Consider the following 57671-nt stretch of genomic DNA (forward strand, 5'->3'; position numbering starts at 1 on the left):
CTACGCCGACGCCGACGGATTCTGCTACTTCGCCGGCCGGCTGGGCGACTGGCTCCGCGTCGACGGGGAGAACCTCGGCACCGCTCCGATCGAGCGAATCCTGCTGCGGCACCCCGCGATCACCGACGCGGCCGTCTACGCGGTCCCCGACCCGGTGACCGGAGACCAGGTGATGGCGGCCATCGTCACCGACGGCACGCCCCTGGACCCCGCGGACTTCGCCCGTTTCCTCGCCGGCCAGCCCGACCTCGGGCCCAAGCAGGTGCCCCGGTACGTGCGCACGGTCCCGGAACTTCCGCGGACATCGACGTTCAAGGTCCTCAAGCGCCGGCTCTCCGCCGAGGGCCTGAACTGCGCCGACGTGCTCTGGCAGCGGGCGGGGAAGGACATCGCCTACACCGCCCGGTCGTCCGCGGAAACCCTGCCCGGAGGTGACCCGATCGCCTCCCGGTGAGGTGCCCGGACCGGTCCGCGATCGCCTCGAGCGCTGACCCCCGCGCCGGCCGCCTCTTCGAGGAGCCGGTCCGTTTTGCGCCACGCGTTGCGGCCTGCCAGGTGGCGGCCGCCGCGACCCTGGTGATCTCCGATTCCGGCGGCATCCAGGAGGAGGCGCCCAGTTTCGGCGTCCCGGTGCTGGTGCTGCGCGACGTCACCGAGCAGATGGCGGCCGTCGACGCCCGCTGCGCGCTGCTGCTGGGCACCGACCGCGGCCGGGTCACCGACACCGCGACGCGCCTGCTGACCGACGAGGACGCGCGCCGCGCCATGACGGCCTCGGGCAGCCCGTTCGGGGACGGCTTCGCCGCCGAACGCGCCGAACAGGCCGTGGCCTGGCTGCTGGGCTTGGCCGCAGAACCGGTGGTGGCGGCCGGGCGGCAGGGGGAGGGGGACGCGGCCCGGGCCACCACCACCGTTCTGGACGAGGGCGCCGCTGCGGGGTTTCGGGGCTGCGGACGGTCCCTCGACCTTCAGGATTCTCCTTCCCGGTGCCGCATCTCAGTGCACAAAGTCCCTGCGGGAGAAGGACAAAGACCCACGTCGACGGCGGCCGGCAGGCCCCATGATCATCGCTGCCGGGACCGGGCGGTTCGGGCATGATCGACCAAGACGACGAACGCGAGGCCGCCGCGAAACGGCACGGCGGCCGAGAACGGGGTGCTGATGCGGTTCTTGTCCGAGGCGCAGCTGGGCGCGATGCTGGCGGGGGTGCCGGGCCCGGCGCCGCGGGTGGTCGTCAGCGGGAACTTCGCGACGCCGAGGCGCGCGCTGGCCATTTTGGACGCCGCGCTGCCGGAGTACCGGCTGTTCGCCCTGAACGCGCAGGCGGGCGTGCCGGACCGGGAGGGTGTGCTGCTCGAGACCCCCTTCGTGGGGCCGGGGATGCGGCACCGGGCCGGCCTGCGGTACTTCCCGTGCCGGTTGTCGCTGGTGCCCGAGCTGCTCAAGCAGTCGCTGCCGCCGGATGTCGTCCTGGTGCACACCTCGCTGCCGGTGGACGGCACGGTGTCGCTGGGGACCGAGGTCAACCTGCTGCCCGCGGCGATCGAGGCCGTCCGCGCCCGTGGCGGCCTGGTGGTGGCGCAGCTCAACCCGAACATGCCGTTCACCTACGGCGACGGGGTGCTGCCGATCGGCGAGATCGACTACGCGCTGGAGGTCGACGAGCCGCTGCTGTCACCCGAGCCCCGGCCGCTGGGCGACGCGGCGCGGACCATCGGCGCGAGGGTGGCCGAGCTGGTGCCGGACGGCGCGACGCTGCAGCTCGGGATCGGCGGTGTCCCGGACGCGACGCTGGCCGCGCTGACCCGGCGCCGGGGCCTCTCGGTGTGGTCGGAGATGTTCAGCGACGGCGTCCTCGGCCTCGACCGCGCCGGGGCACTGGACCCGGCCGTCCCGGTGACGGCGTCGTTCGTGTTCGGCAGCGACGAGCTGTACCGGTGGATCGACCGCAACCCCCGCGTCCGGCTGCTGCGCACGGAGAAGACCAACGATCCCGCCGTGATCGCCCGCCGGCGCTGTCTCGTCTCGGTGAACAGCGCGCTGGAGGTCGACCTGTTCGCCCAGGCCAACGCCAGCCGGGTGCGCGGCTCGATCCACTCCGGCTTCGGCGGCCAAACCGACTTCGTGGTCGGGGCGTTGCACTCCCCCGGCGGCCGGGCGGTCATCGCGCTCCCGTCGTGGCACCCGAAGGCGAACGTGTCGACGGTCGTGCCCCGGCTGGCGGGCCCGGTCACGTCGTTCCAGCACAGCTTCATCGTCAGCGAGCACGGCACCGCGACCATCTGGGGCAACGACTCGAGCGAGCAGGCCCAGCAGATCGTGGACCGGGTGGCGCACCCGGACGTCCGCGAGGATCTCCGGGCCCAGGGCCGTGAACTGGGGTTCTCCCTCCGGGGGTGACCCGGCTGGGCCCAGAGGTTGGCCCGATCGGCCGAATCCCCTTGATGACCAAGGTCCTCACCTTGGTGCCCGAAGATCCCTGGGGACCCCCCGCGCGCCCCGGCAGGATCGGGAACGAGACCGGTCGCACCCGCATCGGCGAAGCCCGGTCGTCTTCCTCGAAGAAGGAGAATCCTTGCTGTCCCCAGCATCCGCCGCGGTGGTTCGCGCCACCCTGCCCGTCGTCCGCGCGCACGCCGTGGAGATCACCGGTGAGTTCTACTCGTCGATGTTCGCCGCGCACCCGGACCTGCTCGACCTGTTCAACCAGGGCAACCAGGCCGACGGCCGGCAGCAGCTCGCCTTGGCGTCGGCCGTGGTCGGCTTCGCCGGGCACCTGCTCGACGAGGACGCGGTGCCGTTCGACCGGATCGCCGAGCGGATCGCCCACAAGCACGTGTCGCTCGGCATCAGGGCCGGGCAGTACCCGATCGTCGGCCATCACCTGCTCACCGCCGTCGGCACCGTCCTCGGCGACGCGGTCACGCCCGAGATCGCCGCGGCGTGGCACGAGGTCTACTGGCTGCTCGCCTGCCGGCTGATCGCCGCCGAGGCCCGCCTCTACCAGCGCGGCGACCTCGACCCCGAGCACCTCTGGCGCCGCTGGCGGGTGGCCAAGCGCCTCGACGAGGCCGTCGACGCGGTGTCGTTCACCCTGGTGCCCGACGGCGGCGCGGCCGTTCCGGACTTCGCGCCCGGCCAGTACGTCTCCGTCGCGGTCGACCTGCCCGGCGGGCGTCGCCAGCTTCGCCAGTACTCGCTCTCCCACGGCCCCGGCCGGGGTTCGCTGCGGATCACCGTGCGCCGGGTCCGCGGCCGCGACGGCGCACCGGACGGCGCGGTGTCCCACCACCTGCACGACCACGTCACCGAAGACCAGACCCTGCTGCTCGGGCCGCCCGCGGGCGAGACGACGCTCGCCCCCGGCGACGGACCGGTGCTGCTCGTCAGCGCCGGCATCGGGATCACGCCGATGGCCGCCATGCTGGACCACCTCGCCCGTACGCAGCCGACCCGGCGGATCGTGCTCGCCCACGCCGACCGCTCGCCCGCCCACCACGCGCTGCGCCGCGAATGTGCCCAGACCGCGATGGGCCTGGCCGAGGTCGACGAACTGTACTGGTACGAGCACGACCACGACGACCGTTCACGCCCCGGCCGCATGGACGTCGACGCGCTGCCGCTGTCCCCGGGCACGACGGCCCACCTGTGCGGCCCGCTGCCGTTCATGCACGGGATCCGCGCCGGGCTGATCCGCCGGGGCCTGCCCGCCGACCGCATCCGCTACGAGGTGTTCGGTCCGGGGATGCTCGACCGGGACTGACCGGAGCCGGTACGGGTCGGGCGATGTCTTGAAGCTGGCTGGGAGTCGTCCTGTAGGTCATCGGAGCCAAAGCACGATGGCGGCGATGGTGGGTTCGGGCTGGCAGTAGGCGACGCGTTTGGCGTTGCGAGTGGCCAGGTCACGGAACTGTCAGAGCCGGTTGAAGCGGCGTTCGACCACGTTGCGCTGCTTGTAGACCTCGACATCGAAGGCTGGTGGTCGCCCGCTGCGGGAGCTTTTGGCGACGCGGCGGGCGGTCTGGTCATCGCGTTCCGGGCTGAGAAACCTGACCCGCCGGTCCCGCATCGCCGCCCTGGACGAGGAATGGGAATACGCCTTGTCCGCGACCACCGTCTCAGGCCGGCAGTGTGGCGGGCCTGCTCCAATCCGAGCCGCGCTGATGCCGCCCAGCAACGGAACCAGCTGCGGATTGTCCCCCGCTTGGCCCGGGGTGGAAGGCGAGGGCTTCGGTCTGGTCGCTGCATCCCCTTTTTCCGGGCGCCAGCCGAGTGCCGATGAGCCCGGACCACGCTGGAATCGGGCCGAGACGTTCCACTCGATGTCGCCGACGGCGTCGTCTTGGAAATCAGTTCAGAATGAGCTTGCGTAGGCAGATGATCGAGCATGCGAGGCTGAAGATGGCTTGGTGGAGGTCGGCTCGGCGTTCGGTTCGGATGCGGAGCCTGCGAAAGCCTTTGAACCAGGCGAAGGTGCGTTCGACTGGCCAGCGGATCTCGCCCAGGCCGGAACCGTGTTCGACACCGCGGCAGGCGATCAACGGGGTGATGCCGCCGGCTCGGACCAGGCGCCGGTACTTGTCGTGGTCGTAGCCGCGGTCGGCGTAGAGCCGCCGTGGCCGGCGACGTGGCTTGCCGACCACGCCCCGGATGGGTGGGACGGCGTCGAGCAATGGGATCAGCTGGGTGACATCGTTGCGGTGCCCGCCGGTCAGGGTGACGGCCAGCGGGGTGCCGTGTGCGTCGGTGATCAGGTGGTGCTTGGAGCCGGGTTTGCGTCGGTCGACCGGGCTCCGTCCGGTGTGGTCCCCCCTTTGAGTGCTCGCAGATGAGTGGAGTCGACCAGCATGGCCGACAGGTCGAGCAGCCCGGCGGCGCGCAGCTCGGCGAGCAGTTGCTCGCGCAGTTGCTGCCAGGCTCGGCTCTCGTGCGACTCGGCCAGCCGTCGCCAGCACGTCGCGCCAGAGGCGCCGAACAGAGCGGTGGGCAGCCTGTTCCAGCCGATGCCGGTGCGCACGACGTAGAGGATGCCCTCCAACGCTGCTCGATCATCCGCACGCCTGCGACCTGGATGGCGAAAACGCCGCGGATACACCGGGATCAACGGCTCCAGCCGGTCCCACAGCTCGTCGGTCACAACCTCCTCGCGCATCCCGTGATCCTGGAACATCCAACACTGCACGCAAAGCCGACACACGAACTCATTCTGAACTGATCTCTTAACTTGAGTTTTAACCTGTTCGGCGGGGTCGTGGGTTGCTTGACTTGGTGTTCTTGCCGCGTTTGGGTTTCTGCTTGTTTGTGCTGGTGACGGTGTGGACGTCGTGACGTGCTGCGGGCTGGTGGTTAGGCAGTCCGGCGGGGCGTCCGGGGCCGGGCCGGGAGAGTTTCGGGACACCGGCCGGACAGGCGAGTTGTGGACGTAGGTTCCGAAATCCTCGACGGATCCTGGCTGGGGTGAGCCGCTGAGCGGGTCGGGGTTTCTCCCAGGGGCGGCGCAGGTCGGTGGTGAGGTCGCGGGCGAGCCGGAGTTGGGTGTAGGCGGTGAGAAGTAGCCAGGTCCAGCGGTCGGCCGCCTCGGGTGAGCGAAGTTTCGGGGTGGTCCAGCCGAGGGTTTGCTTGAGCATGCGGAAGGTGTGCTCGATGTCGAGTCGGCGCAGGAACGCCTGCCAGGCCAGATCGACCTCGGCGTGGTCGAGACCGGTGCGGGAGTGCCAGAGCCACACGGGTTTCGGGATCGCGCCGGAGGGCAGGCGCTCGACCTGCAGTCGGATCACGGTGCCCTCGATGACTGGAAGGGCACCGTCGTGGCCGGCCCAGGCGATGCGGTGGGTCAGCCGTGGGTGCAGCCGGTCCCAGGCCCGGACCAGCGCGGGACCGAGAGCCGGGTCGTGGTGTCGATGGTGACATCCGGCTCGCCCCAGGTGTTCGGGTCACCGAAGGCGAACTCGTCGCCGTGGCGGCGGGGCCTGCCCAACGTGCCGGGCGGCTGCGGCGGGACCGGGCGGTGCAGGACCCGATCGGTGCGCATCCGCACCAGCACGGTGATCGGAAGATCGGCCAGCACGTGGGCCAGGCGGGGACCGTCGTAGCCGGCGTCGGCGACCAGCAAGATGTCCGGGTCTCCCGGCCGCCAGTGCCCGGCCGCGATCAGGCGGCCCACCACGCCGCGGATCTGCCGAGCAGTCACGCTCGCGGCGTTGTCTCCGGGCGTGAGCCGGACCGCATCCAGCGGCGCAGTCCACGAATGGCGTCCTGTTTCCAGGGCGACGACGACGGAGTAGGGCCAGCCCGGCACCATTATGTGCTGGTCCTTGCCGCGGCCGTAGGTGTGACACAGGATCCGCTGCGAGCAGGTGTGTGCTTCCGGACGCAGCCAGCAGGTCACATCCACTGCCAGTACCAGCCGCTCGTCCGCGGCCCGCGGCAGCGGCACCGCGGTCAGTGCGGTGCGTAGCCGATCGATGTCGACACGTCCCCGGGCTAGCGCGGCATAGCCGCTGCCATACCCGCGGCGGTGCTCACCAGCCAGCGACAACTCCGCGACCGACCGCACCGGCCCGTCCGCGCACAACATCGCCTCGGTCAGCTCGAACAACGCATCCGCCCGACGGGTCAGACAGCGGTAGAACTCCTGCCGCAACGCCGAGAGCTCCCCGGCCACGCCGACGTCGCCGGCATGATGCACACTGATCAACTGAAGCCCTTGGTTCGATCTTCCATCTGTCGCAAGAGGAATGATCGACCAAGGGCTTCACTCATGATCGACAGGGGCCCCGCCAACCACTCAAACGTTGAAACTCAAGTTAGACGATCGCCCGGGTCGAGGATCTTGTCCCGGATGCTTTCCTTGATCCACAACCGCAGGCGTTGGTTCCGCTCTTGGAGGTAATCAGGGCTTTCGGCTCGCGGGCGTGGGTGTAGGCCCGGAGCCGGTGGCTGCGGGCCTTTCCCCCTCTTCGGTTGATCAGGCGGCGAACGGTAACGGCACGTGGAGGTTGTTGCGCCTGGGTTTTCGGCGCCTGTCCAAGAACACCGGTGGCAGGAACTCGGGCAAGCCATCGGCGGCGATGCGGACCTGCCAACCGGAACGGTGCAGCAACCGGTGATGGTGGCCGCACATCAGGACCAGGTTGCCCAGCTCGGTCGGCCCGCCATCAGCCCAGTGCCGGATATGGTGCCCCTGACAATGCCGAGGCGGCCGATGACAACCGGGGAAAGCACACCCACGGTCGCGCAAGTACAACGCCCGGCGAAGTCCGGGTGAGACCAACCGCCGGAGACGGCCGAGATCGAGGGGCTCGCTCTTGCCACCCAGGACAGCGGGGATGATCTGGCAGTCGCAGGCATGGATCCGGGCCTCGGCCGCCGAGATGCGGCCGGTATCACCCAACGTCGCCTGACCGACACCAGACTTCAAGTCCTCCAACGAGACCGCGACCATCACGTGCGCCCGTTCACCCGCCTGCATCGGCAAGTCCGGGGAATTCAAGGCCAAGTCGATCGCGTCGGAGAACGCGTCGCCGTAACGTTCCTGCGGGGAACGGAAGTCGGGACCATCGTCGACTCTACGGCGTTCGGCCAGGGAATCCAGCAGGGCACTGGCCCGGGCACCGGTCTCGTCATCGAACCGGCCCTGAAGTTCCCACACCCCGGTTCTTTTGCGACGCAACGACAGTTCGCGGCTGGGGGTGGCCGGTTCAGCCTCATCGGGTTCGGCGCCATCGGGATCGAGGTGCGCCACGATCCGCGCACCCAGTGCAGCGACCTGCTTGTGTCCGGCTTCTTCGGCGAAGGACAGCAAGTCTCGTTCGGCGTTATCGCGGTGTTCGGGTGGAACTTGCGTCATGACACCGACGATGGTGTCGATCATCGGAGTGCTCAACCAGCCGTCCAACGCGGCGGCGCCGGTGGCGGGAGCGACAGCCGGAATAGGAGTGCCGTCGAGATTGCAGCCAGGTGCGAGGGCTCGGGCTCGCTTGACCACGTTCTCGGCGGCAGCCTTGGGAACATCTGCGAGGTGCTCGAATAGCCGCGCAACAGACCGGTATCCGAACAGGTCCATAACACCGCGCGACTCGATTTCCACGAGCAGAGAACCGATCTCAGCCTCAGCAGACCGAACAGCAGTGAGCAGTGTCGAGATGCGGTCGGCCAGGGCCACCGCATCCGCTTTCCACACCGCTTCGCTTTCCACACACCAAGATTACCGGCAGTCGCACGCATGTTCATCACACGAAAGGATGATCAAGCGAGACCGCGGCAGGGACACCGTAGCGTGGGGAATCGGCGCTCCCGCACCGAGCGGGAAGCAAGAACAGGAAGCGCCGATTCCCCACACCCCGGCGAAGCCGTATCTTGAAAAGCCGGGAAGCCCGAGATTCGATACAACGCCTGGCCCGCCGCCCGAAAAGGGGTTCAAGCCTGATGCGTCTCCGGCAGGCCGCCTCCGCGGTGACACTATAGTGCGCACCCATCACCAGCGGTGGAATGAAACCGCCCAGGCCGCCCGCGGTGCCGACCCTGTTCCCCGGGGTCGGCAACGCGACGAGTGATCGTTCGCGGGGCCTGGCCGAGCGGACAAGACGCGCCTCCTCCGGGCGGTCCGGCTCGGTGATCCCGCCTCGCCGCGACACCACCCTGGTGTCAGCCGCAGGCTGTCCGGCTTCGAGGAAAGCGCCGCACCGATCACCAGCCGAACGTCACGGCTCGCAGTGACCTTCGTCCTCCGGCCGATCGCCCGGATCAGGTCGTGGGCAGGTGATGCCGGGCGAACTGCTCGCGAACCCGCCGGACCAGATCCGCATCGGGAGCCGGGACGTGGGCGAGGGGGAACGGCAGGCCGAGCGCGGTGTACTTGGCCGCACCGAGCTTGTGGAACGGCAGCACGTCGACGCGTTCCACAGTGGACAGGGTGCTGACGAACGACGCGATGCCTTCGACGTCGTCCGGGTCGTCGGTGAGGCCGGGCACCAGCACGAACCGCACCCACATCGCCTTGCCCAGCTCGGACAGCCGGCGGGCGAAGGCCAGGGTCGGTGTGCGGTCGACGCCGGTGAGCCGGCGGTAGCGGCCGGGGTCCCAGGACTTGATGTCCAGCAACACGAGGTCGGTGTCCGCGAGCAGCCCGTCGGTGGCCCTTCCCCCGAGGTAGCCGGACGTGTCGAGCGCGGTGTGCAGGCCGAGCGCCTTGGCCCGGTGGAGCAGGTCGCCCACGAACGCGGGCTGCAGCAGCGGTTCCCCGCCGCTGACCGTGAGACCACCCCCGGCGACCTCGATGAACCGGCGGTACCGGCTCATCTCGGCGACGACGTCGTCGACGGAGACCCGCTTCCCGTCACGCATGTGCCAGGTGTCGGGGTTCTGGCAGTACAGGCAGCGCAGCGGGCAGCCGCTGGTGAACACCACGAACCGGGTGCCGGGGCCGTCCACCCCGGTGGAGAGGTCCCAGGAGTGGACGGACCCGGCGCGGGTGAGGGTGGTGGTCACAGCGATCCGTGGAACGTCCGGTTGACCACGTCGCGCTGCTGTTCCGGGGTGAGCCGCACGAAGTTCACGGCGTAGCCGGACACGCGGATGGTCAGCTGCGGGTACTTCCCGGGGTGCGCCATCGCGTCGAGCAGCGTCTCCCGGTCCAGCACGTTGGCGTTGAGGTGGAACCCGCCCGCGTCGGCGTAGCCGTCCAAGATGCCGCAGAGGTTGGTGATGCGTTCCTCCCTCGTGCGGCCGAGGCCGGCCGGGACGACGGTCGCGGTGAGCGAGATCCCGTCCTGGGCCTGGTCGTAGGGCAGCTTGGCCACCGACAGCGCCGCGGCCACCAGGCCGTGGCTGTCCCGGCCGTTCATCGGGTTGGCGCCGGGGGCGAACGGCTCGCCGGCGCGGCGGCCGTCGGGGGTGTTGCCGGTGTGCTTGCCGTACACCACGTTCGAGGTGATCGTCAGCACCGACTGGGTGTGGACCGCGCCGCGGTAGGCCGGGTAGCGCCGGACCTTGGCCATGAAGTCCTCGACCAGCTCGACGGCGATGGCGTCGGCGCGGTCGTCGTTGTTGCCGTAGCGCGGGTAGTCGCCCTCGACCGCGTAGTCGACCGCGAGCCCGGTCTCGTCCCGGATCACCCGGACGCGGGCGTGCTTCACCGCGGACAGGCTGTCGGCGACGACCGAGAGCCCGGCGATGCCACACCCCAGCAGCCGCTGCACCGGGTGGTCGTGCAGGGCCATCTCGAGCCGCTCGTAGGCGTACTTGTCGTGCATGTAGTGGATGATGTTGAGCGCGTCCACGTAGGTCTTGGCGAGCCAGCCGGTCACCCGGTCGAGCGCGGCCCGCAGCTGCGCGTAGTCCAGGTACTCCCCCGACAGCGGCGGGAACGCGGGCGCGACCTGCTCACCGGTCATTTCGTCGCGGCCGCCGTTGACCGCGTACAGCAGTGCCTTGGCCAGGTTCACCCGGGCACCGAAGAACTGCATCTGCTTGCCCACCCGCATCGCCGACACGCAGCAGGCGATCGCGGTGTCGTCGCCGAACCGGGGCCGGAGCAGGTCGTCGCTCTCGTACTGGATGGAGCTGGTGTCGATCGACACCTGGGCGCAGAACCGCTTGAACCCGGCCGGCAACCGCGGCGACCACAGCACCGTCAGGTTGGGCTCCGGGGCGGGGCCGAGGTTGTAGAGGGTCTGCAGGAACCGGAAGCTGGTCTTCGTGACCAGCGGCCGGCCGTCCTCGCCGATGCCGCCGATCGCCTCGGTCACCCAGGTCGGGTCGCCGGAGAACAGCTCGTCGTAGGCCGGGGTGCGCAGGAAGCGCACGATCCGCAGCTTGATCACCAGGTCGTCGACCAGCTCCTGGGCGTCCACTTCGGACAGCAGGCCGGCGTCGACGTCCCGCTGCAGGTAGACGTCGAGGAAGGTCGACACCCGGCCCAGCGACATCGCGGCGCCGTTCTGCTCCTTGGTCGCGGCGAGGTAGGCGTAGTAGAGCCACTGCACCGCCTCCCGGGCGGTCGCGGCCGGGCGCGAGATGTCGTCACCGTAGGCCGCGGCCATTTCCCGCAGCTCTTCGAGCGCCCGGATCTGCTCGGCCAGTTCCTCACGGTCCCGGATGACCGCTTCGGTCGAGAGCACCGCGTCCAGCGCGGCCCGGTCGGCCCGCTTGGCCTCGATCAGCCGGTCCACGCCGTACAGCGGGACCCGGCGGTAGTCGCCGATGATCCGCCCGCGCCCGTAGGCGTCCGGCAGCCCGGTGATGATCCCCGCCCGCCGGGCCGCCAGGATCTCGGCGGTGTAGGCGTCGAACACCCCGTCGTTGTGCGTCTTCCGGTACCGGGTGAAGATCTCCTTCACCGCCGGGTCCAGTTGGTAGCCGTAGGCCGTGAGCCCCGCCTCGACCATGCGCAGGCCGCCGGCCGGCATGATCGCGCGCTTGAGCGGCGCGTCGGTCTGCAGGCCGACGATCAGCTCCCGGTCCCGGTCGAGGTACCCCGGCGCGTGCGCGGTGATCGACGACGGCGTGCGGGTGTCGACGTCGAGGATCCCGCGGCGGCGCTCCTCGGCGAACAGCCCGGTCAGCTTCGCCCACAACGCCTTCGTGCGCTCGGTCGGTCCGGCCAGGAACTCCGCGCCACCTTCGTAGGGTGTGTAGTTGTCCTGCACGAACCCCCGGACGTCGATGTTCCCGCGCCAGTCCTGGCCGTGGAACCCGGACCACGCGTCGGTCCGGGTCGTCGGACCGATCACCGGTGCCGCCATCACGCACCTGCCTTCCCTGTTCGGTGTCCTGCCACCACAATGCTTCGTCCGATCGGGACGCCACAGGGAAAGCCGGTTGAAAAACCCGGGCCTTTGGTCCTCCGCCGCCGGCCCTTGTGCTCCTAGCGGTTGTCGACGGCGCTGTCGGCCTGGCCGACGGCGGCGCGGCCGGCCTCGAGCCGGGCGACCGGCACGCGGAACGGCGAGCAGGACACGTAGTCGAGGCCCACGTCGTGGAAGAACCCGATCGACGCGGGATCGCCGCCGTGTTCGCCGCACACGCCCAGGACGAGGTCCGGGCGGGCGGCCCGGCCCGCTTCCACCGCGTCGGCGATGAGCTTGCCGACGCCGTCCCGGTCGATCGTCTCGAACGGCGACACCGCGAAGATGCCCTCGGTGATGTAGGCCGGGAAGACCGTCGCCTCGACGTCGTCGCGGGAGAAGCCCCACACGGTCTGGGTCAGGTCGTTGGTGCCGAAGGAGAAGAACTCGGCCGAACCGGCGATGCGGCCCGCGGTCAACGCGGCCCGGGGAAGCTCGATCATGGTGCCGATCTCGTACGGGAACTGCGTTTCGGCGGTGATCGCGTCGAGGATCCGCCGCGCCCGCCCGGCCATGATGTCGAGCTCACGCACGTCGCCGACCAGGGGGATCATGATCTCCACGCGCGGCGTCCCGCCCGCCCGGACCCGGATCGCGGCGGCTTCGGCGATGGCACGCACCTGCATCTCGTAGAGGCCCGGCACGACCAGTCCCAGCCGCACCCCGCGCGTGCCCAGCATCGGGTTCTGCTCGTGCAGCCGGTCGACCGCGCGCAGCAGGGTTTCCGGCGCGTCCGGCCGGCCGAGGGCCTGGGCCACCGCCACCTGGGCGGTCAGCGCGGTGCGGTCGGGCAGGAACTCGTGCAGCGGCGGGTCCAGCAGCCGGATGGTCACCGGCAGCCCGTCCATCTCCTCGAGGATCCGCACGAAATCCTCGCGCTGCAGCGGAAGCAGCGCCGCGAGCGCGGATTCGCGCTCGGCGTCGGTCTCGGCGAGGATCAGCCGTTCGACCAGCACCCGCCGGTCGCCGAGGAACATGTGTTCCGTGCGGCACAGCCCGACGCCCGTCGCGCCGAGGCGCCGGGCGCGCCGCGTGTCGTCCGAGGTGTCGGCGTTCGCCCGCACCTCCAGCCGCCGTCGCGCGTCGGCGTGGGTGATGATCCGGTCGACCGCCTGCAGCAGGGCGTCGCGCCCGGGCGGGCGGCGGCCTTCGAAGTAGTCGACGACCGGGGACGGCACCACGGCCAGCCGGCCGAGGTACACCTCGCCCGCGGTCCCGTCGATCGAAATGACGTCGCCCTCGGCGACGACCGTGCCGTCCGCGGTCGTGAACCGGCGGTTCGCGGCGTCGACGTTCAGGGACTCGGCGCCGCACACGCAGGTCCGGCCCAGCCCGCGCGCCACGACCGCGGCGTGCGAAGTCTTGCCGCCGCGGCTGGTGAGCACGCCGCGAGCGTGGATGAGCCCGTCGAGGTCGTCCGGGTTGGTCTCCTTCCGCACCAGGATGACGGCGGCGCCTGCCTCCGCCCGGCGGACCGCGGTGGCCGAGTCGAACACGACCTCACCGACCGCCGCCCCCGGAGAAGCCGCGACGCCGGTGGCGACCGGCCGGGTGGCGGTGTCGGCGAACCGCGGGAACATCAGCTGGGCCAGCTGGGCGCCGGTGACCCGCCGCAGCGCCTCGTCGGCGTCGATCACGCCTTCCTCGCGCAGGGCCTCGGCGATGCGGAACGCGGCGGCCGCGGTGCGCTTGCCGACCCGGGTCTGCAGCATCCACAGCTTGCCCCGCTCGATCGTGAACTCGATGTCGCACAGGTCGCGGTAGTGCTCCTCCAGCGTCCGCATGATCGCCATGAGCTGTTCGTAGGGCCGCGGCTGCAGCTCGGCGAGCCGGTGCAGGGGCAGGGTGTTGCGGATGCCGGCCACGACGTCCTCGCCCTGCGCGTCGGCGAGGTAGTCGCCGTAGACGCCGGGCGCCCCGGTGGCCGGGTCGCGGGTGAACGCGACGCCCGTGCCGGAGTCGTCGCCCAGGTTGCCGAACACCATCGCGCAGACGTTCACCGCGGTGCCCAGGTCCTCGGGGATGTGCTCGGCGCGGCGGTACACGTGGGCGCGCTCGGTGTTCCACGACTCGAACACCGACCTGATCGCGAGGTCCAGCTGCTCCCGCGGGTCCTGCGGGAACTCCCGGCCCGCGTGCTCGCGGACGATGTTCTTGAACGTCGTCGTCAGGGCCCGCAGGTCGGCCGCGTCCAGCTCGAGATCACCGGTGACGCCCTTGGCCAGCTTGGCCGCCCGCAACGCGTCGGAGAAGTGGCCGGGCTCGACACCCAGCACCGTCGTGCCGAACATCTGCACCAGCCGCCGGTAGGAGTCCCACGCCAGCCGCTCGTCCCCCGACCACGCGGCGAGCCCGGCCACCGACTCGTCGGTCAGCCCGATGTCGAGGACGGTGTCCATCATCCCCGGCATCGAGAACCGCGCGCCGGAGCGGACCGAGACCAGCAGCGGCTCGTCCACCTGCCCGAGCTTGCGGCCCATCGCCCGCTCCAGCGCGTGCAGGTGCTCCCCCACCTCCTCGGCCAGCCCCTGGGGCGGCGCGCCGGTGGCCAGGTAGGCCCGGCACGCCTCGGTGGTGATCGTGAACCCCGGCGGCACCGGCAGCCCCATCACGGTCATCTCGGCGAGGTTCGCGCCCTTGCCGCCGAGCAGGTCCGCCATGGCGCGGTTGCCCTCGGCGAAGTCGTACACGTACTTGCGCATCGTCATCTCCTGTCAGGTCCGAAGCGGAACGGCGCGGTCGGGGCCTCGCGTCCATCCACCGCGTGTGCGCCGCGTCCCGCGCGGCCGGGCCGAGCCGCGCCGATCCGGTCCGCCTCGGCCGTGCCGACCCGGATCTGCTCGCCCCGATCATTTCCGCTCCGCGCAGGTCCGCCCAGGACCGCAGGTCACCTGCCCGAAGGACCAAGGTCGCCGACCTCGAGCGGCAGCCGGTCCAGGACGTCGACCGCGGAGAGCGTCCCCTCGGTCCCCTTCCCGCCCTTCGGTTTTTCGATTGATTCGACAGCGGGATTCGCGAATCGGGCGCGCCGGTGCGTTTCACTGGGACGAACGGATGCCCCATCGTCCGCCGAAGGAAGGAACACCGGCCGCGCCGAAGGGCATACACTCGTGCCGCGGATCTTCGAATGTTTCCTGCGCTGCCGTCGAGACGAATGCGGGGTCACACAGTCATGTCCGAAACAGGCGCTCCTTCCCGAAGAACAGCGTTGAAATACCTCGGCATGGGCGGTGGTGCGGTCGCCGCGAGCGCCCTGCTGTCCGCGTGCACCAGCGTCCAAGAAGGCCAGAACAACGCCAAGTCCGGACCGTTCCCCAGTACGCCGGGGTGGCGGTTCGTGTTCGTCAACCACGTCACCACCAATTCCTTCTTCGTCCCGACCCGCTCCGGGCTCGCCGACGCCGCGGCGCTGCTCGGCGTGCCCGAGCCACAGTGGACCGGCTCGGAAAACGGCAACGTCGCGCAGATGGCGAGCGCGATGGAAACCGCGATCAACAGCAAGGTCGACGGGATCGCCATCTCGCTGACCGACAACAACGCGTTCGTCGACCTCACGAAGCGGGCGCTGGGCCAGGGCATTCCGGTGATCGCCTACAACGCGAGCGCGGCCGGGAACTACCCGCTCACCTACGTCGGCCAGGACCTCTACCTGTCCGGGTTCCGGATGGGACAGCGCATCGCGCAGAAGATCACCTCCGGTGACATCCTGGTCGGCATCGCCCAGCCGGGCGGCAACAACGTCCAGCCGCGGCTCGACGGCATCACCGACGCGCTGAAGCAGGCCGCGCCCGGCGTCCGCGTCCAGTCCGTGAACACCGGAGCCGAGCAGGCCGGCGAGCTCAACGCGATGACCGCGGCGTACACCGGGAACACCGGGGTGAAAGGGATCTACGCGGTCGACGCCGGCAGCACCGCCGCGTGCGCGAAGCTGATCGCCGACCGCAGCCTCTCCGGCAAGATCGGCGGCGGCGGGTTCGACCTGCTCGACGACACGGTCGCCGGGGTGAAGGCCGGCGCACTGGACTTCACCATCGACCAGTCGCCCTACCTGCAGGGTTTCCTGTCGGTGCTCTACCTGTACCTCTTCCGGCTGTCCGGCACGCTGGTCGCGCCGCCGGCCACCGACACCGGCCTCACGTTCGTCACCAAGCAGAACGTCGACCCGTACGCGACGGCCCACAGCAGGTTCGAAGGCGGCGACAACAAGAACGTGCTCGCGATGCCGGGTTCGATCCCGCTGCCACCGGCTTCGGTGCTGAGCCGGTAGCGGGGCGACGCCGGTGAGATCGCTGCTGCTGCGCGTGATGCGCGTCAAGGAGCTGAGCATCCTGCTGGTCACGGTCGCTGCCGGGATCTACTTCACGGCGACCAGTGGCGCGTTCAACTCCCTGGACAACTACCAGACGATCGCGCAGTACGTCGCACCGTGGGCGATCATCGCCGCGGGGCAGGTGATGCTGCTGATCTGCGGGGAGATCGACCTCTCCGCCGGGTTCGTGTTCACCCTCGCCCCGTTCATGCTGATGCAGTTCTTCGTCAACGGCTGGCCGTTGTGGCTCGCGCTGCTCGGCGCGATCGTGGTGAGCACGCTGGTCGGGCTGGTCAACGGGCTGATCAGGACGGTGCTCGACATCCCGTCGTTCATCACCACGCTGGGCATGGCGTTCCTGTTGCAGGGCCTCGTCCTGATCATCTCGAACGCCCGCCCGGTCGGGGCGCCGAAGGACAGCTGGGTGGTCGACGTCTTCGGCGGGACGCACTGGACCGAGTTCCTGTGGGCCGTCGGCGTGGTCGTCGTCATGCAGGTGGTGCTTTCGGCGACCCGCTTCGGCATCCACACGCAGGCCACCGGCGGCAACCCGGTCGGCGCCGCGGAGTCCGGCATCTCGATCAACCGGGTGAAGGTGGTCAACTTCGCGGTCACCAGCACCCTGGCCGGGCTCGCCGGCATCCTGCAGGGCACCCGGGTCGGTTCGTACGACCCGACCAACGGCGGGTTCACCACGATGTTCTTCGCGGTGGCGTCGGCCGTGATCGGCGGCACGGCGCTGCTCGGCGGGTCCGGCACGGTGGTCGGGGCGTTCCTCGGCGCGCTGCTGCTCGGCATCGTGTTCGACGGGTTCAACCTGACCGGGGTCAGCGCGAACGCGTTCAACGTGGTGCTCGGCGCGGCCATCCTGGTCGCGATGGTGCTGAACGTGACGCTGATCGTGCTGCGCAAACGCGTCGGATCCCGGGAGCTGACATGACCGCCGAGCCCGGTGCCGAGGTCGTCCGCGTCGAAGGCATCAGCAAGAGCTTCGGCCCGGTCACCGCGCTCGCCGACGTCAACCTGCACGTCCGCCGCGGCGAAGTCCTCGGCCTCATCGGGGACAACGGCGCCGGCAAGTCGACGCTGATCAAGATCCTCACCGGCTACCACCAGCCGGACGGCGGGCACATCATCTTCGAGGGCGAGCCGGTCACGCTGAAGTCCGTGGTGCACGCCAGGTCGCTGGGCATCGAGACGGTGTTCCAGGACCTGGCGATGATCGACGACCTGCCCGTCTACCTGAACCTGCACCTGAACCGCGAACTGACCCACCGCCCGTTCCCGTTCCTGCACCGCCGTGAGATGAAACGCCGGGCCCGCGAAGCACTGGATTCGATCGGCATCGACATCCCGTCGGTGACCGCCGAGGTGGGCATGCTGTCCGGTGGCCAGCGGCAGGCGATCGCGGTGGCCCGCTCGGTGTACTCGAAAGCGAAGCTGATGCTGCTGGACGAGCCGCTCGCGGCGATGGGCGCGAAGGAGAGCGCCGTGATCCTGCGCGTGCTGCAGGAGCTGAAGCGCCGCGGCGACATCGCGATCATCCTCATCGCCCACAACTACGGGCAGGTGATGGACGTCTGCGACCGGGTGAACCTGTTGCAGCACGGCGAAATCACCTTCGACCGGCTCGCCGGCGAGACGTCGGTGGCCGAACTCCTCGACCTGGTGAACGCGGAGTACCGCCTCGGCGGCGGACACTGACACCGGTGCGGCGGCTTCACCCCGTGAACGCCGTCGCGAAGACGTGCAGCTGCTTGTTCACCGGCAGTGTCACGTACGCGACTTGCTTCGACGCCGTCAGCGGGACCGACGCCGCGTAGAGGCTCACCTTCTGGTCGTGCGGATACGTGCTGCCCGCGGGCCGGTTCCAGTACGGCGTCGTCGCCACCAGCACGCAGCCCGCCACCGCCTGGTTCGCGTACCAGTCCGCGACCGTGACCGTCGAGGTCGACGTCGTGCCGTCCGTGTACGTCACCGTCACCGGGCCGCTCTGGGTGCCGTTCGTGCCGGCCGCCAGCAGCGCCAGCGCCGATCCCGCGCCGCTCACCGTGACGCTCTGGCCGGCCGTCGTCACCGTGTCGGGCCGGCCCGCCGGGACGTCCGGCCAGGTGAACGTCGCCGCGCCGCTCGTCACCGGGCCGCCGGGGTGGATGCCCACCGAGGCGAGGGCCTGGGCGGAGAAGCTGAAGCCCGCGCCGTCGAGGTTGCCCGGCGCCGGGTCCGCGTCGTCCGTGACGCCGACGTCCGTGTACGCCGCGGCCAGGTTCGGGTAGGCGACCTGCGTGGTCGCCGTTGCGCGGACACTGCCGCCGGCATACCGGGTGGTGGCGGACACCGAGGCCGGACCGGGCGCCGCCGACGCGCCGGCCGTCACCGACCAGGTCGTCGCCACCGACTCCCCCGGCCGGACCGTCCGGAAGGAGGCCGGGGTGCGCGGGCCCGCCGTCCAGCCCGCCGGGACGGCCAGGCTCGTCGTCGCGTCGTGCACGGCTTCGGTGGCGCCGTTGGTGAAGGTGGTCGTCACCGAGAGGGTCTTGCCGGGCGCCGCGATCGCGGGCGCGGCCACCTTCGTGAACCGCGGCCCCGTCGTGTGGTCGACGCGGAACCCGCCCGCCAGCGGGAGGTTCCGCGACGAGTCGCCGACGCGGACGGTGTACCTGCCGACGCCCAGCTCCCACGCGTGCGCGTCGGTGCTCCAGTACGACGCGTCCTGCGCGGTCAGCTCGAACCGGACCCGTTGCGTCCGGTGCGGCTGGAGATCCACCTTCTGGAAGCCCTTGAGCTGGTTCACCGGCTCCCCGGTGGACGCCGGATCGCTCAGGTACAGCTGGGCGACCTCGGCACCACGCCGTGACCCCGTGTTCGTGACGTCGGCGCTGACCGAGATCCGGCCGTTCTCCCGCAGCGTGTCGCCGTCCACCTTCAGGTTCGAGAACCGGAAGCTCGTGTACGAGAGCCCGAACCCGAAGGGGTACAACGGGGTCAGGTTCTTCCGGTCGTACCAGCGGTAGCCGACGTCGAGGCCTTCGGAGTACCGGACCTTGCCGTCGACACCCGGCCATTGCTCCGGCGTGGACGCGGGGACCTGGCCGAGCGAGGCCGGGAAGGTCACCGGCAGCTTGCCCGACGGCGCGACGTCACCGAAGAGCAGTGACGCGATCGCGTGGCCGGCCTCCTGGCCCGGGTACCACGCCTCGAAGACGCCCTTGACCTTCGCCAGCCACGGCATGGTCACCGCGGAGCCGGTGTTGAGCACGACGACGGTGTTCGGGTTGGCCGCCGCGACGGCGTCGATCAGCTTGTCCTGGTCGGCGGGCAGGTCGATGTCGGCGAGGTCGCCGCCCTCGGACTCGTAGTCGTTGGCGTAGACGACCGCGACGTCGGACTTCGCGGCGAGCGCGGCCGCCTGCCCGAGGAGGTCCTCCCCCGGCGGCAGCCAGCCCAGGCTCACCGAGGCGTCCCCGCCGGCTTGGTAGTAGTCGACCTCGACCGACACCGGCTGCCCCGCGGTCAGCGGGACCTGCGCGGTCTTGGTGGCCGCGCCGTGGTCACCCCAGTTGTCGATCACCTGCTGCCCGCCGACGAGCAGCCGGCTGCCGTCGTCGCTGGTCAGGCCGAGGGTGTATGTGCCGGTCACGGGTGCGGTGAGGGTGCCCGTCCACCTGGCCGAGAAGTTCGTCGCGGGCACGCCGGGGGCGGGCGCGCCGGTGAAGGTGAACGCCACCTGCGGATCGGTGCGGGTCACCACCGGCGTCCCGGAGGAGTCGGTGTTCGCGTAGTAGTCGCCCTGCAAGCCGGTGCCGGTACCCGACGGCGGCTTGAGGTAGGTGCTCTCGATCGGCGGCAACGCGCTGCCCGTGCCGAGGTTGCCCTGCGCGTATTCGACGTCGATGCCGGAGCCCGCCCGCGCCTTGATGCCGTCGAACGGCGTGACCGTGCCGGTGCCGGCGATGTGCGCGCTGCCGCCGCCGGAGCTGAGCGTGTTCTTGCCCGCGCCGTCGCCGATCACCGCGACCGAGTGCAGCTTGTGCGCGTCCAGCGGCAGCAAGCCGTCGTTCTTCAGCAGGACCGTGCCGTCTTCGGCGGCCTTCTTCGCCACCGACAGATGAGCGCCCGTCGAGGCCGCCGCGTCCGGGGTGTCGGGCGACGGGTGGTCGAACAGCCCGAAGCGGAACTCCTCGCGCAGGATGCGGGTGACCATGTCGTCCAGCCGGGACCGCGGCACCTGTCCATTTTGGACGGCCGTCTTCAGCGCGGTGCCGAAGAAGTCCTGGCCGGGCATTTCCATGTCCATCCCGGCGTTCGCCGACGCGGCCGTGCTGTGCGTGGCACCCCAGTCCGAGGTGATGAAGCCGTCGAACCCGAAGTCCTGCTCGAGGATGTCGTTGAGGTACGGGTTCTCGCAGGCGTAGGTGCCGTTGATCGAGGAGTACGAGCACATCGCCGACGACGGCCTGGCCTGCGCGACGACGGTGCCGAACGCGCTCGTGTAGATCTCGTGCACGGTCCGGTCGTCGATCACCGCGTTGTCGGCCGTGCTGTTGCGGTTGGCCTCCTGGTTGTAGACGGCCCAGTGCTTCACCTGCGCCATCACGCCCTGGGACTGGACGCCGTCGATGTCGGCCGCGCCCATCCGCCCGGCCAGGTACGGGTCCTCGCTGTAGGACTCGAACGCCCGGCCCCAGCGCGGGTCGCGGACGATGTTGATGGTCGGGCCGAGGTCGACGTCGACGCCTTTCGTCCTGTCCTCGGCCCCGATCACCGACCCGTAGGTCTTCGCCAGCCCCGCGTCGAACGACGCGGCGACGGCGGACGCGGCGGGCAGCTGGGTGGTGTTGCCCAGGTTCACGCCGAGCGGACCGTCCTCCATCTTCAAGGAGGGGATGCACAGCCGGTCGTTGCCCGCGACCCGGCCGGTGTAGCCGCCGGTGGCGGTGCCGTGCACCATCGCGATCTTCTCGTCGAGCGTCATCTGCCCGAGGACCTGCGCGACCCGCTTGTCCACGGGCGCGGGGGACCCCACCCAGGGACACGGGGACGACGAAGCGGGTGCGGCCTCCGCGGCCGCGGGGACGGTCGTGCCGGTGATCAGCACGGCCGCGATCAGGGCTGCTCCACGCCACTTCACGGCGTCACCTCCGCGATCCTCGTGAAACTGTTCTGTGCGGCCGCGACGGCGATCCGCACCTGGGTCGTGGTCACCGGCGCCGGGAACGGGATCCACCGGTGGACGGCGGTGTTGCCGGTGACGTGGACCTGGTCGGCCCACTGGGTGCCGTCCCAGGTCTGCACGGTGAAGTCGGTCGGGACGCCGTCCGGGTGGGAGGCGAAGCCGACGCCGGTCAGCGCGGTCGCGGCGGGCGCCGTGACGGTGAGCGTGTCCGGGTACCGGCTGTCGGTGTCGTCGTTCCAGAACGTCGCCAGGTCGTGGTCGATCGCGTTCGACGCCAGGTAGGTGCGGGTGGCGCCGTCGACGACGTTCGGCGCGTGCTCACTCGACGCCGAAGCCGTCGTGCCGCTCGCCCAGCTGCCGAAGACCGGCACGTTCACGGTCGTCTTCACGGCGTCGCCGCGCGGTGGCTTCACGGTCAGCGTCACCGGGTACAGCCCGCTCTTGGCGCCGGCGGGGACGGTGATCCGCACGCTCCCCGGAGTCTCGGACGTGGCCGGGGTCAACGGGACCCCGGCCGGGGTCGCCGTCGCGGTCCAGCCCGCCGGCACCTGGGCGCCGAGGGTGGCCTGACCGGCCACGGTGGACCGTCCTTCGACGACCACCGGGATGTCCCCGCTGCCACCCGCGGTGATCGCGGCCGGGGTGCCCGGGGTGAGCGTGAGCCGGGTGAACGGCGTGCGCGGCGGCGTCACGGTGAACGTGTAGTCACCCGAGCCGGCGGTCAGGGTGAGCGTCTCGTCGTCGGCGCGGCCGACGGTCAGCCCGGGGTCCGGCTGGGCGGCGTGGCCCTCGGCGAAGATCGTCCGCCCGTTCTCCCGCACCGACGACTGCTTGCCGCCGAGCAGCGGCAGCCGGATCGTCGCCTTCGCGCCGACGGGAACCGTGGCGTGGTAGGTGAGCGTGCTGCCGTCGCGCTGCCAGGAACTGACGACGGTCCCCCGCACGGTCTGCTGCTGCGCCGTCACGTGGGTGAGGTTCCCGGCGACGGCCGGGGCGAGGGTGAACTCGCGCCAGCCGGGCGCGCCGGGCTGGATCCCGGCGAGCTGTTGCTGGAACCACTGGCCGATCGCGCCGCCGAGCCCGATGTGGTCCTTCGACGACGTCCCGTCCGGCGCCGAGGAGTTGTCCCACTTCTCCCAGATGGTCCCGGGCCCCTGGTTGACCATGTAGCCGAAGCTCGGGTAGTCGGTGCGTTGCGCGATGGCGAGCGCGACGTCGTTGCGCTGGTACTTGCCGAGCGCCTGGAACACGAGCGTGGTGCCGACGAAGCCGGTGGTGACGTGGTTCTGGTGCGCCGCGACGTCGGCGACCAGGCGGTCCACCGTGGCCTGCTCGCGGCCGGGCGGGACGAGCCCGAACACGAGCGGCAGGGCGTAGGACAGCTGCGTCCCGGTGCCGAAGACGCCGGTGTCGGCGGAGTAGAAGCGCTTGAGGAAGCCCGTGGCGATCTGCCCGGCGAGCGCGCCGTACTTGGTGGCGTCGGCCTGTCTCCCCAGGACGCCCGCCATCTTCGCGAGCAGCGTCGCGTCGGAGTAGGAGAAGCCGGTCTGGAAGTAGCCGTGCGGGGTGCTGACCGTCGAGAGCCAGTCGTCGCCCCAGGACGTCGGCGGGGTGACGACGACGTGGTCGGCGTCGCTGATCGTGCCGAGGTAGTCGACCCACGCCTTGACGTGGTCGTAGTGCGTGGCGAGCAGCTGCGCGGTGCCGTACTGGGTGTAGGAGTCCCAGATGATCTGCGGGTACGCGGTGCCCCACGCGGGGTCGGTGAGCCAGTCGGTGCGGCCGTTGACCGGCGCGACCGAGGGCAGGCTGCCGTCGGCGTTCCGGCTGGTGACCATGTCGCCGAGCCACTTCGTGTAGAACGCCTGCATGTCGAAGTTGGCCATCGCCTCCTGGTCGGAGTCGACGGCGTCGCCGAGCCAGCCGTGGCGTTCCCGGGTCGGGCAGTCCATCTGGATCGACTCGAGGTTGTTCAGCTGCGTCTGCGTGACGGCGGCCTGGATCTTGTCGAGGCCCGGGTCCGAGGTGCCGAACCGGCCCGTCGAGGCGACATCGGTGTGGATCTCCTGCGCGGTCAAGGTGACGGCGGCGTCGTCCGGGACGCCGGTCAGCTCGGCGTAGCGGAGGCCGGCGTAGTTGAAGTGCGGCTGGTACGTCTCGGTGCCGGCGCCGCTGAACGTGTAGTGGTCGGTCTGGCGGGGTGGTTCGGAGCCGTCGAAGCTGATGTTCGCGGTCGTGACGCGGCCGTTCGCGTCGAGGATCTCGCCCTTCTTCAGCGACGCCGTCGTCCCGGCGGGCCGGGCGGCCCGCAGCGTCACCTGGCCGGTGCGGTTCTGGCCGAAGTCGTAGACGCGCACGCCCGGCGCGGGCCGGGTTTCCTTGACCGGGTCGTGGTTCGCGACGATCCGGGTCGGCGGGGTGATGTCGGCCTGCAGCTGCGTGACGCCGCTGCTGACCACCGCGGAGTTCGGGCCGTAGACGCCGATTTCGGCCAGCCGGAACGTGCAGCTGGTGCCCACGCAGGCGAGTTTCGCCGCGGTCACCCGGACGTACCGGCCGGTGACGTCCGCGGGCAGGGTGACGGCCGCGGTGCCCGGGTTGGCCTGGTCGGCGTCCGTGCGGTCGGTGACGGTCGTCGCGGTGGCGAACGCCGGGTCGTCGCCGACCTGGACCCGGTAGCGCACCGGGAACCCGGCGCCGGCGAAGTCCCCGGCCGGGTCGTTGGTCGGCCGGGCCGGGAACAGCGCCACCGAGCCGATCTTCTGCGCCGAGCCGAGGTCGACCTGCGCCCACTTCGTGGTGTCGGCCGTGGATCCGATGGCCGAGTGGTAGCCCTCCGACGCGTCGATCGAGCCGTCGATGCCGTCGGTCGCGGCCGCCGGGGACCAGCCGCAGCAGGTCGTCGTGTCCGAGGCCGTCACCGGCTTGCCCTGCGCCAGGCTTTGGCGGTGGGACGCCGGGGCGACGGCGTGCGCGGCGGGCCAGGCGCCGGCGTCGAACCCCGCCGTGTCCCAGCCCGCGATCTCCTTGCGGGCGTCGTAGGTCTCGCCGTAGTAGAAGTCGTCGCCGGTCACCGGGCCGGCGTGGGCCTTCCAGTCGGTTCCGGTGCCGAAGCGCTCGGTCGAGCCGTCGGTGTAGGTGACGTCGATCTGCGCGACGAGCGCCGGGCGCCCGGTGTACTGGCCCTTCCCGGCCATGAACGCGAGTGCGTTGCGGCCGGGCTTGAGCAGCTTCGTGACGTCGAGGTCGCGGTAGAGCACGCGGGCGGCGTAGTCGGTGACGGCGGAGTCGAGCACCTGCCCGGGCTGGACGCGGGTGCCGTTGAGGTGCGGCTCGGCGACGCCTTGGGCGCCGAAGTACAGCCGGGCGCGGGCGACGGGCTTGGCGACGTCGAAGCCGCCCCGGACGAGCGCGCCGTCGTCGACCTGCAGCCACCACGCCGACCAGTCGGCCGGCTGCAGCAGGCCGGTGTCGAAGCGGGCGGGCGCCGACCACGGCGACGGGCGGCCCCCGCTGTTCCAGGTCCGCACCGACCACTGGTAGGTGCGGTCGCTGCCGAGGGCGGGTCCGGTATAGGCGACATCGACCGAATTCGCCGACTCCACGCGTCCCGAGTCCCAGTGGGACCGCGGGCCGTCGACGCGGATTTCGTACGCCGTCTGGGTTTCCGCGCGTCCGGAGTCGTTCACCGTCCAGGCCAGCGTCGGCCGCGGACCGCCGACCAGGGCGTCCGACGCTTGGCCGTCGGCGCGCAGCGCGGTCGGTGGCAGCGGGCCGCCGTGCGCGGGCTCCGCCGTCGCGGTCGTGGCGGGCAGGACCGCCGCGGCGAGCGCGAGCACGACGGCGACGGCCCGTCTCTTCGTCGAGGTTCCCGACCGGCGCATGAACGTCTCCTGACGTTATAAAACGTTTCAATCAGCCGAGGGACTGTCTACAACCATCCTCGCGGGGAAACAAGAAACGGCGTCGATCCTGTCCGGTGACGCCGAAGAAGACACTCGATCAGCTCAGCGCACCTTCTTCGCGCAGGCGATGCAGATCCGCGTCGCCGGGAGGGCGGCCAGCCGCTCTTCGGCGATGGGACCGCCACAGCGTTCGCAGGTTTCCCAGACACCGGCACGCACCCGCTCGGCGGCGCGGTCGAGGTTCACGAGGTCGTCCTGGGCCTGGCGCAGGAGCGCCTGGACCTGCGCCCGTTCGAAGGCGATCGTGACGCCTTCCGGGTCGTGCTCGTCGTCGTTGCTGGTGAACTCCGAGGCCTCGACGATCCCGTCCCGCTGCCGCGCGAGCGAGGCGGCCAGCCGCGCAGTCTCGGCGCGGGCCCGCTCGATCAGCTCGATCGCGGCGCGCTCATCCATGGGTGCGATCCCGTCTCGACGGCAGCCTGCGCCAGGCCGGCGCAGGGGACGAAGAGCCGAAAGTCCCCACCACGGCCCTCCGATCGGAGGGCGTACGGCCCTCGCGAGCAACGACTTCCGTCCCTGGGACGGATCCGCCCGACATGGCAGCCTTGCTTGCGCAGCCAGGAAAAGGAGCAGGAGCGTCAGCCGCGCGAGCGGTTCTCGGGCTGAAGAGTTCCGAGCTGATAGTCCCAGATAGTTCCCCGTGCCGTCCCCGGCCGGCACGGCGTGCTGCGGCACAGGCTAGGCGGGCGAACGGACGCTGAGCGGGCAGTAGCAGGCCCGTCCGAGCTCTTGTCGGGGGAACGTGGACGGACGTGAGAGCGCAGCGGAGGACGGGGATGTCACCATCGCGGTCCTTCGTGAACCGATCCGTCCATCCACGTTCGGCTCCCGCCGAGGCAGCGGTCCCGCCGCCGGCCGGCCCACCGGTCGCAGGCGAACCTCCGGCGAAGCGGACCGACTCGCTGTTCTGGGTCGTCATGGCCGCCTACCTCGTGACCGTTGTCGCCGGCCTGGTCGCCTCCGCGTGGGTGATCCTCCGGGGCAACAATACCGCTCTGGCCGCACTCACCCCGTTGATCGTCGCAATCGGCGGGCTGGCCGCCGGCATGTACCAGCTGAACACCCAGCGAGCGGCCCGGGCCGACGAGCAGGTCAAGGAACGTCAGGAGCGGGCGACCCGGGAGAAGGCCGCAGTCCGGGAGAAGGAGCAGGAACGCATCCGCCGGTTCGACACCCGGTTCGCGGAGGTCGTGACCGCGGCGAAGGCACGCGATGCCGGCTCGCGGGCCGGCGCGGCGGCCGAACTCATCTCGTTCCTGCGCGAACCGAACGCGCCCCATTTCCGAGAGCAGACCTATCGGTTCGCCTTGTCCTACCTGCAGCTGTGCGGGCCGGAAGAGCCGGCCGTGACGCACGCTTTCGTCCAGGTCTTCCAGCTCGCGGCCCGGCAGTTGCTGCTCGAGCCGGACCGGTTGGCGGTGGACTTCGCGTGGGCGCACCTGCCCAAGGTCGACCTCTCCGACCTCGAACTGGCCGAAGCGGACCTCACCGACACCGAGCTCGGCCGCGCCGATCTCACCGGATGCTGCCTGTGGCGGGCCAGGGGCGAGCGCACCGTGCTCGAAGGCGCTTCGTTGAGGCGCGCCAACCTCGACGAGGTGGTCCTCGTCGGCGGCCTCAGGGCCAGGGGAGCCGACTTCAGCTTCGCCAACCTCACCGCGGCGCGCTTCGCCTCGCGCGGCGGTTCCGCCGGAGCAGATCTGCGAGACGCTTCGTTCACCGGCGCCAGGCTGCAGGGTGCCATCCTCAACCGAGCCGATCTGCGCTCCGCCCGTTTCGAAGGCGCGAATCTCAAGGGCACGAGTTTCTTCGGGATCAGGCTCGCCGGCAAGCCAACCGAAGCCGGCCGAGGCCCGCTCCTCGACGAAGCCACCTGCTACTCGATCTTGCGGTCCCACAACTGGCGGGAGGCGTTCTGGGAGCCGGACGTCTTCGCCGCGCTGAGGGCACTGCAGGAAAACACGAGAAGAGCGCACCGGCTCCGGACGAGCAAGCGCAAGCCATCGGACCTGCCGGCCGCCCACTACCGCCGGCACCCCTACCCCCACCACCGCAACCACCCCAGCCGCAGCCGCATCGTGAGCTGACCGACGGGTCGACGAGGAAGAGCATGAGTGAAACGTCAGAACGCCGGCGCGGCCCCACCGCGAGCGACCTTCGACGGCCCCGCTTCGCGGGCTTCCCACCGGGCAGGTGATTCCCGCCATGTACCCGCGATCCGACCGTGAGACCGACGAACTGGACCGGCTCGTCACCACCGGTTCACTGTTCCAGGACCGGATACAACAGGCAGAAGCCGCACTCGACCAAGCCGGAAAGCTCGTCCGGCAGCTCCAGCAGGACCTGCGGAACCGAGCCGACCAACTGGCCAAGGCAAAAGCCGAAGCCAAGTACCACGAGGCACGCAAACCCTATGAAGATCCCCAAGAGGACATCCGCGTCGCCACGATTCCGGGCAAGTTCGAAGACCAGGCGAAGACGAGTACCCGCCAATGGCTGTGGGGACTCGTCCTCGCTTTCGTCATCAGCCTCATCGTGAATTGGATCAGCTCACCCGCGCTCCACTGGATCACCGCCGTACTCCCCTGACTTCGAGGGGTGCCGCTGGCCGCCGACCCATGGTGAGGCCGCACTCAGTGCCGGCTCCCCTTCAGCACAGGCAGGTGGGGTCGTCGGCGCAGGGGTGCGCGGCGACCAGGACCGGATCGGCCGCGGGGTGTTCCCGCCGGTGGCCGGCGGCACAGACGTTGCAGCGCAGGGTGCGACCGGCAGGCTCACCGGGGACCAGGCCGGCCGGGTGGCCGGGGGTGTGGCTGATCCAGGCGTGCTGGAGACAGACGGCCGCGCCGCAGTCGTGGCACACCACCACCGCCGGGGTGTCCTTCTGGTTCAGGACCAGGCATTGCAGGCAGTTCATGAGGAAACCCCTTTCTCCTCGTGGGTGGTCGTGCGGCGGGAGGCCCGAGCCGGAACCGGAGCCGGCGGGTGGTCGATGGTCATCCGGCCTCCTTCCCGCGAGCAGGCGCGGCCGCTCAGTACCCGGCCATAACCGACAATGCGCCCAGCCCAGGGGGCACACCATGGTCGTTGGTCCTGTCGCGTGCGTCTTTGGTCTCCAACGGATCCGGGCGGAAGAGCCGAAAGTCCTCGGAAGCCGTTCCGCGCGAAGGCCTTCGATCCCTGTGCCGGGCACTGCCGCGGGAGGATCCTCCTGCTCGGAGGTATGCGCATGGCGGGTACGGAACGGGTGCTCAGGTACGTTGCGTTCGGCGTGCTGATGGCGTTCGCCGCGTTCGGCGCGCTGTTCATCGTCGGCGAGACCATGCTCGACCCGGGCGGAGCGCCGGGCGTCCTGCTCACACTGTCGTGGTCGGTCCCCATGGCCGTCCTGACGTTCTGCGCGGCCCGGTGGCCGCGAGCGGCGGCCGGGGTGCTCACGGTCGTCGCGGTGGCGGTGGCGCTGTTCGTCGTGGCGGATGCGCTGTTCGGCTTCAGGGCCGGCCCCGCCGCCTTCATCGCCGGGTTCGCGGTCGCCGTGCCGCTCGGTGTTCTCGGCCTGCGCCGGCCGGTGCGCGCGGGATGGCTGCTGCTGGCCGTGGGCACGCTGCTGACAGCGTCCGGCGCCGTCACCGTGGGCATTCCGGTGCTGGTCGGCGGCGGGATTTTCCTGCTCGCGGCCGCATCGGGGAGACCTCGAGGGTGACAGTGCGAGTCTCGGTCGCCGACGTGCCGGCGTTCCGGCCGGCCGCCAGCACCTGACCGAACAGCCCGCCGGGGTCGGCCGCGCAGGCGTTGGACGCCCGGGGCGAAGGCCTCACGCCCGCCCGGATGCACCGCGCCGACGACCTCGACGCGCTGCGCTCGGCCCCCACCCCCGCGCGGGCTGCGCCTGCTGCCCCGCACGCCCCTGTACTCAGGCACGCGACCGCGAGACCCTCGTCGCCCAGCAGTTCCACCCCGCACTTCGGCGGCGGCAGGCCGCCCGCCGAGGAGGAAACCGGGGACGTAGGTCACCCGAACCGAGGACCTCCGCCCTCGCGTGCGGGCCGCAGTCCTCTACGGGATCGGCGTCCGCCCGGACATCCTGGGCCGATGGCTGGCGAACCGGCGATCCAGGTTGAAGGTCTCACCAAGGCATACGGGCGGACCACGGCTCTGCGCGAAGTGAGTTTCGCCCTCGATCCGGGCGAGGTGTTCGGCTACCTGGGCCCCAACGGGGCCGGGAAGACGACCACGCTGCGCCTGTTGATGGGCATGATCCGCCCCACCTCCGGAGCCGCGCGGGTGCTCGGCATGGACTCGTGGCGGGAGGCGGTGGCGGTGCACCGGGTCGTCGGCTACGTGCCGGGTGAGACGAGGCTGTACGACCGCCTGACCGGCCGCCAGCACGTGGCCTACTTCGGGCACCTCCGCGGCGACCCGGGCGAGAAACGGGCGACCGTACTGGCCGGCCGGCTCGACCTCGACCTGGACCGGCCCACGCGGTCGCTGTCGAAGGGCAACCGGCAGAAGCTGGCCGTGGTGCTGGCCCTGATGTCGGAGCCCCGCGTCCTGATCCTCGACGAACCGAGCGGTGGCCTGGATCCCCTGGTGCAACACGAGTTCCACGCCCTGCTGCGCGAACACACGACCACGGGTGGCAGCGTGCTGTTCTCCTCGCACGTGCTCGCCGAGGTGCAGCGGGTGGCCGACCGGATCGGGGTGCTGCGCGCCGGTCGCCTGGTCACGGTGGACCGCGTCGACGACCTGCGGGCGAAATCGCTGCACCACATCCGCGCCCGGTTCGCCGAAGACGTCCCGGCGACCACGTTCGCCGCGGTGCCGGACGTGCGCGACGTCGCGGTCGCCGGCCGCGTACTCACCTGCAGTGCGCCCGAACTCGCCCTCGACGCGCTCGTCAAGGAGATCGCCCGGCACCGGCTGCTGGACTTCGAGTGCGTCGAGGCCGACCTCGAAGAGACGTTCCTGACCTACTACGGATCCGGTGCCGACGATGCTGCGTGACATCCTGCTCAAGACGCTGCACGACCAGCGACGCGGCCTGCTCGCGTGGTCGGTGAGCCTGCTCCTGCTCGTGGCCATGTACGTGGCACTCTGGCCCAGCATCCGCGACCAGCCGACCATGGGCCAGTTCCTGCAGAACATGCCCGAAGCCATGCGCGCGCTGTTCGCCGCGTCCGGCGCGGACATGTCCACGCCGACCGGCTACGTGCAGGTCGAACTGCTCTCGTTCATGGGGCCGATGCTGTTGCTGATCTACGCGATCACCACGGGCGCGGCGGGCATCGCGGGCGAGGAGGACCGGCACACCCTCGAACTGCTCATGGCGAACCCGGTCAGCCGGACCCGGGTCGTGCTGGAGAAGTTCGGCGCTCTCGTCGTGGGCACGCTGCTGCTCGCCCTGGTCGCCGGGCTGGCCCTGGTGCTCGAAGGCCGTCTCGCTGGGCTCACGCTGCCCGCCGGCAACGTCGCGGCCGCGATGCTCCACATGGCGTTGCTGGCCCTCGTCTTCGGCGCGCTCGCCGCCGCGATCGGCGGCCTGACCGGGCACGGCGGCGCCAGCCGCGCGATCCCGGCGGTGGTCGCCGTCGTCGCGTACGTGCTCAACGGCCTGGCTCCGGTGGTGTCCTGGCTGGAACCCGCCCGGAAGATCTCCCCGTTCTTCCAGTACATCGGGCACGACCCGCTCCGGAACGGCGTCTCCGCGCCCGCGGTCCTGGTCGCCCTGCTCACCACCGTCGTGCTCGCCGCCGTGGCCGTCGTGGGGTTCCGCCGCCGCGACCTGGCCGCGTGAGCGGCCTTGGGTGAGCCACCGGGTCCCCGCTCAGCCGGTGTCGCCCAGGTAGGTGATCTCCTGGATCCGGTCCTGGTAGCCGCCCGGGCCGGGCGCGAGGTGGACCAGCCAGACCAGCACGGCCGCACTCGCCGGACCGGGTGGCACCGGGATCCTGGTCGTGCCCGATGCCAGCGTCGCGGTCGCCAGCGGGACGGTATCGGCAAGGGCGGCCGGTGCCGAGGCTGCGACGCGGATCTCCACCACCGATCCGGCGCTGGGTGAGGAGACGTCCACCTCGCGCACCCGCAGCGGACGCCCGAAGCCGGCCAGCAGCCCGACCCCCGGGGCGAACTTCGGGAACTGCTCCCGGTACTGGTCGGTGGGCCACGCGGTCGCCGGATCACCGTCGACGGCCAGCCCGGCCTCGCGCGGGTGGTCGGGGCTTCCGGTCACGCTGTACACGGTCACGCTGTCGGGCCGGACCGGCGCGGGAGCGGCCGGCGTCGTCGAAGACGGGGCCGGCGGTGGGGCGGGACGCGGCCGGACCGCCGTCGGCGCCGGCGAAGACGCGGGCTCCGGGGCTCCGGCCGGGGCACGGTCGAACAGCCCGCTCACCTGCGTCACCCCACCGGCGACGAGCACCACGACCGCGATGGCCAGGATCGTGGTGAGCATCGAGTACCGGGTGCGGTGACCGGCGCGCACGGGCCGGGTCGGGTCGGCAGACCGGGCCGGCACGCGGCGGGCAGCGGGCGGTTCGGCGCCGAGAGCACCGGACTCGAAGTCCGCCATCGCCTCCAGCAGCGGCGTGGCCGTGTGGATCTCGCCCAGCCCGGGGCAGCCGAGGCTCAACTGCACCGCGAGCCGCAACGGCTCCGGAACGGCGTCGGGCAGGCATTCGGCCGCGCCGGGAGCCGGCCACTGGCCGACGATCAGCGAGTACAGCAGCGCGCCCAGGCCGAAGACGTCCTCCCGCTGCGTCGCGGTCGGCGCCGGCCCGGGGAAGGCCAGCACCAGCGCGCCGTCCGGCCCGACCTTGGTCCGTTGTGGACAGTCGATTCCGGCGAGCAGGCCGCGGTGGTGGAGGTGGTCGACCGCGGTGGCCAACGGGAGCAGCATCCGGCAGGCCCGCTCGGGCGGGACCGGAGCGCGTCGCACGGCCTCGAGCACCTCCGGGCCGGGCGTCCACGCGGCGACGACCAGGCCCACCGCCCCGCCGCCGGGCTCCTCGTCCGGACCGAGAACGTCGAGTACGGGTGCCACGGCCGGTTCCGCGGCCGCCGCGGTCAGCCGGGCGTGCTCCAGCACGCGTGCACCTTCGCCGAAGGGGTGGCCGTCGGGGCCGGCGGTGAGCACGGTGACCGCGACGTCCCGCGCGTCCGCTGCGTCGTGGGCCAACCAGAACTCGGCACCGGCACGGGTGGCACCACACCGGCTCGACAGGTGGTAGCGACCGTCGGCGAGAGAGGTACCCGTGACCAGCATCTCCCCAGTGCACCCGGGCCACGGAGCTTCCCACAAGAGCACAAAGTCTTCGGTGGCAACGCTTGTGCCCTGCACAGGGCGGAAGTGCCGCGCACAGGTGTCCTTCGGCCCTTTCAGCCGACCTGGGATCCGTCGTACCCAGGAGGTACGACGGATCCCCACCGAAAGGATGGCAGCAGTGACTCCTCCCCGGACCTCCAGCGCCGTCACCGTCGAAGTGAGCACCGACGGACGCGAACTGTCCCACGCACCCGACTACGCCCGCCGCAAGATCGGCGCCCTGCTCCACCTCGCCCACGGTCCCGTGCTCTCCGCGCACGTCCGGCTGACCCGCCACCCCGATCCCGCCGTGCCCTACCCGGTCACAGCGCACGCCGACATCGACGTCGACGGCCGGCTCGTGCACGCCCACGCCGACGGGGAAAACTCCACCGAAGCGATCGACCGGCTCGAGGACCGGCTGGCACACCGGCTGGAACGCGCGGCCGAACACTGGGAAGCCCGCCGTGGCCGCATGCCCGCCACCGAACCGCACGAGTGGCGGCACCAGTCCGAACCCGCCCGCCACGACAGCTGGTACCCGCGACCGGAAGCAGACCGCGAAACCATCCCCCACTTCTCGTACACCCCGCACCCCTGCACCGTCGACGAAGCCGCCGTCGACCTCGGCCGGCTCGGTCACGAATTCCAGCTGTTCACCGAAGCCGGCACCGGCCGCGACGCCGTCCTCTACCGCGCCGGCGCCACCGGATTCCGGCTGGCCCTGCTCACCCCGCCCGCGGCAGGCGAACTGGCCCGGTTCCGGCTCCCCCTGACGATCAGCGCACAGCCGGCACCGCTGCTGTCCACCGCCGAGGCGATCGTCCGGCTCAACGACCTCGGACTGCCGTTCCTGTTCCACACCGACGCCGAACACGGCCGCGGCGCCGTGCTCTACCACCGCTACGACGGCCACTACGGGCTCATCGTCCCCGCGGAATGACAGCGGCCGAGCCGGGTCGCCGGGCTCGGCCGCGCCGCGCTCCGCCCGCTCTCTTCAGGCGGGCTTCACGGCCGGGCCGGGGGGACGACGGCGACAGGGCAGGTCGCATGGTGGATCAGCGCCTGGCTGGTCGAGCCCAGCAGCAGGCCGCGGAAGCCGCCCCGGCCGCGAGATCCGACCACGACGAGCTGGGCCGTGTGCGCGTGGCCCAGCAAGGTGCGCGCGGGCCCGTCGGTGGCGATCTCCAGCTGGACCGGCACATCGGGATACCGGCCCCGGAACGGAGTGAGCCGCTCCTCCAGCAACCGCAACTGCTCGTCCCGGACCTGTCCCCAGTTCGTCGCCAGCGAGGACTCCCAGGCGATGGCGATGGCCTGGTCCATCCAGGTGTGCACGGCCAGCAGCGGGACACCGCGGGTGGCGGCGGCCTGGAACGCGAACGGGATTGCCGCCGCGCCGGCCGGGGACTCGTCCACGCCGACCACCACCGGGCCGTCCTGCGGCGCTCCGGTCGCAGCATCGGCCTCGCGGACGACCACGACCGGGCAGTGCCCGTGGGAAGCCACCGCCACCGCGACCGAGCCGACCAGCAGGCCGCTGAACCCACCCAGGCCGCGTGAGCCGAGCACCAGCAGTTCCGCCGAGGTCGACCGGCCGATCAGGTGCTCGGCGGCCCAGCCGTTGGTCAGTTCCGTGCTGACCCGGACCTCCGGTGCGGCCTCCTTGGCCGCGTCCCGGGCCGCGGCGAGCCAGGCCCGCCCTTCCTCCACCAGCACGTACTTGTAGGCGCCCAGCGCCCCCGCGAACGGCACGGCCACCGGGACCAGGGCACACACGTGCACGACCACCAGGGGCAGGTCACGCCGGACGGCTTCGCGCGCGGCCCAGCACACCGCCTGGGTGGCCGAGGTGGAGCCGTCCACGCCCACCACGACCGGCCGGGTCACCGTCACCTCTGTCGTCACATCCCACCCCCGCGGTCGCCGGGGTGGTCCACGGCGACGAGTCGGCTCCTCGCGTGGCCGTCGTGCCCGCGATCAGGCGTCACCCTGCCCGGTTCGGTCCCCGGCCGACGAGAGCCGTCCTGCTCATGCGGAGAGGACTTAGTTCCCCTCGGGGGCTCAACGATCTCGGTGACCGCGGGCGCCGAGCCCAAGTCGATTCTCGGCACCACCAGGCGCGGCCGGCCCTGACCAGAACTCAGCGGGCTTGTCAACGGGCGCACCAAGAGTGGACGCTCACAGTGCGTTCCGGACAGGTCCGCGGCTACGGTGGAACCGCACACGAAACTGCATCCCGGTTGGTAGTCCGGGTCGCTGGCCGGCGAAGTTCCCCGGTCGCGCAACATCCTTGCCTGACGGGTGAGGCCCCGGTGTGTTCCGAGTAAGCGACTATGCACTGGGAGCACTGTGTCCGAGATCCGTATCGTCATCGCCGGCGCCGGGCTGGCCGGCCTGACGCTGGCCCACTACCTGCACCGCCACGGCATTCAGGTGACCGTCTACGAGCGCGACAACGGCCTGTCGGCGCGCGAGGCCGGGTACCGGGTGCACATCAATTCGACCGGAACCTCCGCCCTGCACGCCGCACTGGAACCGCGGTCGTGGGAGTTGTTCCTGGCGACCTGCGGCATGCCCGACGACGACATGCTGCTCTTCGACGAACAGCTCACCCCGCGCCCGCCACGCGACAAGGCCGCGTCCAAGGGCACCGGGGCGCCCGCCGAGATCCCCGAACACCTCGCGGTGTGCCGTTCGACCCTGCGCCGGATCCTCTTCCTCGGCCTCGAAGACGTCGTGCACTTCGGTGCCAAGGTCACCGGCTACCGGAGCAACCCCGACTCGACGGTCACCGCGCTGCTGGAGGACGGCGGCACGGCCGAGGCCGACCTCCTCGTAGCGGCCGACGGCATCAATTCCGCCGTGCGAGCCCAACGGCTGCCGCAGGTCCGGGTCGCCGACCTCGGTGCCCGATCGATCGCCGCCAAGATCCCCCTCACCGCGGAGACCAAGGCGAAGCTCCCGGCGCAGCTGTACAACGCGTTCTCCATGGCCTACGACGGCGACTTCACCGGGCTCACCCTCGGCCCCCTGGACCGCACCGACCCGCACTCGCCCCTGATCACCCGGCAGGACCCCGAGTTCCGGCAGGAGGCCCGGGAGAACTACGCGCTGAGCATCTTCAACTCGACGGTCGAGCACATGCTCCCGGACGCAGAGCTGTTCGGCGCCGGACCGGACGAGCTGAAAGCCTACGTGCTGCGGCGGCTGGCCACCTGGCATCCCGCGCTGGTGGGGATCGTCCGGCTCTGGGACACCGCGACCGTGCAAGCCCTCGCCGTCCGCAGCTGTGTGCCGGTCGCCACTTGGGAACCGTCGGCCGTGACCGTCATGGGCGACGCCATCCACGCGATGAGCCCGGCGCTGGGCATCGGTGCCAACACGGCACTGCGAGACGCACACGTTCTCGGCAGCCGGCTGCTGGCCGCGGCCCACGGCGACACGACTCTGCTCGGCGGCACCGCCGCCTACGAGGAATCGATGCGCGAGTACGCCTACCGGGCGCTGCGGAAGTCGGCGTTCGTCGGGCAGCAGGTGATCGGCCACCTCCCGCTGCCCGAGTAGCCCGAGCGGTGGTCCAGGGCACCTGCCCTGGACCACCTCGCTCCCCCAGGTGGGTGGCCGCACGCCCCCGCCCGCCGGACGGCCGCAGTGCGGGACAGCGGGTTCCCCGCCGCGGAACCCGCCCCACGAGGTCGTTCGGCGGGCTCAGCTCACGCCCAGCCGGTCGAAGGTGAAGGGCCGCAGCGCTTCCGGGCGCTCTCCGTCGAGGGCCCAGTCCGCCAGCGCCTCGCCGACCGCCGGGGCCAGTGCGAAGCCGTGGCCGCTCCAGCCGGTGCCGGCGAACACCGAGCGGTGTCCGGGCACGGTGTCGATGACCGGGATCAGGTCGATGGTGCTGGTGTCGGCGCGGCTGTTGTCGACGGCGAGCACCTCGGCGCCACCCAGCGCCGGGATGGTGGCGGCCACGTCGGCCAGGCTGGCCCGCAGGACCGCCGGATCGGGCGTGCCGACGCCTCTCGCCGCGTCCCAGCCGCCCGGCCGTCCGCCGGACAGCATCACCTGGCCCTCGTCGGTCAGCTTCACCGACAGCGCGCGCCGGGTGTGACCGACCTGGTGGTTCAGGGCGAAACCCGGTGGTGGCGCGACGAACGTGACCTGAGTGGCCTTCTCCCACACGGGCAGGCTCAGGCCGAACGAGTCCGCGAGCAACCGCGGCACCGCCCGGTTGGCCGCGAGGACCACCCCGCGGGTGGCGCGCAGTTCGTCGCCCTCGGCCAGGCGCAGCGTGACCGAGCCGTCGGGATGCGGGACGAGCCCGGTCGCCGCGGTGTGCTCGAGGACGCGTGCGCCCAGCTCGCCGGCGGCCTTGGCGAACGCCCTCGTCGTCGCCGGGTGGTCGCCTGTGCCGTCTTCGGGGGTGAACAGCGCGACCCGGATGTCGCCGGCGAGGCCCGGCTGCATTTCGTCCAGCCGCTCGCGGTCGACGACCGAGCACGGGATGCCCGCCGCCTGCTGCGCTTGCGCCCGGGCGGGCACGCTCTGCCAGCCGGAAACCCCGGCGACCTCGACGTCGTAGACGCTGAGGAGGCCGTTGCGCCGGTAGCCGGTCGGCGCCCCGAGCGCCGAGTCCAGCTCCGGCCAGAGCTCCATCGCGCGCCGCGCCAGCGGCAGTTCCCTCAGGTCCCGGCCGCCGGCGCGGACCCCCCGGCGGCCCGGGCCGCCCGACGCGCCGGACGCGAGCTCGCCCGCTTCCAGCAGAACGGCTTCAGCGCCGCGGCGGGCGAGGTTCCACGCGGTGGCGGTGCCCACGACACCACCCCCGATGACGGCGTACTCGACGGATTGCACGTGCGATTCCTCCCTTTCAGCCGACCCGCTCGAGGAAGCGGCGAGTGCGGTCCTCGCGCGGGGCGTCGAGGACCTGGTCCGCCGGCCCCCGTTCGACGATCCGGCCCTGGTCCATGAAGACGATCGTGTCCGCGACCTGCCGGGCGAACCCCATTTCGTGCGTGACGATGACCATGGTCATGTCGTCCTCGGCCAGGTCGCGCAGGACGTCGAGGACCTCGCCGACCAGCTCGGGGTCCAGTGCGCTGGTGGGTTCGTCGAACAGCATGAGCTTCGGGTTCATGCACAGGGCGCGCGCGATGGCGACGCGCTGCTGCTGTCCGCCGGACAGCTGCGCCGGGTAGCTCGCGTGCTTGTCGGACAAACCCACTTTCGCCAGCAGCTCTTCGGCGCGCTCGAGGGCCTCGCGCCGCGGCACACCCAGCACGCGGACCGGCGCTTCGATCAGGTTCTGCAGCACCGTGAAGTGCGAGAACAGGTTGAACTGCTGGAACACCATCCCGATGTTCCGGCGCGCCCGGCGGGCCTGGCGCGGCGTCGCCTCCTGCAGGTCGGCGCCGGACCACCGGTAGCCGACCAGGCCGCCGTCCACGAGGATCGAGCCCGCCTGGATCTTCTCCAGGTTGTTGATGCAGCGCAGCAGCGTGCTCTTCCCGGAGCCCGAAGGCCCGATCAGGCAGACGACCTCGCCGGGCCGGACGACCAGGTCGACGTCGCGCAGGACGTGCAGGGCGCCGTACAGCTTGTGCACGCTCCGGATCTCCACCGCGGGTGTGGTCACTGGCTCGCCTCCCCGCGGTTGAAGTGCCGTTCGATGCGTCGCTGGGCGACGGTGAGCAGAGCGGTGATGGCGAGGTACCAGAACGTCACGACCAGCAGCAGCGGGATCGTCTCGTAGGTGCGCGCGTAGATGATCTGCGCGCTGTAGACGAGTTCGGGCATCGCGATCACGCTGACGATCGACGTCGTCTTCACGACGTTGACGAACTGGTTGGTCAGCGGCGGGACGATGGCGCGCATCGCCTGCGGCAGGATGATCCGGCGCAGCGCCAGTGCACCGGGCATCCCCAGCGCCTCGGCCGCTTCGCGCTGACCGCGGCCCACCGAGATGAGCCCGGCGCGGAAGATCTCCGCGCAGTACGCCGCCTCGTGCAGCGTCAGCCCGATGATCGCGGCACCGGCCACCGTGATGACGGTGTTGGTGTCCACCGCGAACAGGTCGGGTCCGGACGGGATGCCGAGGGAGAGCTTCGGGTACAGCGCGGCCAGGTTGTAGAGCAGGAGCAGCAGCACGAGCAACGGCGTCGCGCGGAAGACCCAGACGTACGCGCCCGCTGCCGTCGTCAGCACCTTGTTGGCGGACTGGCGCATCATGGCCAGGACAACCCCGAGGACGATCGACAGCGCCATCGAAATCACGGCCAGCTCGACGGTGTGCCCCAGCCCGAGCAGGATCGAGGGGCTGAAGAGGTAGTGCCCGAACGCGGGCCAGGAGAAGTTCTCGTTCGTGAAGGCGGACGCGAGGAGCAGCGCGACGACCACCGCCGCGACCGCGCCGGCGACCCACGTGCCGTACCTCCTCCGGCCGATGATCCGGGCCGGCAGCCGCGTTTCGGTGCCGTGGTCGAGGGAAACCATGCTCAGGACCGTCCTTTCAGGATCTCCGTGGTGTCGAGGTGGTTCTCCTGGAGGCCCCACTTGCCCAGGATCGTGCGGTAGGTGCCGTCGGCCATCAGGCGGCGCACGGCTTCGTGGACGGCGCCGGTCAGCGGCGAGTCCCGCTTGAGCCCCAAGGCCACGATCGCCCGCTTGTACCGCCCGGCCAGCCGGAACAGGCCGGGCGACCGGCTCGCGACGTACTGCGTCAGCGAGATCGAGAAGTACAGGACGTCGATGCGGCTGCTGCGCAGGGCCAGCACCGCCGCGTTGCCGTTGGGGAACAGGCTGAGCCGCCAGGCGGGCCTGCCGGCCTTGGCGCACGTGCCGGCCGCCTGGTCCAGCTGTCCCTGCTGGACAGACCCGACCACGACGCCGACCGCGCGGCCGCACAGGTCCGCGTAGGTGGTCACCGCGAAGTTCGTGCTGCGGCTCGCGAGGAAGCCCTGTCCACCGTTGTAGTAGGTGACGAAGTCGGCTTTCTTCCGGCGCTCGTCGGTCGGGCTGAGCGAGGCGAGCACGAGGTCGTAGCGCCCGGCCGCGAGCCCGGGCACGACCGCGTCGATGTTGGTGGGAACCGGGTCGGTGCCGACGCAGAACACGTCGGCGATGGCCTGGCTCATGTCGCGGTCGAAGCCGACGATCGTCGCGTCGTCCTCGGCGTAGTAGGCCATCGGCGGCGTGTCCGGCACCATCGCGACCTGGAACGCACCGTGCTGGCGGACGGGCGCGGGCAGGGCCGCGGCCATCGCCGGGTCGCAGCGGCCGTGGGGCCGGGTCACCAGCGCCGGGTCGGCGGCACCCGCCGAACCCAGCCCACAGCCGGTCAAGATCAAGATCGGGACCAGCGCCGCCGCGAGCAACCGGGGTGTCCGTGGCATGTCACTACCTCCGCCCATCAGGGTGATGTAGTGTGTACTTCATGAATTCGAGAATGTCTAGTGGTCACTAGATGGAACCCACGCTCACGAAACGCATCGCCCAGGTCCGCGACCAGCTGAGCGCCGGCGGGATCCGGGTGGTCGACTTCTTCGCGCGCCACCCCGCCGAAGCGTCGGTCTTCTCGGCGCAGGAGATCGCCCGGCGCGCGGAGGTCAGCGACGCGACGGTCATCCGGACGGTCAAGCAGCTGGGCTTCAGCGGCCTCGGCGAGCTGCGCCGCGCGGCCGCCGCGGTGCTCAACCCGGTCCGCGACCCGGAGCAGACCCTCGCCGAGCACCTGACCCGCTCCGACGACGGCGGCCAGCTCCTGGCCAAGATCAGCCTGGACGCGGCCGAGCTCGTCCGGGCACTCCCCCGGTCGGTCCCCCCGGAGACTTTCGAAACGGCGGCCGCCACCCTCGCCGGGGCGGCGAGCACGCTGGCCGTCGGCTACGGATCGGCGCTGCCGGTGGCCGATTCGCTGGCGCTGGGGCTGCGCCGCATCGGCCGGATCGCGACGGTGACCGGCCTGACCGGCTACAACTTCGCCGACGAACTCGGCCAGCTGCGGCCGGACTCCGCACTGGTGCTGGTCGCACCGCTGCGCCACGTGCGCGAACACGACGTGGCGATCAGCGAAGCCCTCCGGATCGGCTGCCCGATCGTGGTGCTCACCGAGATGCTGGCCAGCCACTTCGCGGACCGGGTGGACACGATTCTCGTGACGCCGTCCACGGAGAACTCGCTGCCCAGCGGCCTGGTGTGCCAGCTCCTCCTGGTGGACGCGCTGCTCCTGGCGGTTTCGGCCGCCGACCCGGCCCGGGCCCTGGACGGCTGGAAGGCCACGAACCGGCTGCGGACGGAACTCGTCGAAGGAAGTCTCGACGTCCCGCTGACCCCGTCGATCGCGGCGAAGTTCTCATTGCCGGGCAACGGATTCGACTCCCGGGGACCGGATCGGTCGCCCTGACCGGAATCGACCGCGTTTCCGATGTCGGCGAGCAGACCGTCGAAATCGAAAGTCCCGAGTGCATCCGGACTCAACCCGTCTTCGGCGACCCTCCCGGCGAGCGCGGCGTAGACCGCCTCACGAGTCGGCTCACCCACCAGCACCTTCGCCAGGTCCTCAGCCCAGTCGTCGTACTCGGTGGGAGCGGACCGGCGATCCTCACCGACCCGTAGACATCCCATCTCCACAGGTAGTCCCCGGCGACGCGCTGCAGCAGCTTCCACCGTTCGAGCTGGTCCTCCATCGGCGAGCCATCCGCCTTTCTGCTCTGGCCCAGCTGACCGGATCGACAGGACGTGACAAATGGCCACGCCCGGAGCGAAAGCCTGACAGGCAACGGCGAGCCCCGCGAACGGACGGCCGATCCCCTCACCCGGGCGTACCTGACGGTGACGGGGCTCGCCTGAACCCACGCCGTGCTATCGGCTGCCGAACCGTTCGCTCCGCCACGCGGCGATCTCACCACGGCGGAGGGCTCGCGAGTCCGTCACCGCGGCTTCGTCGGCGGGGTGGTCCCGGTCCGTTCGTCACCGTAGCTCAGCCAGGTGCCGATCGGGGCGTGCTGCCCGACGCCCGGACGGCTGTAGTCGCACACACCGCCGGGGAACGCCGCCCGCAGCTTCTTCGCCTCGGCTGCGGTGAAGGCGACCGGGTAGTCCCGGAAGTCCAGCGGCTTCAGCCGGCACTTCAGCACATCGAGGGCCAGGTTCTCCCCCGCGACCATCCGGGTGTTGGCCGCCACCGGGTACAGCGCGCCGCACTGGCCACTCGCCGGGTACGTCAGCTTCTCCGTGATCCGCGACCCGGCGGAGAGGTAGCACCCGTCGCCGAGGTCGGGCGGCCGGTTCGCCAGCACCTTCTGCTGGAGACTCCGGTGTGAACCGTCGGCGTCGATCGCGGTGAGCCAGCGGTCCATCGCGTCGAGCTCGTAGCCGCCGGCGGCCGCCGCTTCGGCCGCGGTGGCGTGGTTTTCGATGATGACCTGGTTGCCCGCGGTGCCGTTGGCCCGCAGAAGCCGTTGCCGCATCACATAAGACCACTCGGTGGTGTGGATGTCGTTGCCGAACCCGGCGAGGTCGAGATCGGTCCGCTGGTCGATGATCGGCGTTTCGCGCAGGCCCTGCGACGCCGAATTCACGATGTCGTCGGCGTAGACCGTGCTGAGCGCCTTCGGATCGGCCGCGATCCGCTGCGCCACCGGCTTTCCGGTGTGGTCGAGGCCGCCGATCGCGGCATTGAGGTCGGCGAACTGCGCCGCGGTGATCGTCCCGGCCTTCAGCGCGGCCAAGCCGTACTGCACGCCGGTGGTGTCCAGTGGGCTGCGCACGAACCCGGTCTTCGGGTCCCGCCCGATCTGGTTGGCCAGCTGCTCGGTGGAGTTGCACTTCACCCCGCGCGGGTTGGTGACCGGATCCCACCGGGCCGAGACCGGGATGGCCGCGGTGCAGCTGCCGGTCGCGGTGGCGCGGTTGGCGAACGTCTGCTCCCAGGAAACGCAGGTGTCGTAGCTGGCGAAGCCCGCGACGGCCTGCTTCTGCGCCGCGGTGAACGACGCGCCCGGCCCGGCGAAGTACTGGTTCAGCAGGCGGCAGTCCGACACCGGGCCGCCCACGCTCAGCGGGTCCGGGAACGAGACGCCGGGGACGATGCCGTCGACGATGCCGGGGTAGTTCTCGGCGATGTCGTACTGCTGGATCGCGCCGCCGGAGCCACCCCAGCCGATGGTGTGGGCGACCGGGCCGTAGGTCTCGACGAAGTGCTCCTTGACCATCATCGCCGCTTCGGCCGAGATGATCGGGCTGCAGTTGGTGTCGAGCACGTTCAGGCTCGACGACGCGACCGCGTAGCCCCGGGCCAGGAACAGGTCGTTGACGACCCCGCCGGTCGAGGCGCCCTGGTGGTAGCCCGCGTTGCAGCCGCCCCCGAAGGTGTAGACCAGCTTCCCGTTCCAGCTGTGGTCCGGCGCGACGGGCGACGGCGCGCCGGCGTAGAGCGCCGCCATCTCGTAGACGGCGCGGTCGATCGTGCCGCGCTCGACGCGGACCACGTACGGCACGGCGTGCCCGTTGACCGTGGCCGTCGCGAGGTCCGCGGGCCGGGTCGCCGGGTCCGCCAGCGGCGCGAACGCTCCGGAGGTGGTCCGGTACTGGTAGCTCACTTGCGTCGGCGCGCTGCAGAACGGCTGGGACGCCGCGGGCAGACCGAAGGCCTGGGTCTCGCAGTAGAACGGGAGCTGCTGCGAGCCGGAGAAGACGGGCCCGGTGATCGGGTGGTTGGTGACGCGCAGGTTCGCCCGCTGGTCCGGGCCGTGCCCGCTCGTCCTGGCGCTCACGTCGTTGGCGCCGTCACGCAGGCCGGTCACCAGGCCGAGCAGGCTGCCGTCCGGCTGGGCGCGGAAGTTCGCGGTGACGTCGTGCCCGTTGGTGCTGACGGTGACCCGCCCGGCGTGCGTTCGCTCCGGTGGGACGACCCTGACCAGGACCTGTCCCCCGCTGACGAGCGCGGGCCGCGGGTTCGACACCGTCTCGATCGTCAGCTGCCGCCCTTGTGGGACGTCGGGAGCGGCCACCGCGGTCGCGGTCCCCGTCAGGAGGGCGGGTGCGGTCAGGACCGCCACCACGACGGATGAGCGCCAAGTACGGTTCGCCACCGGCCACTCCGCTCGCTTGTGGCATCGCGTCGTCGCGACACCGGGCAGCTGCCGGTATAGCACCTGCGACCCGCCCGGAACAACATCCGGTTCCGGGCCGTATCCGTTGCGGAAGAACCAAAACGTCCGGTTCGGCCGGCGAGAACGGCACCCCCGGCGCGGACACGGACTGCTCACGAAGAGGCGGTCGGCCTCCGGAACAGGTCCATCGCCTGGTCCCGCCTCGAGAGCGGGCGCAGCCGGTACGTGTAGTGGTAGTCCCGGTTGGCGAACAGCTTGTACTCGTCGTGCGTCTGCGCGCCCCAGCTGTCGTCGCCTCCGACACCCATCTGCCGGTGGTTCAGGCGGAGCACGACGTCCTGGCGCGGCGTCAGCTGGTAATCGTGCAGCGCCCCGCTCGACAGGTCCTCCGGCGTGAAGTGCGAAGCGTTGAACTCCAGCAATGGTTCCGCGGTGGCGAGCAGGCCCACACCGCGCTTGTCGGTCAACGCGACCCACCGCACGTCGGTCTTGTTGCCGTTCTCCTGCGGACGGATGTAGCCCGTCCACTGCCGGGCCACCGTCGAGGAGTACACGCCCACGTCCGAGCCGGTGTTGCGGTCCCAGTGGTTCTCCTCGGGACCGCGGCCGTAGTAGTCCACGGTGTCGAACTCGCCGGGCACGAACAGGATCGTCCCGACTTCGGGCAGGTACGGCAGATCCGGCGAACCGGGGTGCACGGCGTGGTCCACCTTGATCTCACCGTTGCCGAAGACCGTGTACGTCGTGCTGTACGTGGAGGGAACCGAGGTGGGCAGCGTGCCGCTCACCGTCACGACCACCGCTCGCCCGGCCCGCACCGAAACCTCCGTGACCTTCCGGTCGGTGCCCGCGTACCGCCAGGTGGCGTTGCGGCTCGGCTGGCCGTTGCCGATGTCGTTGTCGGTCGGCGCGCGCCAGAAGTTCGGCACCGGACCGGACGTCACGAGCCGCACGCCGTGGACCGTGTAGGACGTGATGAGCCCGGTGTCCTTGGCGATCGACAGGGTGAACCCCTCCCCCGTGATCTCGACGCTCTGGCCGGTCTCGCGCACGGTGGCCGCGGGCACCTGCGCGAGCGGGACCGGCGGGACGGCGGGACTGCCGAAGTCGACCGGCAGCTGCTGCTTCGCCACCTCGAACCCGGGCTCGGCCCAGATCGTCGGTGTCCTGGTGCTGAAGGAAAGCCGCAGGAAGTACTCACCCGCCGGGCGGGCGGGCCGGCGCAGCGGCAGGGTGATCGTCCGGCTCGAGCGGGGCGGCACGTCGAGCTGCGCCCGGGTGAGCCGCCCGCGCTGCACGACCTTGCCGTCGTTCTCCAGTTCCCAGGTGCCGTCGTAGGAGCCGACGTTGGTGAACAGGTTCTCGTTGGTGATCGTCACCCGGCCGGCGGGCAGGTCGGCTCCGGCGGACACGTTGATCGCCTGGTAGACCTGCTTGACTTCGACGGCCTTCCCGCTGATCCGGCGGTCGGCGGTGACGATGCCGTTGGCGCAGAAGTTGCCGTCGTTGGGGTTGTCACCCCAGTCTCCGCCGTAGGAGAGGTAGGTCCGCTCGGTGGGCTGCTTTTCGACGTAGCCCGCGGTGGCGGCGTCGAACCAGAACCTGACCGCCGGGTCGCGGGAATCCCGGTCGCCTGCTTCGAGTTCCGCGGCGCTGAGCGCCCGCGCGTAGACGCGGGCGACCCGGATGTGCCCGCTGAACACCCGCTCCGGGTTCTCGTAGTCGGTACCGAGCGCGAGCTGCGCGGTGGTGCTGTCCGGCACGCGGTCGGTGTCGGCGTGGGCCACGGCCTTGCCGTCGAGATGGAGCGTCAACGTCTTCGCGTCGTGGTCGAGCACGCCGGCGACGTGGTGCTCCCGCCCCACCCAGTCCGCGGGCAGCGGCACGCTGACCGCGACCCAGGTTCCGGCGTACACGAAGAACTCGAGGTTGTTTTCGGTCTGCTTCAGCGAGAACTGGTGGTCGCCCTTGGCGACGATCGGCTGGTGCCCGCCGACCGCGGCGGGGGTGACCCAGGCTTCGAGCGTCAGCGAACCGGTGAGGTCGAGGCTGCGCGCGGGCGGGAACACCGCGGCGCCGGCCAGGCCGTGGCCGGTGTCGAACGTCGCCGCGGGCGCGAGCTCCGCGGTGAGCGCGGCGGGGCCGGTCTCGGTGAGCAGCTTGCGCTTCGGGGTGGGCCAGTACAGCCCCTGGTCCACGAAGTCCCAGATGAACCCGCCCTGCAGCACCGGATGCGCCCGGATGACGTCCCAGAACTCCTTGAGGTTCCCGGTCGAGTTCCCCATCGAGTGCGCGTACTCGATCATGATGTAGGGCCGGGTGTCGGCGGGGTCGAGGGCGCGCTGTTCGAGCGCGGCCGGGGTCGGGTACATCTGGGAGCGGACGTCGCTGGTCCCCGGCCGGTCGTCGCCCTCGTACTGGATCACCCGCGTTTGGTCGTACGAGTGGATCCAGTCGTACATCGCCGAAAAGTTGCTGCCCGACCCCGCCTCGTTGCCGAGCGACCAGATGACGACGCTCGGGTGGTTCTTGTCGCGGTGCACCATCGCCTTGGCCCGGGCGAGGACCGCGTCGGTCCAGTCCGGGTTCGAACCGGGGTACTGGTCGCGGACGCCGTGCGTCTCCAGGTTCGCCTCGTCCACGAGGTACAGCCCGTACTCGTCGGCCAGCTCGTACCAGACGGGATCGTTGGGGTAGTGGGACGTGCGGACGGCGTTGATGTTGATCTGCTTGATCAGCCGGATGTCCTCGACGAGGTCGGCGCGGGTGAGCGCGCCGCCGCGGGCGGGGTGGGCCTCGTGCCGGTTGGTGCCGCGCAGGCTGACCGGCTGCCCGTTGATCCGCATCAGCCCGTCGGTGAGCGCGAACTCCCGGAACCCGACGCGGGCGGAAAGCGTTTCGATGGGCTTCCCGGCGGGATCGCGCAACACGAGCACCGCGGTGTAGAGGTTCGGCTGTTCCGCCGACCAGAGTTTCGGGTTGCGCACGCCCTGGGCCGCCTGCACGAGCACGTCCTGCCCGGCCGGCACCGAGCCGAGCCCGACCGCCTGGCGCAGGGGCTGCGGCCACACCGGCCGCCGGGAGGCGTCGTACAGCTGGGTTTCCACGGTGTAGGTGCGGGTGTCCGCACCGCCGTAGTTGCGGACGCTCGCGGTGACGGCGAGGTCGGCGTTGGTGTAGCCGTCCCGCAGCCGCGGGTCGAGGCGGAAGTCGCGCAGGTGCACGACGGGGGTGGAGAACAGGTACACGGACCGGAAGATGCCCGCCAGCCGGATCATGTCCTGGTCTTCCAGCCAGTCGCCGTCCGGGAAGCGGTAGACCTCCACGGCGAGCTGGTTGGTCCCCGGCCGGAGGTGGTCGGTGATGTCGAACTCCCCGGGCGTGCGCGAGTCCTCCCGGTAGCCGAGCAGCACGCCGTTGACCCACACGTAGAACGCCGACTTCACGCCTTCGAAGTGCAGGAACGTGCGCCGGCCCGCCCACCCGGCCGGGACCTGGAAGGACCGCCGGTACTGACCGACCGGGTTGAACCGGGTCGGCGCGAACGGCGGCTGGGCGTTCTCGTTCTGCCCGTTGGCGCCCCACCAGGGGTAGGTGAAGTTGACGTAGATCGGAAAGTCGTAGCCGTGCAGCTGCCAGTTCGACGGAACCGGGATGGAGGCCCACGAGCTGTCGTCGACGTTTTCCCGGTGGAACTCCGGATCGCGCGCGTCGGGCCGGTCGGCGTGCCGGAACTTCCAGTCGCCGTCCAGGCTCTGCCGGAACGGCGAGCGCGTGCGGTCGCCGTCCAGCGCCTGGCCGAGGTCGGCGTACGGCATCAGGGTGGCGTGCGGTGGTTCGCTGCCGACGTCGAAGATCCCGATGTTGTTGTTCCACTCCGGAAAACCGTTCGGCGGCGAGGCCCACTCCCGGGTGGCCGCCGCGGCCGGGCAAGCCAGCGACGAAAGCGTGGCCGGCAGCGCCAGCGTGCTCAGCAACGCGGCCCCACCGCTCAGGAAAGTGCGCCTGCTGAGCGCGCCCCGGTACTCCGACGACATCGTGAACCACCCCGTTTCTCGACGCGGAGAACGTTACCTTCCCACCAAGCGAAGTCAACGCTTCCGCACATAGTCAAACGGACAAGATGTTCGGTCCTGTTGACCCCTGCTCGCAGAAGGGGTCACAGCCGGCCGAGCGGAACGGCCGCGGCCATCGCGGCGTAGCCCGCGTCGCCCGGATGCAGGTGATCACCGGAGTCGTAGACGGCGCGCATCGCCTCCGGGTCGGCCGGATCGCGGACGGCGGCGTCGAAGTCGACCCAACCGTCGAAGACCCCGCCGTTGTCGCGGATGAAGGCGTTGACCTGGTTGCGGGCCGCCAGGTGCGCGTCGCTGCTGCAGGTGCACCCCTTGATCGGGGTGAGCGTGCCGGCGAGGACCCGGATGCGGGCCGCGTGCAACTCGGCGGCGATCTCCTTCAGCCCGGCGATGACGTCCTCGGCGCTCGTGCCGCTGTTGATGTCGTTGATGCCTTCGAGGACGATCGCCGTCCGCACCCCGGGCTGGCTGATCAGGTCGTGGTTCAGGCGGGCCAGCGCGTTCACGCCCGCGGTGCGGCCGTCGGGGTAGCCGCTGAAGGCGTCCTGCAGGATCCGGTTGCCGGAGATGCCTTCGTTCACCACGGCGCGGCCCGGCAGGCGCCGGGCCAGGAAGTCCGGCCACCGGCTGTTGGTGTTCGGGGTGGACAGGTAGCCGTCGGTGATCGAGTCGCCGAACGCGACCACCGCGCCCGTGCTGCCCGGCCCGGTCACGTCGATTCCGGAGAGGATCGTCCAGAAGCCGAACGTGCCCGCGGACGGGAACGCGACGCCGTCGCCCGCGTGGTCGCCGGTGCCGTCGGCCGTGGTGTACATCTCCTGCAGCGCGACGCTGTGCATCGGCGCGTTGGTCACCGTGCCCTGCAGGTACAGGCTCACCAGCAGGTCCGCGCCGGCGGGCACGGAGAACGGCAGCGGGTCGCTGACGGCCTGCCCGCCCGCGGGCAGCGCGATCCCTTTCCGCCCGCCGAAGGTCAGCGTCACCGGCGTGCGGACCGGGACCGCGCCGACACTCCGGACCGCGATGGTCGCGTGGCCGACGGTCAGCGGCCCGGGGTCGTAGGCGTTGTCGAGCCGGATCCGCACCTGGGAGCCGCCCCGGCTGGTGTGCTCCACCATGCGCAGCGTGCGTTCGGTCCACGGCCCGGCGGCGAGCCCGTCGTCCGTCGCCGTGGCCCAGGTCGCCGTCCAGGGGCCGGCCGTGGGCCGGGTGCCGATCGAGAAGACGTGCAGGCGAGCGCCCGAGCCGGCCTTCGGCAGGGTGAGCGCGGTGACCGGGACGCCGGGGTCGAGGGGGATCGAGACGGTGTAGAGCTTGGCGGGGGCCGCGCCCGGGCCGTCCGGGGTGTTCCAGCGGGGGAACGCCACGGTCAGCCGGCTGCCCGGCCCGGTGATCCAGTCGGGCACGCTCAGCCGGTAGTCCTGGGTGTGGCCGTCGGCGTATTCGAGCGTTCCGGTGCCCTCGGTGCCGGCGCCGGTGCTCGTCACGAGGAATGACAGTGCCGCACCGGCGAACCGGCCGGCGATGCGCTGGCCGTCGGCGACGACGTTGTCCGGGGTCCCCGGCGCGGCGGCGGGCAGCCGAAGCTGCGCGCCGTCGACGGTGATGGCCCGGCCGCGGTCCCAGCCCGCGGCGGTGGAGTCTTCGGCGACGAGACTGTGCCCGAAGCCGTCGAGGTCCGCGGCCGCGGGTGTGGCGGCCGGGCTGGTGCCGGCGTTGTCGAAAGCGGCGGCGAGGTCGGGGTAGGTGACGGCCGCGTCCGCCGGCCTGGCCGGGACGACGAGGCCGGCCGCCAGCAGGGCGGCGAGCAGAATCCGCTTCACGAGGTCCTCCTGGGTCAGGCGCAGTGGTGGACGGTGAACTTCGACGTCCCGGAACCGATCTGGATCTGTTTCCCCGTAGGCAGGGTGACCGTGGCGGTCGTGTTCCCGGGCACCGTGACGGTCAGGTCGAACCGGCAGCCGGTCTGCGTCCACTCCGACGCGACCACCCCGCGGACGGTGTCGATCGACGCCGCGACGTGCCCGAGCCCGGCCGGCACCTGCGGGGCGATCGCGATCGACGCGTACCCCGGCGTCGCGGGCGTGATGCCGGCGAACTGCGTGTAGAAGGCGGTGTTGATCCCGGCGAACATCGCGTGGTCGTGGGTTTCCATGCCGGACTCGTACGTCCACTGCTCCCACGGCGTCGTCGCGCCCCGGCCGATCTCGTACCCGAAGCCCGGGTAGGTCTTCTGCCGCAGCACCGTCAGGGCGACGTCGATCCGGCCGACCTTCGCCAGGGCCTCGGGCAGGTAGCGGGTGCCGAAGATCCCGGTGTCGAGGTGCCCGCCGTTCTTCGTCAGGATCGTGTCGACGAGCTTCGCCCCCACCCCGGCGACCTTGTCCGGCGGCACCATGCCGAAGGCGAGCGGGAGGATGCCGGTCGTCTGGCGGCCATCGCCGTAGGTGGTGCCCGAGGCGTCGAGGAAGTGCGCGTTGAACGCGTTCGCGATCGACGTCGCCAACCCGGCGAAGTGCGTCGCGTCGTCGGTCTTTCCCAGTGCCCGTGCGGCTTTCGCGACGTCGTCGGCTTGCCGGTAGGACAACGCCGTGTTGACGACGGACCGTTCGCTGAAGCAGTCGCCCGCGGACGGGCTTCCCTGGCCGGAGTTGGCGTTCGGGCTCCGGTCGGGTGGGCACCAGTCGCCGAACCCGCGGTCTTCCGGCCAGATGAAGCCCGGGTAAGCGGCGGCGTTGGTGTCCACGAAGGACTTCATCTTCGGGTAGGCCGCGGCGAGGCGGCCGAGGTCGCCGTACTGCTCGTAGAGCGACCAGGCCAGGTCGACCGAGCCGCCGCCCATGTCCGGCAGCTGGGCGTTCCCGTCGTCGCTGGGCAACGCCGTCCCGGGCGGCAGGTCGAGCAGGTACTTGCCGTAGAAGGAATCCATGCCGAAGTCGAGGACGGACGCGTCGTGGTAGGCCTGCACGTCCATGCCCGGCGGGGTCCGCTCGTCGCGGACGGGGTTGTCGGTGGGCAGGCTCATCGAGTTGTTCAGGACCGCGCGCCGGTTGTTCGCCCAGATCGTGTTCAGCAGCGGGTCGGACGTCTCGACGTGCCCGGTGGCGGCGACGTCGGCGTGCACGACCCGGCCGGCGACGCTGCCGAGGTCCGGCGTGCCCGGGTAGCCGGTCAGCTCGAGGTAGCGGAAGCCGTGGTAGGTGAACCGCGGTTCGTAGACCTGGACCCCGCGCGCGGCGCCGACCGTGTAGGAGTCGGTCGACGCGGCGTTGCGGTTGGTGGTGGTGTCGAGCGTGCCGTCGGCTTCGAGTTCCTCCGCTGTGCGCATCCGCACGGTCGTCCCGGCCGGCCCGGCGACGCGCAGCTGTGCCCAGCCCGCGAAGTTCTCCCCGAAGTCGTAGACGTACACGCCCGGGCGAGGCTGCTGCACCGCCACAGGCCGGACGGTGCGGACCACCCGGATCGGCGGCGCGGTCGATCCGGTGAGCGACGCGGAGGGTGCGGCCGTGGCCCGCACCGGGTGCCAGGCCGCGTCGTCGAAGCCCGGCCGGTCCCAGCCGTCCTGCGCGAGCCGGGCGTCGTAGCTTTCGCCCGCGTAGAGGTCGTTGGCCGTCACCGGGCCGTCCGACCACCGCCACGATTCGTCGGTGGTGATCGTCCGGCGGGTCCCGTCGGCGAAGGTGACGACGAGCGCCACGATCCCCTGCTTCGGCCCCGTCCAGCGGAAGCCGTACTGGCTGAACCGCGGTCCGTACCCGTTGCCCAGCCACAGCCCTGCCGCATTCCGTCCGATGTGGACCTGGTTCGTCACGTCGAAGGAGTCGTACAGGTTTCTTCGGTCGTACGACGTGCTCCCCGGTGCGAGGACCTGGTCGCCCACCTTGCCGCCGTTGAGGTGCAGTTCGTAGAAGCCGAGACCGTAGACATAGGCACGGGCGCTCGCGACGGGCTTGTCCAGGACGAACTCGTGGCGCAGCAGCGGCGCGTCCGGCGACTGGGCGAGCAGGAGCGGATCACCCTGGGGTTCGAGCTTCCCATCGGTGATCGCGGCCCCGGGGAACCGGGCGTCCGGGGTGGCCGAGAAGTCGTCGGAGAACAACGGCGTGCCGTCGAGACCGTGCACGGCCAGGTTGTCGTAGGCGGCGGCTTCGGGCGTACCCTGGCTGACCGAAGTCCGGAACCCGATGGTGCCGGCGCGCACCGCGCCGACCGTCCGGGAGTCCACTTCGGTCCCGTCGATCACCGTGACGACAGTGCTTCCCCGTGCTTCGATCCGAAGGTGGTGCGGCGCGCCGGCGTTCTGCGGGGTGATGACCGCACTCAGGTCGGTCTCCCCGAGGAGCGCGAACGACCCGTGGCTCTTCTCGTGCGGCCGCAGCAGCACCTTGCCCGGCGTGGTGGCGGCGTTCACCTGCCACATCAGGAAGTAGTCGGGACCGGCGGCCCGGAAGACCACGCTCGCGGCCGCGGCCTTGATCGTGAAGTCGACGTCGAGGGCGAAGTCCTGCCAGGCATAGGCACCGCCGGTGTCCGGCGTGATCCACTCGGCGCCCGCCCAGTCGGCCGGCCGCGCGGGCCCGGTCTCCCACCAGGCCGCCTCGGCCCTGGCGGGGGTGCCGCCGCGAGCGCCCCACACTTCGACGGTCCAGTAGTTCCGCTTCCCTGCCGCCGCGGCGGGCCCCCGGTACGGCACCGCGACCGACTCCGCGCTGAAGACCTTGCCGCTGTCCCAGACGTCGGCCCGGTTCTCGGCGAGCAGGCGCGGGCTGGTCGCGACGAGGATCCGGTACGCGGTCTGCCGGGCACCGGGCTGTCCGGAGCGCAGCTTCCAGCTCAACGCCGGCGCAGTGCTCGCCGCCAGCGGATCGGCGACACCGTCGGCCCGCAGATCGAAGGCCTGGACAGCCGGATTGCTCCCCACCGCACCGCCAGGCGATGCCGTGGACACCAGGGACAGCACCGCGGCGAGGAGAACGAGCACGAGTCGTGGGCCGTGAGCGGACATGAACACTCCTTCGCGAGTCGACTTCGTCGTCAGCCTTGCCGATGATGTTCATTCACGATTGAAACGTTTCAAGTATGATAACAGGACGCCCGCGTCTCTCCCAGGTTGTCCACGAGACAGAATCCTCCCGACACCGCGTCAGGCAGGGAACCGGCCGCCGCTCACGCCTCCCGGGATTCAGGTCGTTCCCGGCTTCTCGGCGGGAGTTCCCGGTGCGCGCCCGCGTAGTGAGCGGTGCCGATCGCGCCGGCGATGGCGAGGACGAATCCCGCGATGGCCGCGACCGTGAAGCCGTCGCGGACCCGGTCGGCCAGGAAGACCACGCCCACGGGCGACGACACGGTGGTGTTCGTGGTGAACATGGTGGCGGTGACCGCGGTCGCCCGGCTTCGTTGCAGGGCCATCGCGAACGCCGTTGCGGCGACGAGGCCGTTGACGATCATCGCCCAGACCGCCGGTTCCGCGGCCAGGTGCCAGATCGGGCCCACGGTGCCGAGGGAGCGCGCCGAGACGCCGACGATGCTGAAGCCCAGTCCGGCGCAGAACCCGAGTACGGGAGCGGCCGACCAGTGGCGGTTCCGGCGTTCGGTGACGAACGCGAGCGCCGCGAGCGGGAGCGCCGCGCCCAGCAGGAGCAGTTTTCCGCCGAGCGGCAACGGCTGCGCGGGGCTCGGGTCCGCGGACAGCCCCAGCAGGACGAGGCCGGTCGCGCCGACGCCCAGCGCCACCCAAGCGGCGGCGGCCAGCCGGACGCCCCATCAGGGCGGAGATCGTCGCGGTCACGCCGACGCTGAACGCGAGGACCGACTGGACCAGGAACAGCGGCAGGCGATGCAGCGCGACGGCGGCGGAGACGAACCCCAGCAGGTCCACCCCAGCCCGAGGAAGTAGAGCGGCTGGCGCCGCAGGGCGACCAGGTCCTGAGGCGTGCCGCCGTAGGCGCCCGCTCGCCGGACGGCGGCGGACTCCAGGATCGGGCCGCTGCCCGAGGCGAGGGCGGCCACTACGGCGAGGACGTATCCGAGGATCACCGGACGAGTCTGCCAGCCCGGCCCGGACAGCCGGAACGGGCGGATCGGTGCGCGACGCACGGAGCAAGACCGGCAGAAACACGTCCGCCGACGGGACTCTTCGGAGCCTTGCGGCGGATGAACGGCGTCCGTTCAGCTCGTCGATGCCCGGATCCCGGTCAGGCGGGCCAGCGCCTCGAATCCGTCGTCGGTGCCGGGCCAGTGCGCGCGCACGGCGTCGATCCCGGCGCGGAGGACGACGCCGCGCAGAACGGCGGTGACGATGATGGCGTCGTCGGCATAGCCGAGTACCGGGATGAAGTCGGGGACGAGGTCGATGGGCAGGGCGAGGTAGGCCAGCAGAAGCGCGAGCCGGATCCGGACACCGCGAGGCAGCGTCTCGTCACCGGCGAGACGCCGGATGAGCCGCAGCACGTCGGGCAGCAGCCGCAGGGCCTCGCGCAGCAGACCGCCGCGCGGCCGGACGAGGACGAGCGCGACGACCAGCGCGAGCCAGGCCGGCACGAGCGCACCGGCCACACCGATCAGCAGGTCCCACCAGAACGAGCCGGTCACCGGTTCTTCACCGCGCGCGGCGTCGCCGGGGCCGGCGCCTCGGCGCGCAGGGCGGCTTCTTCGGAGGCGAGGAGTTCGGCGGCCGCGTGCTCGACGGCGTCGCGGGCGTCCTGGCCGACGGGGGCGGCGAAGTAGTCGCGAGCCGCGATCTTGGCCAGCCAGCTGCGAAACCGCTGCAGATCCGCCTCGGACTCCTCGACTTCGGCGTAGGTGGCGTTGCCGCGCGCCTGCTCGTCGGCGAGTTCGCGGCGCAGTTCGGGCAGCCGCTCGAGGACCTCGGCGTACTCGGCGTCGCGAGCGGTGTTGAGCTCGGCGATCACGGCCTGTTCCTCGGCCGGGTCGGTGAAGGTCATCGGCAGCACCCGCGCGGTTCCGCCCTGGTGGCGGACCCGGTCGGCCAGGCGGCGGACGTCCCGCAGCACCTCGGGCCGCGCGGGCAGCAGGCACACCGACTGCTGCAGGTAGAGCGCGCCCAGGGAGCGGAGCTTGCGCCAGACCTGCACGCGCAGCGAGTCGGGTGCACCGGCGGTCGACACGCTGATCACGAGCCAGCCCTGCTCACGGGATTCGCTGCGCACATCGCCATGTTACGCCCGTAACACTGAACTGGTCCAGCTGTAACGGTGGTCGTGACGGCTGTTCACCGCGCGGTCCTCGGGCGAGGCGACAGTGGCAAAGTCACCACAGGCACTCCGCTTTCGGCGAAAATGACGGGCAGGCGGCCACCGGCCGCCTGCCCGTCGCCCCCGCGAACCACCGGTGTGCTCGCATGGATTCCCCGGACCACCGCGCCCTCCGCCCGGCGCCTGAGCTGCGATTCCTGCTGCTGGGACCGGTCGAGGCCCACCTGGGCGACCGGCGGCTCGAGCTGGGACGCCGTCGCGAACGCGCGCTGCCGGCGGCCGCCGACCGCGCGGGCATGGATCTGAGCAAGATCTGGGACGAGATCGACAGCAAGATGACCAACACCGTGATGCACCCCCTTTCCGCGCCGGCCCCGAACGTCTCGATATCCCCCTCACTCCAGCTGTCGAGGCTCTTCCCCGACGGATGAGCAGGACCGGCGTCTCGTCGTGCCGTGTAAGCACTTTCTCGAGAATCACACCGAGGCCTGGACGCTCAACCCTGCCAGCTCCACGCGACGGCCGGTCCGCGACGACTCCAGCCCCGCCTCGGCCAGGCGGATCCCCCGCGCACCCGCCAGGAAGTCGTACGGGTGCGGTTCGTCCGCGACGACGTGCCGGACGAACTGCTCCCACTGCGCCTTGAAGCCGTTGCCGAAGTCGGCGTTGTCCGGCACCTCCTGCCACTGCGCCCGGTGGTCCCGCGTCTCCGGCAGGTCCGGGTCCCACACCGGCTTCGGTGTGACCTCGCGCGGCTGGACGACGCACCTGTGCAGGCCGGCGACCGCGCTCCCCCGCGTGCCGTCCACCTGGAACTCGACCAGCTCGTCGCGGTGCACGCGCACGCACCACGACGAGTTCAGCTGCGCGACGATCCCGCCGTCCAGCTCGAAGATCGCGTACGCGGCGTCATCAGCCGTCGCGTCGTAGGTGGTGCCCTGTTCGTCCACCCGGGACGGAATGTGCGTGACGGCCCTCGCGGTCACCGCGCGGACCGCGCCGAAGAGGTTTTCCAGCACGTAGTTCCAGTGGCAGAACATGTCCACGACGATCCCGCCGCCGTCTTCGGCCCGGTAGTTCCAGCTCGGCCGCTGCGCGCTCTGCCAGTCGCCTTCGAAGACCCAGTAGCCGAACTCGCCGCGCACGGACAGGATCCGCCCGAAGAACCCGCTGTCGACGAGCCGAGCGAGCTTGCGCAGGCCGGGCAGGTACAGCTTGTCGTGCACGACACCGTTTTTGACGCCTGCCGCGGACGCCTGACGCGCGAGGGTCACCGCGCCTTCGACGGACTCCGCCAGGGGCTTCTCGGTGTAGATGTGCTTGCCCGCGTCGATCGCGCGCGCGATCGACTTCTCGCGGACCGACGTGAGCTGCGCGTCGAAGTACAGCGGGAAGCCGGGGTCGGCGAGCGCGGTGTCGAGGTCGGTCGTCCAGCGGGTCAAGCCGTGCCGATGCGCGATCTCGGACAGCTTGTCGTCGCTGCGGCCGACGAGCAGCGGTTCGAGCTGCACGCGGGAGCCGTCGGGGAGCAGGACGCCGCCCTGCTCGCGGATCGCCAGGACCGAGCGCACCAGGTGCTGGCGGTAGCCCATCCGGCCGGTGACGCCGTTCAGCACGACACCCAAAGTCTCTGCAGTCATTTTCACCTCAGTGTTCGGGGAGCGCGTACCGGCCGAACCAGGCCGCGGCCGCGCGCAGGGGGACTTCGATGGCGGCCAGGTCCGGGTACCAGGCCTTCTCCCACTCCAGGGAGATCCAGCCCGACCACGACCGCAGGAGCTCGCCGCACTCGGAAAGCGGGACCGCGCCCTCGCCCGGCGGCACCGGGGTCGGGTCGTCCCGGCCCACGGCGTCCTTGACCTGGAAGTAGCCGAGGTAGGGCCCGAGCACGGCCCGGGTGGTGGCGGGCTCCTCGCCCGCCCGCCACGGGTGCACCGCGTCCCACAGCACCGCGACGCGGACCGGATCCCCGAAGGGGCTGACCAGGTCCAGCGCCGCGGCGCCGGTGGGGTGCGAGTCGTGCGTCTCGACCAGCAGCCGCACCCCGGCGTCCCGCAGGTCGTCGAGGACGGCTCCGATCCGCGGCCGCGCGTCGCCGTCGCCGCCCGGGAAGACGCGCACGGCCGGCGCCCCGATCCTCTGCGCCAGCTCGATCAACGCGCGCAGCTCGTCGATCACCGGCCGGTCGGGCCCGGGACGGCTGACCTTCGCGTACCCGGCCAGGCACGCGACGGCCAGCCCTTGGTCGTCGAGCAGGGAGCGGAGGTCGTCGACGGCCGGACCCGGAAGTCCTAAATGGACTTCCTCGTCGGGGTGCACGCGCAGCTCCAGGCCTTCGCACCCGTGCGCCAGTGCCGTGCGTGCGGCTTCGCGCACCGGGACTCCCGGCATGCCCAGCGTGCTCACGGCGAACCGCAGGCCCATCGGCGACCTCCCTTGTCAGCCTCTTTTGTAAGCGCTTACAGTATTGTGTGTCAAGGGTTTCAAGTGCCGTCGATCAGCCGGACGGCGAGGTCCGGGCTGAACGTCCCCGCGGGCACCGTCGGCGCGATGCCGCACTGGCCGTCGGAGACCCCGGGCGTCTTCACCCACAGCAGCATCTCCGCGCCGCCGCCGACCTGGGCGGTGACGCCGAGCCTGCGCCCGGCCGGGTTGCACCAGGTCCCGTCGGAGC

At 71.1% G+C, this 57671-nt stretch carries 45 protein-coding genes (2 of these 45 cut by a window edge); 16 read left to right on the forward strand and 29 right to left on the reverse strand.

The genetic code is table 11. The features are described 5' to 3' along the window. The 4 genes from QRX60_RS42970 to QRX60_RS42985 all read left to right on the forward strand — a co-directional run. Window positions 1-454, forward strand: partial view of a long-chain-fatty-acid--CoA ligase gene (locus QRX60_RS42970; RefSeq protein WP_285997213.1) — the final stretch only. Its footprint begins 1148 nt before the window's first position; the window shows 454 of its 1602 coding nt (coding positions 1149-1602); its start codon lies off the left edge, out of view; its stop codon occupies window positions 452-454. A 101-nt stretch (window positions 455-555) separates the two neighbouring features. Then, window positions 556-1098: a UDP-N-acetylglucosamine 2-epimerase gene (locus QRX60_RS42975; RefSeq protein ID WP_285997214.1), complete on the forward strand. Its 543-nt coding sequence runs from the start codon at window positions 556-558 to the stop codon at window positions 1096-1098. A 63-nt stretch (window positions 1099-1161) separates the two neighbouring features. Next, window positions 1162-2400 carry an acetyl-CoA hydrolase/transferase family protein gene (locus QRX60_RS42980; RefSeq protein ID WP_285997215.1) on the forward strand — a complete coding sequence of 413 codons (1239 nt, stop codon included), beginning with the start codon at window positions 1162-1164 and terminating at the stop codon, window positions 2398-2400. 175 nt (window positions 2401-2575) lie between these two features. Then, window positions 2576-3763 carry a globin domain-containing protein gene (locus QRX60_RS42985; protein ID WP_285997216.1) on the forward strand — a complete coding sequence of 396 codons (1188 nt, stop codon included), beginning with the start codon at window positions 2576-2578 and terminating at the stop codon, window positions 3761-3763. A gap of 150 nt (window positions 3764-3913) precedes the next feature. Here the strand turns inward: QRX60_RS42985 and QRX60_RS42990 are convergent, their stop codons facing one another. The 8 genes from QRX60_RS42990 to ppdK all read right to left on the reverse strand — a co-directional run bounded on the left by QRX60_RS42990 (window position 3914) and on the right by ppdK (window position 14548). Further along, on the reverse strand, window positions 3914-4324 hold the full coding sequence (locus QRX60_RS42990) for a transposase (protein WP_286003816.1): 411 nt from the start codon (window positions 4322-4324) through the stop codon (window positions 3914-3916). Window positions 4325-4349: 25 nt separating this feature from the next. Beyond that, a protein-coding gene (locus tag QRX60_RS42995; protein WP_285997217.1) for an IS5 family transposase occupies window positions 4350-5152 on the reverse strand; the annotation gives its coding sequence in 2 pieces (ribosomal slippage) (window positions 4350-4816 and window positions 4816-5152; 804 coding nt in all). Window positions 5153-5231: 79 nt separating this feature from the next. Then, the gene (locus tag QRX60_RS43000; RefSeq protein ID WP_285997218.1) at window positions 5232-5777 is read right to left on the reverse strand and encodes a hypothetical protein; all 546 of its coding nucleotides are present in this window, start codon (window positions 5775-5777) and stop codon (window positions 5232-5234) included. A 56-nt stretch (window positions 5778-5833) separates the two neighbouring features. Then, window positions 5834-6688, reverse strand: coding sequence for a transposase (locus QRX60_RS43005; protein WP_286003817.1), 855 nt, complete (start codon window positions 6686-6688; stop codon window positions 5834-5836). A gap of 279 nt (window positions 6689-6967) precedes the next feature. Then, entirely contained in the window at window positions 6968-8197 is a 1230-nt protein-coding gene (locus tag QRX60_RS43010; protein ID WP_285997219.1) for an HNH endonuclease signature motif containing protein, read from the reverse strand. A gap of 548 nt (window positions 8198-8745) precedes the next feature. Further along, window positions 8746-9489 carry a pyruvate formate-lyase-activating protein gene (pflA, locus tag QRX60_RS43015; RefSeq protein WP_285997220.1) on the reverse strand — a complete coding sequence of 248 codons (744 nt, stop codon included), beginning with the start codon at window positions 9487-9489 and terminating at the stop codon, window positions 8746-8748. Next, window positions 9486-11744 (reverse strand): formate C-acetyltransferase, encoded by a 2259-nt coding sequence (gene pflB / locus QRX60_RS43020; protein WP_285997221.1) that lies wholly within the window; start codon window positions 11742-11744, stop codon window positions 9486-9488. The genes pflA and pflB overlap by 4 nt, the downstream gene beginning before the upstream one ends. A 122-nt stretch (window positions 11745-11866) precedes the next feature. Continuing rightward, window positions 11867-14548: a pyruvate, phosphate dikinase gene (gene ppdK / locus QRX60_RS43025; protein WP_285997222.1), complete on the reverse strand. Its 2682-nt coding sequence runs from the start codon at window positions 14546-14548 to the stop codon at window positions 11867-11869. A 506-nt stretch (window positions 14549-15054) separates the two neighbouring features. Between ppdK and QRX60_RS43030 the strand changes: the two genes are divergently transcribed. The 3 genes from QRX60_RS43030 to QRX60_RS43040 are packed head-to-tail and all read left to right on the forward strand — an operon-like array spanning window position 15055 to window position 17859. After that, window positions 15055-16113: a sugar ABC transporter substrate-binding protein gene (locus tag QRX60_RS43030; RefSeq protein ID WP_285997223.1), complete on the forward strand. Its 1059-nt coding sequence runs from the start codon at window positions 15055-15057 to the stop codon at window positions 16111-16113. A gap of 13 nt (window positions 16114-16126) precedes the next feature. Further along, window positions 16127-17095: an ABC transporter permease gene (locus QRX60_RS43035; protein WP_285997224.1), complete on the forward strand. Its 969-nt coding sequence runs from the start codon at window positions 16127-16129 to the stop codon at window positions 17093-17095. After that, window positions 17092-17859 carry an ATP-binding cassette domain-containing protein gene (locus tag QRX60_RS43040; protein ID WP_285997225.1) on the forward strand — a complete coding sequence of 256 codons (768 nt, stop codon included), beginning with the start codon at window positions 17092-17094 and terminating at the stop codon, window positions 17857-17859. Before QRX60_RS43035 ends, QRX60_RS43040 begins: the two co-directional genes overlap by 4 nt. Window positions 17860-17875: 16 nt before the next feature. Here QRX60_RS43040 and QRX60_RS43045 read toward each other — a convergent pair whose 3' ends face one another. The 3 genes from QRX60_RS43045 to QRX60_RS43055 all read right to left on the reverse strand — a co-directional run bounded on the left by QRX60_RS43045 (window position 17876) and on the right by QRX60_RS43055 (window position 25689). Then, a complete protein-coding gene (locus QRX60_RS43045) occupies window positions 17876-21286 on the reverse strand; it encodes a glycoside hydrolase family 3 C-terminal domain-containing protein (RefSeq protein ID WP_285997226.1) in 3411 nt (1136 codons plus the stop codon). Next, window positions 21283-25215: a family 78 glycoside hydrolase catalytic domain gene (locus tag QRX60_RS43050; protein ID WP_285997227.1), complete on the reverse strand. Its 3933-nt coding sequence runs from the start codon at window positions 25213-25215 to the stop codon at window positions 21283-21285. Before QRX60_RS43050 ends, QRX60_RS43045 begins: the two co-directional genes overlap by 4 nt. A 123-nt stretch (window positions 25216-25338) precedes the next feature. Continuing rightward, window positions 25339-25689, reverse strand: a complete 351-nt coding sequence (locus QRX60_RS43055; protein ID WP_285997228.1) for a TraR/DksA family transcriptional regulator — start codon at window positions 25687-25689, stop codon at window positions 25339-25341. Window positions 25690-26213: 524 nt separating this feature from the next. Between QRX60_RS43055 and QRX60_RS43060 the strand changes: the two genes are divergently transcribed. Beyond that, on the forward strand, window positions 26214-27383 hold the full coding sequence (locus QRX60_RS43060) for a pentapeptide repeat-containing protein (RefSeq protein ID WP_285997229.1): 1170 nt from the start codon (window positions 26214-26216) through the stop codon (window positions 27381-27383). Between the two features lie 118 nt (window positions 27384-27501). Beyond that, a complete protein-coding gene (locus QRX60_RS43065) occupies window positions 27502-27885 on the forward strand; it encodes a hypothetical protein (RefSeq protein WP_285997230.1) in 384 nt (127 codons plus the stop codon). A gap of 61 nt (window positions 27886-27946) precedes the next feature. Here the strand turns inward: QRX60_RS43065 and QRX60_RS43070 are convergent, their stop codons facing one another. Further along, entirely contained in the window at window positions 27947-28213 is a 267-nt protein-coding gene (locus tag QRX60_RS43070; protein ID WP_285997231.1) for a hypothetical protein, read from the reverse strand. Window positions 28214-28525: 312 nt separating this feature from the next. On the opposite strand from QRX60_RS43070, the gene QRX60_RS43075 reads away from it, so the two are divergent. From QRX60_RS43075 to QRX60_RS43085, 3 genes are all read left to right on the forward strand, one after another. Further along, window positions 28526-28999: a hypothetical protein gene (locus tag QRX60_RS43075; protein WP_285997232.1), complete on the forward strand. Its 474-nt coding sequence runs from the start codon at window positions 28526-28528 to the stop codon at window positions 28997-28999. A gap of 389 nt (window positions 29000-29388) precedes the next feature. Then, complete coding sequence (locus tag QRX60_RS43080; protein ID WP_285997233.1) at window positions 29389-30300, forward strand: ABC transporter ATP-binding protein; 912 nt, start codon at window positions 29389-29391, stop codon at window positions 30298-30300. Beyond that, window positions 30290-31090: an ABC transporter permease subunit gene (locus tag QRX60_RS43085; RefSeq protein ID WP_285997234.1), complete on the forward strand. Its 801-nt coding sequence runs from the start codon at window positions 30290-30292 to the stop codon at window positions 31088-31090. Before QRX60_RS43080 ends, QRX60_RS43085 begins: the two co-directional genes overlap by 11 nt. Before the next feature lie 30 nt (window positions 31091-31120). On the opposite strand, the gene QRX60_RS43090 is transcribed toward QRX60_RS43085, so the two are convergent. After that, entirely contained in the window at window positions 31121-32557 is a 1437-nt protein-coding gene (locus QRX60_RS43090; protein ID WP_285997235.1) for a hypothetical protein, read from the reverse strand. A 169-nt stretch (window positions 32558-32726) separates the two neighbouring features. On the opposite strand from QRX60_RS43090, the gene QRX60_RS43095 reads away from it, so the two are divergent. After that, complete coding sequence (locus tag QRX60_RS43095; RefSeq protein WP_408630176.1) at window positions 32727-33539, forward strand: sigma 54 modulation/S30EA ribosomal C-terminal domain-containing protein; 813 nt, start codon at window positions 32727-32729, stop codon at window positions 33537-33539. Window positions 33540-33604: 65 nt separating this feature from the next. On the opposite strand, the gene QRX60_RS43100 is transcribed toward QRX60_RS43095, so the two are convergent. Next, window positions 33605-34504 (reverse strand): universal stress protein, encoded by a 900-nt coding sequence (locus QRX60_RS43100; RefSeq protein ID WP_285997237.1) that lies wholly within the window; start codon window positions 34502-34504, stop codon window positions 33605-33607. 444 nt (window positions 34505-34948) lie between these two features. Between QRX60_RS43100 and QRX60_RS43105 the strand changes: the two genes are divergently transcribed. Further along, a complete protein-coding gene (locus QRX60_RS43105) occupies window positions 34949-36163 on the forward strand; it encodes an FAD-dependent oxidoreductase (RefSeq protein ID WP_285997238.1) in 1215 nt (404 codons plus the stop codon). Window positions 36164-36307: 144 nt separating this feature from the next. Here QRX60_RS43105 and QRX60_RS43110 read toward each other — a convergent pair whose 3' ends face one another. The 4 genes from QRX60_RS43110 to QRX60_RS43125 are packed head-to-tail and all read right to left on the reverse strand — an operon-like array spanning window position 36308 to window position 39987. Beyond that, the gene (locus QRX60_RS43110) at window positions 36308-37450 is read right to left on the reverse strand and encodes an NAD(P)/FAD-dependent oxidoreductase (RefSeq protein ID WP_285997239.1); all 1143 of its coding nucleotides are present in this window, start codon (window positions 37448-37450) and stop codon (window positions 36308-36310) included. 16 nt (window positions 37451-37466) lie between these two features. Continuing rightward, entirely contained in the window at window positions 37467-38231 is a 765-nt protein-coding gene (locus QRX60_RS43115; RefSeq protein WP_285997240.1) for an amino acid ABC transporter ATP-binding protein, read from the reverse strand. Beyond that, window positions 38228-39088: an amino acid ABC transporter permease gene (locus QRX60_RS43120; protein ID WP_285997241.1), complete on the reverse strand. Its 861-nt coding sequence runs from the start codon at window positions 39086-39088 to the stop codon at window positions 38228-38230. Before QRX60_RS43120 ends, QRX60_RS43115 begins: the two co-directional genes overlap by 4 nt. A gap of 2 nt (window positions 39089-39090) precedes the next feature. Next, window positions 39091-39987, reverse strand: a complete 897-nt coding sequence (locus QRX60_RS43125) for a transporter substrate-binding domain-containing protein (RefSeq protein WP_285997242.1) — start codon at window positions 39985-39987, stop codon at window positions 39091-39093. A 71-nt stretch (window positions 39988-40058) separates the two neighbouring features. On the opposite strand from QRX60_RS43125, the gene QRX60_RS43130 reads away from it, so the two are divergent. Further along, window positions 40059-40997 carry a MurR/RpiR family transcriptional regulator gene (locus QRX60_RS43130; protein ID WP_285997243.1) on the forward strand — a complete coding sequence of 313 codons (939 nt, stop codon included), beginning with the start codon at window positions 40059-40061 and terminating at the stop codon, window positions 40995-40997. A 526-nt stretch (window positions 40998-41523) separates the two neighbouring features. Here QRX60_RS43130 and QRX60_RS43135 read toward each other — a convergent pair. The 8 genes from QRX60_RS43135 to QRX60_RS43170 form a co-directional block, all read right to left on the reverse strand. Further along, window positions 41524-43686, reverse strand: a complete 2163-nt coding sequence (locus QRX60_RS43135; protein ID WP_285997244.1) for a DUF6351 family protein — start codon at window positions 43684-43686, stop codon at window positions 41524-41526. Window positions 43687-43859: 173 nt separating this feature from the next. Next, window positions 43860-47744 carry a glycoside hydrolase family 2 TIM barrel-domain containing protein gene (locus tag QRX60_RS43140; RefSeq protein WP_285997245.1) on the reverse strand — a complete coding sequence of 1295 codons (3885 nt, stop codon included), beginning with the start codon at window positions 47742-47744 and terminating at the stop codon, window positions 43860-43862. A gap of 122 nt (window positions 47745-47866) precedes the next feature. After that, entirely contained in the window at window positions 47867-49606 is a 1740-nt protein-coding gene (locus QRX60_RS43145) for a GDSL-type esterase/lipase family protein (RefSeq protein WP_285997246.1), read from the reverse strand. A 14-nt stretch (window positions 49607-49620) separates the two neighbouring features. Then, window positions 49621-52788 carry a family 78 glycoside hydrolase catalytic domain gene (locus QRX60_RS43150; protein WP_285997247.1) on the reverse strand — a complete coding sequence of 1056 codons (3168 nt, stop codon included), beginning with the start codon at window positions 52786-52788 and terminating at the stop codon, window positions 49621-49623. A gap of 161 nt (window positions 52789-52949) precedes the next feature. Continuing rightward, complete coding sequence (locus QRX60_RS43155) at window positions 52950-53516, reverse strand: hypothetical protein (RefSeq protein ID WP_285997248.1); 567 nt, start codon at window positions 53514-53516, stop codon at window positions 52950-52952. Between the two features lie 51 nt (window positions 53517-53567). Then, entirely contained in the window at window positions 53568-53819 is a 252-nt protein-coding gene (locus QRX60_RS43160) for a hypothetical protein (RefSeq protein ID WP_285997249.1), read from the reverse strand. A gap of 132 nt (window positions 53820-53951) precedes the next feature. Beyond that, the gene (locus QRX60_RS43165) at window positions 53952-54374 is read right to left on the reverse strand and encodes a YkvA family protein (protein WP_285997250.1); all 423 of its coding nucleotides are present in this window, start codon (window positions 54372-54374) and stop codon (window positions 53952-53954) included. After that, window positions 54371-54952: a Chromate resistance protein ChrB gene (locus QRX60_RS43170; protein WP_285997251.1), complete on the reverse strand. Its 582-nt coding sequence runs from the start codon at window positions 54950-54952 to the stop codon at window positions 54371-54373. The genes QRX60_RS43165 and QRX60_RS43170 overlap by 4 nt, the downstream gene beginning before the upstream one ends. Window positions 54953-55143: 191 nt before the next feature. Between QRX60_RS43170 and QRX60_RS43175 the strand changes: the two genes are divergently transcribed. Continuing rightward, the gene (locus QRX60_RS43175; RefSeq protein ID WP_285997252.1) at window positions 55144-55428 is read left to right on the forward strand and encodes a hypothetical protein; all 285 of its coding nucleotides are present in this window, start codon (window positions 55144-55146) and stop codon (window positions 55426-55428) included. Window positions 55429-55473: 45 nt separating this feature from the next. On the opposite strand, the gene QRX60_RS43180 is transcribed toward QRX60_RS43175, so the two are convergent. The 3 genes in view from QRX60_RS43180 to QRX60_RS43190 are tightly spaced (at most 59 nt apart) and all read right to left on the reverse strand, a layout consistent with a single transcriptional unit that may run on beyond the window. Beyond that, a complete protein-coding gene (locus QRX60_RS43180; protein WP_285997253.1) occupies window positions 55474-56637 on the reverse strand; it encodes a Gfo/Idh/MocA family protein in 1164 nt (387 codons plus the stop codon). A 7-nt stretch (window positions 56638-56644) separates the two neighbouring features. Continuing rightward, window positions 56645-57421 carry a sugar phosphate isomerase/epimerase family protein gene (locus QRX60_RS43185; protein ID WP_332845801.1) on the reverse strand — a complete coding sequence of 259 codons (777 nt, stop codon included), beginning with the start codon at window positions 57419-57421 and terminating at the stop codon, window positions 56645-56647. Window positions 57422-57480: 59 nt separating this feature from the next. Then, window positions 57481-57671, reverse strand: the end of a protein-coding gene (locus QRX60_RS43190; RefSeq protein WP_285997254.1) for a glycoside hydrolase family 6 protein. 751 nt of this gene lie beyond the right edge of the window; the window shows 191 of its 942 coding nt (coding positions 752-942); the start codon falls outside the window, past its right edge; it ends in the stop codon at window positions 57481-57483.

It is taken from the genome of Amycolatopsis mongoliensis, from assembly GCF_030285665.1.
Taxonomy (GTDB): Bacteria; Actinomycetota; Actinomycetes; order Mycobacteriales; family Pseudonocardiaceae; genus Amycolatopsis; species Amycolatopsis mongoliensis.

Coding starts and splice junctions, on each gene's coding strand:
- QRX60_RS43075 (WP_285997232.1), top strand. CDS start 28,526: ATGGCGGGTACGGAACGGGTGCTCAGGTACGTTGCGTTCGGCGTGCTG.
- QRX60_RS43125 (WP_285997242.1), bottom strand. CDS start 39,987: ATGCCACGGACACCCCGGTTGCTCGCGGCGGCGCTGGTCCCGATCTTG.
- QRX60_RS43080 (WP_285997233.1), top strand. CDS start 29,389: ATGGCTGGCGAACCGGCGATCCAGGTTGAAGGTCTCACCAAGGCATAC.
- QRX60_RS43060 (WP_285997229.1), top strand. CDS start 26,214: ATGGCCGCCTACCTCGTGACCGTTGTCGCCGGCCTGGTCGCCTCCGCG.
- QRX60_RS43150 (WP_285997247.1), bottom strand. CDS start 52,788: ATGTCCGCTCACGGCCCACGACTCGTGCTCGTTCTCCTCGCCGCGGTG.
- QRX60_RS43185 (WP_332845801.1), bottom strand. CDS start 57,421: ATGGGCCTGCGGTTCGCCGTGAGCACGCTGGGCATGCCGGGAGTCCCG.
- QRX60_RS43050 (WP_285997227.1), bottom strand. CDS start 25,215: ATGCGCCGGTCGGGAACCTCGACGAAGAGACGGGCCGTCGCCGTCGTG.
- QRX60_RS43175 (WP_285997252.1), top strand. CDS start 55,144: ATGGATTCCCCGGACCACCGCGCCCTCCGCCCGGCGCCTGAGCTGCGA.
- QRX60_RS43180 (WP_285997253.1), bottom strand. CDS start 56,637: ATGACTGCAGAGACTTTGGGTGTCGTGCTGAACGGCGTCACCGGCCGG.
- QRX60_RS43040 (WP_285997225.1), top strand. CDS start 17,092: ATGACCGCCGAGCCCGGTGCCGAGGTCGTCCGCGTCGAAGGCATCAGC.
- QRX60_RS43095 (WP_408630176.1), top strand. CDS start 32,727: ATGGCAGCAGTGACTCCTCCCCGGACCTCCAGCGCCGTCACCGTCGAA.
- QRX60_RS43065 (WP_285997230.1), top strand. CDS start 27,502: ATGTACCCGCGATCCGACCGTGAGACCGACGAACTGGACCGGCTCGTC.
- QRX60_RS43120 (WP_285997241.1), bottom strand. CDS start 39,088: ATGGTTTCCCTCGACCACGGCACCGAAACGCGGCTGCCGGCCCGGATC.
- QRX60_RS43090 (WP_285997235.1), bottom strand. CDS start 32,557: ATGCTGGTCACGGGTACCTCTCTCGCCGACGGTCGCTACCACCTGTCG.
- QRX60_RS42980 (WP_285997215.1), top strand. CDS start 1,162: ATGCGGTTCTTGTCCGAGGCGCAGCTGGGCGCGATGCTGGCGGGGGTG.
- pflB (WP_285997221.1), bottom strand. CDS start 11,744: ATGGCGGCACCGGTGATCGGTCCGACGACCCGGACCGACGCGTGGTCC.
- QRX60_RS43055 (WP_285997228.1), bottom strand. CDS start 25,689: ATGGATGAGCGCGCCGCGATCGAGCTGATCGAGCGGGCCCGCGCCGAG.
- QRX60_RS43140 (WP_285997245.1), bottom strand. CDS start 47,744: ATGTCGTCGGAGTACCGGGGCGCGCTCAGCAGGCGCACTTTCCTGAGC.
- QRX60_RS43130 (WP_285997243.1), top strand. CDS start 40,059: ATGGAACCCACGCTCACGAAACGCATCGCCCAGGTCCGCGACCAGCTG.
- QRX60_RS43085 (WP_285997234.1), top strand. CDS start 30,290: ATGCTGCGTGACATCCTGCTCAAGACGCTGCACGACCAGCGACGCGGC.
- ppdK (WP_285997222.1), bottom strand. CDS start 14,548: ATGCGCAAGTACGTGTACGACTTCGCCGAGGGCAACCGCGCCATGGCG.
- QRX60_RS43070 (WP_285997231.1), bottom strand. CDS start 28,213: ATGAACTGCCTGCAATGCCTGGTCCTGAACCAGAAGGACACCCCGGCG.